This window comes from Halobacillus sp. GSS1 (assembly GCF_017307035.1).
Taxonomy (GTDB): domain Bacteria; phylum Bacillota; class Bacilli; order Bacillales; family Halobacillaceae; genus Halobacillus; species Halobacillus litoralis.
Genome location: NZ_JAFLHE010000017.1, coordinates 1 through 49,744, shown reverse-complemented (window position 1 = coordinate 49,744; position 49,744 = coordinate 1). Strand labels below are relative to the sequence as shown.

The 49,744-nt window shown below is 44.4% G+C and carries 50 protein-coding genes and 2 tRNA genes; 3 read left to right on the top strand and 49 right to left on the bottom strand.

Going from position 1 to position 49,744, the window contains the following annotated elements:
• Window positions 1-253: 253 nt before the first annotated feature.
• From lysS to spoIIE, 13 genes are all read right to left on the bottom strand, one after another.
• A complete protein-coding gene (gene lysS / locus J0K78_RS18450; protein ID WP_160916767.1) occupies window positions 254-1,744 on the bottom strand; it encodes a lysine--tRNA ligase in 1,491 nt (496 codons plus the stop codon).
• Between the two features lie 223 nt (window positions 1,745-1,967).
• Window positions 1,968-2,465 carry a 2-amino-4-hydroxy-6-hydroxymethyldihydropteridine diphosphokinase gene (folK, locus tag J0K78_RS18445; RefSeq protein ID WP_160916769.1) on the bottom strand — a complete coding sequence of 166 codons (498 nt, stop codon included), beginning with the start codon at window positions 2,463-2,465 and terminating at the stop codon, window positions 1,968-1,970.
• Window positions 2,462-2,827 (bottom strand): dihydroneopterin aldolase, encoded by a 366-nt coding sequence (folB, locus tag J0K78_RS18440; protein WP_160916771.1) that lies wholly within the window; start codon window positions 2,825-2,827, stop codon window positions 2,462-2,464. Before folB ends, folK begins: the two co-directional genes overlap by 4 nt.
• Window positions 2,820-3,653 (bottom strand): dihydropteroate synthase, encoded by an 834-nt coding sequence (gene folP, locus J0K78_RS18435; RefSeq protein WP_206948381.1) that lies wholly within the window; start codon window positions 3,651-3,653, stop codon window positions 2,820-2,822. The genes folB and folP overlap by 8 nt, the downstream gene beginning before the upstream one ends.
• 124 nt (window positions 3,654-3,777) lie before the next feature.
• The gene (gene cysK, locus J0K78_RS18430) at window positions 3,778-4,704 is read right to left on the bottom strand and encodes a cysteine synthase A (protein WP_206948380.1); all 927 of its coding nucleotides are present in this window, start codon (window positions 4,702-4,704) and stop codon (window positions 3,778-3,780) included.
• A gap of 157 nt (window positions 4,705-4,861) precedes the next feature.
• Window positions 4,862-5,752 carry an Hsp33 family molecular chaperone HslO gene (gene hslO / locus J0K78_RS18425; RefSeq protein WP_206948379.1) on the bottom strand — a complete coding sequence of 297 codons (891 nt, stop codon included), beginning with the start codon at window positions 5,750-5,752 and terminating at the stop codon, window positions 4,862-4,864.
• Window positions 5,753-5,757: 5 nt separating this feature from the next.
• Window positions 5,758-6,549 (bottom strand): type III pantothenate kinase, encoded by a 792-nt coding sequence (locus J0K78_RS18420; protein WP_160916779.1) that lies wholly within the window; start codon window positions 6,547-6,549, stop codon window positions 5,758-5,760.
• Window positions 6,550-6,678: 129 nt separating this feature from the next.
• Window positions 6,679-8,703 (bottom strand): ATP-dependent zinc metalloprotease FtsH, encoded by a 2,025-nt coding sequence (gene ftsH / locus J0K78_RS18415; RefSeq protein ID WP_206948378.1) that lies wholly within the window; start codon window positions 8,701-8,703, stop codon window positions 6,679-6,681.
• 117 nt (window positions 8,704-8,820) lie between these two features.
• Window positions 8,821-9,360, bottom strand: coding sequence for a hypoxanthine phosphoribosyltransferase (gene hpt, locus J0K78_RS18410; protein ID WP_206948377.1), 540 nt, complete (start codon window positions 9,358-9,360; stop codon window positions 8,821-8,823).
• A gap of 11 nt (window positions 9,361-9,371) precedes the next feature.
• Window positions 9,372-10,766, bottom strand: a complete 1,395-nt coding sequence (gene tilS, locus J0K78_RS18405; RefSeq protein WP_206948376.1) for a tRNA lysidine(34) synthetase TilS — start codon at window positions 10,764-10,766, stop codon at window positions 9,372-9,374.
• A 147-nt stretch (window positions 10,767-10,913) separates the two neighbouring features.
• The gene (locus J0K78_RS18400; protein ID WP_206948375.1) at window positions 10,914-11,834 is read right to left on the bottom strand and encodes a protein kinase domain-containing protein; all 921 of its coding nucleotides are present in this window, start codon (window positions 11,832-11,834) and stop codon (window positions 10,914-10,916) included.
• On the bottom strand, window positions 11,815-12,552 hold the full coding sequence (locus J0K78_RS18395) for a vWA domain-containing protein (protein WP_206948374.1): 738 nt from the start codon (window positions 12,550-12,552) through the stop codon (window positions 11,815-11,817). The genes J0K78_RS18400 and J0K78_RS18395 overlap by 20 nt, the downstream gene beginning before the upstream one ends.
• A gap of 63 nt (window positions 12,553-12,615) precedes the next feature.
• Window positions 12,616-15,063, bottom strand: coding sequence for a stage II sporulation protein E (spoIIE, locus tag J0K78_RS18390; protein ID WP_206948373.1), 2,448 nt, complete (start codon window positions 15,061-15,063; stop codon window positions 12,616-12,618).
• 277 nt (window positions 15,064-15,340) lie between these two features.
• On the opposite strand from spoIIE, the gene J0K78_RS18385 reads away from it, so the two are divergent.
• Together J0K78_RS18385 and J0K78_RS18380 are read left to right on the top strand one after the other, a co-directional pair.
• Window positions 15,341-15,417, top strand: a tRNA-Met gene (locus J0K78_RS18385).
• 20 nt (window positions 15,418-15,437) lie between these two features.
• A tRNA-Glu gene (locus J0K78_RS18380) sits at window positions 15,438-15,509 on the top strand.
• A gap of 722 nt (window positions 15,510-16,231) precedes the next feature.
• Here J0K78_RS18380 and J0K78_RS18375 read toward each other — a convergent pair.
• The 25 genes from J0K78_RS18375 to metG all read right to left on the bottom strand — a co-directional run bounded on the left by J0K78_RS18375 (window position 16,232) and on the right by metG (window position 41,104).
• Window positions 16,232-16,618 carry a S1 domain-containing RNA-binding protein gene (locus tag J0K78_RS18375; RefSeq protein ID WP_089654586.1) on the bottom strand — a complete coding sequence of 129 codons (387 nt, stop codon included), beginning with the start codon at window positions 16,616-16,618 and terminating at the stop codon, window positions 16,232-16,234.
• A 79-nt stretch (window positions 16,619-16,697) separates the two neighbouring features.
• The gene (locus J0K78_RS18370; RefSeq protein WP_160916790.1) at window positions 16,698-17,081 is read right to left on the bottom strand and encodes an FtsB family cell division protein; all 384 of its coding nucleotides are present in this window, start codon (window positions 17,079-17,081) and stop codon (window positions 16,698-16,700) included.
• A 15-nt stretch (window positions 17,082-17,096) separates the two neighbouring features.
• Window positions 17,097-17,684: a spore cortex biosynthesis protein YabQ gene (yabQ, locus tag J0K78_RS18365; protein ID WP_206948372.1), complete on the bottom strand. Its 588-nt coding sequence runs from the start codon at window positions 17,682-17,684 to the stop codon at window positions 17,097-17,099.
• Entirely contained in the window at window positions 17,681-17,986 is a 306-nt protein-coding gene (yabP, locus tag J0K78_RS18360; RefSeq protein ID WP_160916794.1) for a sporulation protein YabP, read from the bottom strand. Before yabP ends, yabQ begins: the two co-directional genes overlap by 4 nt.
• 215 nt (window positions 17,987-18,201) lie before the next feature.
• The gene (locus J0K78_RS18355) at window positions 18,202-18,465 is read right to left on the bottom strand and encodes an RNA-binding S4 domain-containing protein (protein ID WP_089654590.1); all 264 of its coding nucleotides are present in this window, start codon (window positions 18,463-18,465) and stop codon (window positions 18,202-18,204) included.
• Window positions 18,466-18,468: 3 nt separating this feature from the next.
• A complete protein-coding gene (gene yabN / locus J0K78_RS18350; protein ID WP_206948371.1) occupies window positions 18,469-19,935 on the bottom strand; it encodes a bifunctional methyltransferase/pyrophosphohydrolase YabN in 1,467 nt (488 codons plus the stop codon).
• Complete coding sequence (locus tag J0K78_RS18345) at window positions 19,932-21,518, bottom strand: putative polysaccharide biosynthesis protein (protein ID WP_206948370.1); 1,587 nt, start codon at window positions 21,516-21,518, stop codon at window positions 19,932-19,934. Before J0K78_RS18345 ends, yabN begins: the two co-directional genes overlap by 4 nt.
• Before the next feature lie 93 nt (window positions 21,519-21,611).
• Window positions 21,612-22,148 (bottom strand): stage V sporulation protein T, encoded by a 537-nt coding sequence (spoVT, locus tag J0K78_RS18340; RefSeq protein WP_089654593.1) that lies wholly within the window; start codon window positions 22,146-22,148, stop codon window positions 21,612-21,614.
• Window positions 22,149-22,606: 458 nt separating this feature from the next.
• On the bottom strand, window positions 22,607-26,143 hold the full coding sequence (gene mfd / locus J0K78_RS18335; RefSeq protein ID WP_206948369.1) for a transcription-repair coupling factor: 3,537 nt from the start codon (window positions 26,141-26,143) through the stop codon (window positions 22,607-22,609).
• 49 nt (window positions 26,144-26,192) lie between these two features.
• Window positions 26,193-26,423, bottom strand: a complete 231-nt coding sequence (gene fin, locus J0K78_RS18330; RefSeq protein ID WP_160916801.1) for an anti-sigma-F factor Fin — start codon at window positions 26,421-26,423, stop codon at window positions 26,193-26,195.
• Between the two features lie 76 nt (window positions 26,424-26,499).
• Window positions 26,500-27,063, bottom strand: a complete 564-nt coding sequence (gene pth / locus J0K78_RS18325; protein WP_206948368.1) for an aminoacyl-tRNA hydrolase — start codon at window positions 27,061-27,063, stop codon at window positions 26,500-26,502.
• Between the two features lie 305 nt (window positions 27,064-27,368).
• Entirely contained in the window at window positions 27,369-28,022 is a 654-nt protein-coding gene (locus tag J0K78_RS18320; protein WP_206948367.1) for a 50S ribosomal protein L25/general stress protein Ctc, read from the bottom strand.
• A gap of 79 nt (window positions 28,023-28,101) precedes the next feature.
• The gene (locus J0K78_RS18315) at window positions 28,102-29,055 is read right to left on the bottom strand and encodes a ribose-phosphate diphosphokinase (protein ID WP_146818732.1); all 954 of its coding nucleotides are present in this window, start codon (window positions 29,053-29,055) and stop codon (window positions 28,102-28,104) included.
• 15 nt (window positions 29,056-29,070) lie between these two features.
• Window positions 29,071-30,450, bottom strand: coding sequence for a bifunctional UDP-N-acetylglucosamine diphosphorylase/glucosamine-1-phosphate N-acetyltransferase GlmU (gene glmU, locus J0K78_RS18310; protein WP_206948366.1), 1,380 nt, complete (start codon window positions 30,448-30,450; stop codon window positions 29,071-29,073).
• 157 nt (window positions 30,451-30,607) lie between these two features.
• The gene (gene spoVG, locus J0K78_RS18305) at window positions 30,608-30,907 is read right to left on the bottom strand and encodes a septation regulator SpoVG (protein ID WP_075038302.1); all 300 of its coding nucleotides are present in this window, start codon (window positions 30,905-30,907) and stop codon (window positions 30,608-30,610) included.
• A 169-nt stretch (window positions 30,908-31,076) separates the two neighbouring features.
• The gene (gene purR, locus J0K78_RS18300; RefSeq protein WP_206948365.1) at window positions 31,077-31,895 is read right to left on the bottom strand and encodes a pur operon repressor; all 819 of its coding nucleotides are present in this window, start codon (window positions 31,893-31,895) and stop codon (window positions 31,077-31,079) included.
• A gap of 53 nt (window positions 31,896-31,948) precedes the next feature.
• Window positions 31,949-32,821: a 4-(cytidine 5'-diphospho)-2-C-methyl-D-erythritol kinase gene (ispE, locus tag J0K78_RS18295; protein ID WP_206948364.1), complete on the bottom strand. Its 873-nt coding sequence runs from the start codon at window positions 32,819-32,821 to the stop codon at window positions 31,949-31,951.
• 114 nt (window positions 32,822-32,935) lie between these two features.
• Window positions 32,936-33,115 carry a small, acid-soluble spore protein, alpha/beta type gene (locus tag J0K78_RS18290; protein WP_160916812.1) on the bottom strand — a complete coding sequence of 60 codons (180 nt, stop codon included), beginning with the start codon at window positions 33,113-33,115 and terminating at the stop codon, window positions 32,936-32,938.
• 169 nt (window positions 33,116-33,284) lie between these two features.
• Window positions 33,285-33,545: a biofilm formation stimulator Veg gene (gene veg, locus J0K78_RS18285; RefSeq protein WP_035511778.1), complete on the bottom strand. Its 261-nt coding sequence runs from the start codon at window positions 33,543-33,545 to the stop codon at window positions 33,285-33,287.
• A gap of 794 nt (window positions 33,546-34,339) precedes the next feature.
• The gene (gene yabG, locus J0K78_RS18280; protein WP_206948363.1) at window positions 34,340-35,224 is read right to left on the bottom strand and encodes a sporulation peptidase YabG; all 885 of its coding nucleotides are present in this window, start codon (window positions 35,222-35,224) and stop codon (window positions 34,340-34,342) included.
• A gap of 69 nt (window positions 35,225-35,293) precedes the next feature.
• Window positions 35,294-36,163: a 16S rRNA (adenine(1518)-N(6)/adenine(1519)-N(6))-dimethyltransferase RsmA gene (rsmA, locus tag J0K78_RS18275; protein ID WP_206948362.1), complete on the bottom strand. Its 870-nt coding sequence runs from the start codon at window positions 36,161-36,163 to the stop codon at window positions 35,294-35,296.
• Window positions 36,153-36,716: a ribonuclease M5 gene (gene rnmV / locus J0K78_RS18270; RefSeq protein ID WP_206948361.1), complete on the bottom strand. Its 564-nt coding sequence runs from the start codon at window positions 36,714-36,716 to the stop codon at window positions 36,153-36,155. The genes rsmA and rnmV overlap by 11 nt, the downstream gene beginning before the upstream one ends.
• 99 nt (window positions 36,717-36,815) lie before the next feature.
• Window positions 36,816-38,084 carry a G5 and 3D domain-containing protein gene (locus J0K78_RS18265; protein WP_206948360.1) on the bottom strand — a complete coding sequence of 423 codons (1,269 nt, stop codon included), beginning with the start codon at window positions 38,082-38,084 and terminating at the stop codon, window positions 36,816-36,818.
• 209 nt (window positions 38,085-38,293) lie between these two features.
• Entirely contained in the window at window positions 38,294-39,067 is a 774-nt protein-coding gene (locus tag J0K78_RS18260; RefSeq protein ID WP_206948359.1) for a TatD family hydrolase, read from the bottom strand.
• 81 nt (window positions 39,068-39,148) lie between these two features.
• Window positions 39,149-41,104: a methionine--tRNA ligase gene (gene metG, locus J0K78_RS18255; protein WP_206948358.1), complete on the bottom strand. Its 1,956-nt coding sequence runs from the start codon at window positions 41,102-41,104 to the stop codon at window positions 39,149-39,151.
• A gap of 415 nt (window positions 41,105-41,519) precedes the next feature.
• Here metG and J0K78_RS18250 point away from each other — a divergent pair, with 415 nt between their 5' ends.
• Complete coding sequence (locus J0K78_RS18250) at window positions 41,520-41,795, top strand: transition state genes transcriptional regulator AbrB (RefSeq protein ID WP_075038313.1); 276 nt, start codon at window positions 41,520-41,522, stop codon at window positions 41,793-41,795.
• A 123-nt stretch (window positions 41,796-41,918) separates the two neighbouring features.
• On the opposite strand, the gene rsmI is transcribed toward J0K78_RS18250, so the two are convergent.
• From rsmI to J0K78_RS20125, 11 genes are all read right to left on the bottom strand, one after another.
• The gene (gene rsmI / locus J0K78_RS18245; protein ID WP_206948357.1) at window positions 41,919-42,797 is read right to left on the bottom strand and encodes a 16S rRNA (cytidine(1402)-2'-O)-methyltransferase; all 879 of its coding nucleotides are present in this window, start codon (window positions 42,795-42,797) and stop codon (window positions 41,919-41,921) included.
• Window positions 42,766-43,065, bottom strand: a complete 300-nt coding sequence (locus J0K78_RS18240; RefSeq protein ID WP_206948356.1) for a GIY-YIG nuclease family protein — start codon at window positions 43,063-43,065, stop codon at window positions 42,766-42,768. The genes rsmI and J0K78_RS18240 overlap by 32 nt, the downstream gene beginning before the upstream one ends.
• Window positions 43,055-43,798 (bottom strand): tRNA1(Val) (adenine(37)-N6)-methyltransferase, encoded by a 744-nt coding sequence (locus J0K78_RS18235; protein ID WP_206948355.1) that lies wholly within the window; start codon window positions 43,796-43,798, stop codon window positions 43,055-43,057. The genes J0K78_RS18240 and J0K78_RS18235 overlap by 11 nt, the downstream gene beginning before the upstream one ends.
• A 258-nt stretch (window positions 43,799-44,056) precedes the next feature.
• Window positions 44,057-44,401: a DNA replication initiation control protein YabA gene (gene yabA / locus J0K78_RS18230; protein ID WP_206948354.1), complete on the bottom strand. Its 345-nt coding sequence runs from the start codon at window positions 44,399-44,401 to the stop codon at window positions 44,057-44,059.
• A gap of 15 nt (window positions 44,402-44,416) precedes the next feature.
• The gene (locus tag J0K78_RS18225) at window positions 44,417-45,244 is read right to left on the bottom strand and encodes a PSP1 domain-containing protein (RefSeq protein WP_160916833.1); all 828 of its coding nucleotides are present in this window, start codon (window positions 45,242-45,244) and stop codon (window positions 44,417-44,419) included.
• 7 nt (window positions 45,245-45,251) lie between these two features.
• Window positions 45,252-46,238 carry a DNA polymerase III subunit delta' gene (gene holB, locus J0K78_RS18220; RefSeq protein WP_160916835.1) on the bottom strand — a complete coding sequence of 329 codons (987 nt, stop codon included), beginning with the start codon at window positions 46,236-46,238 and terminating at the stop codon, window positions 45,252-45,254.
• Window positions 46,239-46,251: 13 nt separating this feature from the next.
• A complete protein-coding gene (locus J0K78_RS18215) occupies window positions 46,252-46,692 on the bottom strand; it encodes a YaaR family protein (RefSeq protein ID WP_206948353.1) in 441 nt (146 codons plus the stop codon).
• A gap of 18 nt (window positions 46,693-46,710) precedes the next feature.
• The gene (locus tag J0K78_RS18210) at window positions 46,711-47,040 is read right to left on the bottom strand and encodes a cyclic-di-AMP receptor (RefSeq protein WP_160916839.1); all 330 of its coding nucleotides are present in this window, start codon (window positions 47,038-47,040) and stop codon (window positions 46,711-46,713) included.
• Window positions 47,041-47,094: 54 nt separating this feature from the next.
• Window positions 47,095-47,724 (bottom strand): dTMP kinase, encoded by a 630-nt coding sequence (tmk, locus tag J0K78_RS18205; RefSeq protein WP_206948352.1) that lies wholly within the window; start codon window positions 47,722-47,724, stop codon window positions 47,095-47,097.
• Window positions 47,725-47,726: 2 nt separating this feature from the next.
• The gene (locus J0K78_RS18200; protein ID WP_370551180.1) at window positions 47,727-49,142 is read right to left on the bottom strand and encodes an aminotransferase class I/II-fold pyridoxal phosphate-dependent enzyme; all 1,416 of its coding nucleotides are present in this window, start codon (window positions 49,140-49,142) and stop codon (window positions 47,727-47,729) included.
• A gap of 257 nt (window positions 49,143-49,399) precedes the next feature.
• Complete coding sequence (locus J0K78_RS20125) at window positions 49,400-49,582, bottom strand: sigma factor G inhibitor Gin (RefSeq protein WP_206948351.1); 183 nt, start codon at window positions 49,580-49,582, stop codon at window positions 49,400-49,402.
• Between the last annotated feature and the right edge of the window lie 162 nt (window positions 49,583-49,744).

The following is a 49,744-nucleotide window of genomic DNA, read 5'->3' as shown; positions in this document are numbered from 1 at the left end:
TTTGCCGCTTCAAAACAGCGACCTAATTAATATATCATGTGTAGTTGTTTTCGTCAACAACTTTTTATGATTTATTTTGTTAAGCCGTTGCGGCTTGCCGCTCTCTTAATGCGACAAGTAATAATATATCACGGCATCCAAAACCACGCAATAGGTTTTTCATAAAAAGATAATTCAGATTATTACCCTTCACATTAAGTAAGATTTCAGATAAAACACAATCCCTCTGGAAGAATCCAGAGGGATTGAAAACTTATGATTCACGATTTCTCATTTGCGGGAACAGCAGGACGTCACGAATAGAAGGCGAGTCTGTCAGCAACATGACTAGACGATCGATTCCAATCCCCAAACCACCCGTTGGAGGCATTCCATATTCAAGGGCTTCCAGGAAGTCTTCATCCATCATATGAGCTTCATCATTTCCTTCTTCTCGTTCTTTCAACTGAGATTCGAATCGTTCTCTTTGATCAATCGGGTCATTCAACTCAGAGAAAGCATTCGCGTGTTCACGACCAACGATGAACAACTCAAATCGGTCTGTGAATCTTCCATCCTCTGGATTCTTCTTCGCGAGAGGAGAGATCTCTGTTGGATGGCCATAAATAAAGGTAGGCTGGATTAACTTTTCTTCCACGCGCTGTTCAAAGAATTCATTTACAATATGACCAAATGTCATCGTATCTTTAATATCAATACCATGTTCTTTAGCAAGCTCTTTCGCTTGGTCATCAGACATCTGCTCCCAGAAGTCTACACCTGTGTGTTCTTTGATAGCATCTACCATATGGAGACGTGTCCACTCTGGTTCCAGATCAATTTCCTGTTCATTGTAGGAGACTTTCGTTGTACCGAGAACCTCTTTAGCGATATGTGCAACCATGTTTTCGGTAAGGTTCATGATGTCATGATAATCAGCATAGGCTTCATACAGCTCAATCATCGTAAACTCAGGGTTGTGACGAGTAGAGATTCCTTCGTTACGGAATACACGGCCGATTTCATATACTTTTTCCAATCCACCTACAATCAAACGCTTCAAGTGGAGCTCAATAGCAATACGCATATACAACTGCATGTCCAGCGCATTGTGGTGTGTGATGAACGGGCGGGCGGAAGCTCCACCTGCAATCCCGTGCATCAATGGAGTTTCTACTTCTAAGAAACCTAAACCATCCAGATAACGGCGCATAGACTGAATAATCTTACTGCGCAGAACAAACGTATCTCTGCTATCAGGGTTCGTAATAAGATCTAAATAACGCTGACGATAACGTTGTTCGACGTCCTGCAAACCATGGAATTTTTCAGGAAGTGGACGGAGAGACTTCGTAAGCAATTGATATTCCGCTGCTTTCACGGAAAGTTCTCCTACGTTCGTTTTGAACATCACACCGGAAACTCCTACGATATCTCCCAAATCAGCAGATTTGAAAAGATTGTCGTAAGCTTCCTCTCCAATTTCATCTTTACGAACATACAGTTGAATTTGGCCAGTCAGGTCCTGAATATGCGCAAAACCTGCTTTTCCTTTTCCACGCTTTGTCATGATACGTCCAGCAATGGTTGTTGGGAACTGCTTTTCCTCCAGCTCCTCTTTCGTATATTGATCGTACTTCTCTATTAAATCTTGGGCGTAATCTGTGCGGTCAAATTTGTCACCAAAAGGGTCGATGCCCTGTTCGCGGTGATTATTCATCTTATCGCGACGCACCCGCATATGTTCATTCAGTTCTTCTGTCATTGCTCTCACTCCATTCCCTGTTCTTTTTGAGTACTTACCGTTACAATAACAAAAACTGCCAGCATGGGACTGGCAGCATCTAACTATCGTTTAGTATAAAAAAGTACTATGTGCGTGTCAATGTTGAAAGGGGAACGATTCCTGCATTTACTCCTCTGGTGGTTTCAACAGCCCCTCAATACAAATGTCTTGGTCATCGTCTATTTAACCTTGGACGAGTCCGCTAAATTCTTCCCCACTTGTTCATGCTTCTCACTTCTTCTGACGGAAGCAGTCCTAGAACTTCTCCCGCTGTTTGTTTCAAATGAGGGAGGAAAGCTTGAGCATCCACGTCCGCTAAAGGAACCATCACAAATGCCCGTTCATGCATATGGGGATGCGGAATCGTTAATTGCTCTGTTTTCATTTTCTCCTGATTATAAAGCAATATATCGAGATCAATTGTTCGCGGTCCCCATTTTATCACCCGTTTCCTCCCCAGTTCCTGTTCAATACCCTGGCAGTACTCCAACAATAAGGAAGGGGACAAATCTGTTTCCACTTGAATAGCCATATTTAAAAAGTCGTTTTGCTCGGTGTAACCGACTGGGGCGGTTTCATAGACTGCTGACATTTTTCGGACCGTTATATTCTCGTGCTCCTCCAGCAGAGAGATGGCATCTTTCAGAAATACTTCCCTTGGTGATATATTCGACCCTAAGGCTATATAGGCGCTATTCATGTTTCCCGTCTCCGGTAAATCTCTATCGCCACCGATTTGTAATGCCCCGGGATCGGAGGGTCGGGTTTATATACTTTTACGAGACACCCTTCTAACAGCGGAAATTTACTGAAAAGTTCATTGGCGAGTTTTTCTGCCACTGTTTCGACGAGTTTGTGGTGTTTTCCTTCCACGGCTTCTTTTGTAACCTCATAGATCGCACCATAATCAATCGATTTTGTCATGTCGTCGGATTCAGCTGCAGGCTTCAAGTCCAACTCAAGCTCAAGGTCCACATAGAACCGTTGCCCCAGTTTATTTTCTTCTGGAAAGAGACCATGGTATCCCCAGAACTCCATTTGATTTACATATATCTTATCCAATTCCTTCACCCTTTCCGAGCATAGCATCCATCATTTTTGTCATACGTACAATGGGCTTCACATCATGAACTCTCACTATATCCACGCCTTGCGCGACTCCATAACAGACGGTTGCCCCTGTTCCTTCCATCCTTTCATCTTTCGGGAGGTCCAGGGCTGTACCTATGAATGATTTCCTGGATGTTCCTAGTAAAAGCGGGTAGCCGAGTTCTTTCAAATCTGCCAAGTTTCGCATGACCTCCAAGTTTTGTGCTTGCGTTTTCGCAAACCCGATGCCCGGATCGAGAATGATATGCTCGTCTTTAACTCCCGCCTCCCTGGCTGTCTTAATACTTCTTCGGAGGTCATTTTTCATGTCATCCAACAAAGACTTATAATTTCTATCTGACCGGTTATGGGTCAGGATGATCGGTACACCATACTGCGCAGCGACGTCAGCTATAGCAGGCTCTTTGATCGCTCCCCATACATCATTGATTATCGATGCCCCTGCTGCAACCGCCTTTTCAGCCACTTCTGCTTTATAAGTATCAATGGATATAGGAAGCGAAACCGCCTTCTTGACTGCCTGGATTGCAGGGATTACCCGAGCCAGTTCTTCCTCAACCGTTACAGGACGATGACCGGGCCGAGTGGATTCGCCTCCGATATCAATGATATGTGCGCCTTCTTCCTCCATCATCTTCGCTTGTTTTACAGCGTGATCGAGATCAAAATAGAGCCCTCCATCAGAAAAAGAATCAGGTGTAATATTAAGAATCCCCATCACAAGAGTTTCCTTTGTAAAATCGAACGTTTTTTCAGAAGTACTTAATTTGGTGTTCATAGGTTTCCCTCGTTTCCATCATTCTCTTCCCCTATCTTACATCATTTCAAAATTTCTATCACACGTACACAATTGGAAACATAAATAAAAAAACTGCACCCCATAGAGGTGCAGTCGTCTAATGTTATTCTTCGTCAAACTGATAAAGGGGAGTAGATAGATAACGCTCACCGTTACTAGGGATGATTGCCACAACTTTCTTCCCTTTGCCTAGCTTTTTGGCCACCTGCTTCGCCACATGGATCGCTGATCCAGAAGAGATTCCTCCAAGAATACCATCTTTTCTCGCGGCTTCCCTTGCAGCTTCGAATGAATCTTCCTTCGTCACCTTAACCACTTCATCATAGATTTCTGTATTCAAAATACCAGGCACAAAACCTGCCCCAATTCCCTGGATCTTATGTGGACCAGGGTCTCCACCAGATAAGACTGGTGACTCTTCGGGCTCGATTGCATAAATTTTAATGTCCGGGTACTTCTCTTTCAACACCTTACCGGCACCCGTGATGGTTCCACCTGTTCCGATACCTGCAACAAATGCATCCAGTTGATCACCCATCTGCTCGACAATTTCCGGTCCGGTCGTTTTTTCGTGAATGAGTGGGTTGGCTTCATTGTTGAACTGTTGAGGCATAAAATAACCCTTCTGATCTTGAAGTTCAGCAGCCTTTTTAATGGCACCTTTCATCCCTTCACTGCCTGGAGTGAGAACGAGTTCTGCTCCATAAGCGCGCAGAAGGTTACGGCGTTCCTGACTCATCGTATCCGGCATAACAAGTATGGCTTTATAACCTTTGGCCGCTGCGATCATCGCCAAACCAATTCCCGTATTCCCGCTGGTTGGTTCTACAATGGTATCGCCCTCTTTGAGACTACCATCTTTCTCAGCTTCTTCAATCATGGAAAGAGCAATGCGGTCTTTAACGGAACTACCCGGGTTCATGTATTCCAGTTTAAGGTAAACATCTGCACTGTCTTCATCGGCGCTTCCGTTCAGTTTGACCATTGGAGTTTGACCAACTAATTCGCTTACGTTATTTACGATTCTCAATACATTCACTCCCAAAACCAAGGATTTTAATAGGATTTAAACCTAATGTACTTAATAACCGTACAATTGTCAAACATTTCAATCATGTCTTCGTTACCGTTAAAGGAAAAGGCGAAACCGTGGTTTCGCCTTTTATTATATCAGTTTTCGTATTCATTTATGAGGTGGGATCCGCGCCTTCAGATTTCAGTTCCTTAAGGTCTTCCACACTGAACTGGTAATCTTCGTTACAGAAGTGGCATTTCGCTTCTGCTCCCTGGTCCTCGGTAATCATTCGCTCGATTTCTTCATTCCCAAGACTGGCAATGGCCATTTCCACGCGTTCCCGTGAGCAGTGGCACTGGAACTTGACTGGCATCGTGTCCAGGATACGCACATTTTCCTCTCCAAGAACTGTGTGCAGAATTTCTTCCGGGGTTTTGCCGTCGCGTACAAGTGAAGAAATCGCAGGCATTTCTGATAGTCTCTTTTCAATCTGGCTCGTCGTCTCTTCATCAGCTCCCGGCATCATTTGGACAATAAATCCACCAGCAGCAAGAATAGAGTAATCCGTATCTACAAGCACACCAGCCCCGACAGCTGAAGGCACTTGCTCAGAGTTTGCAAAATAATAGGTGAAATCTTCACTGATCTCACCGGACACCAGTGGGACTTGACCTGTAAAGTGATCTTTCATCCCCAGGTCCTTGACGATACTCAACGTCCCTGACGTCCCAACCGCTCGTGCCACATCCAGTTTTCCTTGGGCATTCGATTCGAAATCAACATGAGGGTGTTTGATATATCCGCGCACTTCTCCTTTAGAGTTAGCATCGGCGATAATGGCACCGGCAGGACCGTCACCTTCCACCTTTACTGTGAGCTTATCATTACCCTTGAGCATCGCACCCATCATGCCGCTGATGGTTAACGTCCGTCCTAGTGCTGCTGATGTCGTTGCCCATGTGTCTTGTCTGCGTCTTGCTTCTTCGACTGTTTCTGTTGATTGAATGGCATAAGCTCTGACCTGGCCGTCGAAACCTATGGCACGCACTAAATAATCTGACATGCTGTTCATTCTCCTTTAAACGCTTTTTTCTCTTTGTTCCTTTGATATATCTTATGAAGACCTTTCAACGTCAAGTAAGGATCGACATGGTCGATCGTCCTTGATTGACCGGCGATTAAATTGGCAAGACCACCGGTAGCAATCACTGTCGGTGTCTGCTCGGAAGTTTCTTTCATACGACGAACAACTTCATCGACCTGACCTACATATCCATAGTAAACGCCGGACTGCATGGCTTCCACTGTGCTTTGACCAATCACATGTTCCGGACTCTTAATTTCGATTTTTGGTAGTTTGGCTGCTTTTGCATAAAGAGCCTCCATCGAAATATTGACCCCCGGGGCAATTGCACCCCCAAGGTATTCCCCTTCAGCATTAATATAACAATAAGTGGTAGCTGTTCCAAAGTCGATGATCACTAAAGGAAGTGGATACTCATCAATGGCCCCTACCGCATTGACCACTCGATCGGCACCGATCTCATTAGGGTTTGGGTATTTCATCGGCAATCCGTGATCCACCATTCCTTCACCTATGATCATCGGCTGCTTTTTAAAATAATAACGAGACATACGATCAAGTGCAAACATGATCGGTGGTACAACGGACGAGATGATTACGCCGTCCATATCTTCAAAACGCAACCCTTCATGATCGAAGAGTGATTTAATCAACATTCCAAACTCGTCTTCTGTTTTATGACGATCGGTTTTAATCCTCCACTGATACTTTAAAGAGTCATTTTCAAATACGCCTAACACAGTATTGGTATTTCCCACATCAAGGACAAAATTCATACATGAAGCCTCCCGTGTCATTTCCTTCGGCTACCATCATATCACAAGAACCTGCTGTTTCGCTCTTCTAGGACACAGAAAAAGCCACACCTCCCGTTTCAGGGTTGATGTGGCTTTGCTCATGAACCTTTAAGAACGACGATCCTCTGAATCAGATGGACCTTCATCTTTCTTTTCTTCCTTCGTTTCTTCATGAGTCTCTGTCTCTTCTACTTGTTCATCTTCTTTGGACTGAATGGTCACACGGACATCTTCATTGTTGGAAGACGTGTTGTTCTTGATTTTCGCATTGTGTTCACGTGCGATTTCTTCAAGCTCTTCATCCGTCGGAAGACGACCTTTATCAAATAGAGAACGGATTTGAGTTGCATCAAGTGTTTCGACATCTAATAATGTCTTCGCAATTAACTCAAGCTTATCTTTATTTTCAGTGAGGATCGTTTTCGCACGGTCATAACAGTACTGAATGAAGTTCTTCACTTCCTGATCGATTTCATAAGCAATCTGGTCACTGTAATTCTGTTCGTTCTGGATGTCACGTCCAAGGAAGACCTGACCACCGGAATTAGAGCCGAACTGTAGTGGACCGAGCTTTTCACTCATTCCATACTCTGTAACCATTTTACGTGCGATACTTGTAGCACGCTGGAAGTCATTATGAGCTCCTGTACTTACTTCACCAAAGATGATTTCTTCAGCTACACGACCACCGAGTAATCCTGTAATCTTATCGAACAATTCTGGTTTCGTCATGAAGTAACGATCTTCCTTAGGAAGCATGACGGCATATCCACCTGCCTGCCCACGAGGAACAATCGTAACTTTATGGACCATATCGGCATCATCCAGCACCATACCGATTACTGTGTGTCCACTTTCGTGGTGGGCAACGATATCGCGTTCTTTCTTAGAAATGACACGACTCTTCTTCGCCGGCCCTGCAATTACACGGTCGATTGCTTCATCAACGTCATCCATATCGACTTTCTTCTTATCTCCACGCGCAGCTACTAGAGCAGCTTCGTTCAATAAGTTTTCCAAGTCGGCACCAGAGAAACCTGGTGTACGAAGCGCAATTGTCTTCAAGTCGACATTCTCGGAAAGCGGCTTGTTCTTCGCGTGTACAGCAAGTACCGCTTCACGGCCTTTAACATCTGGGCGATCGACTGTAATTTGACGGTCAAAACGACCAGGACGTAGAAGTGCCGGGTCCAGGATATCCGGACGGTTGGTTGCAGCGATAATAATGATTCCTTCATTGACACCGAAACCATCCATTTCAACAAGCAATTGGTTCAATGTCTGCTCACGCTCATCATGGCCTCCGCCAAGACCAGCGCCACGTTGACGACCTACGGCATCAATTTCATCAATGAAGATGATTCCCGGTGCATTCTTTTTCGCATTTTCAAACAAGTCACGGACACGGGATGCACCGACACCGACGAACATTTCCACAAAGTCCGAACCACTGATGGAGAAGAATGGTACTCCCGCTTCACCAGCTACGGCACGTGCAAGCAATGTTTTACCTGTACCTGGAGGCCCCACTAATAAGACACCTTTAGGAATACGTGCACCGACCGCAGAGAATTTACGAGGGTCTTTAAGGAAGTCAACGACCTCAACAAGCTCCTGCTTCTCTTCATCTGCTCCGGCAACATCTTTGAAACGCACTTTCTTCTTCTCTTCTGAATACATCTTCGCCTTACTCTTACCAAAGTTCATCACGCGACTTCCGCCGCCCTGTGCCTGGTTAAGCAAGAAGAAGAACAAAATAAAGATAATGACGAACGGGATGATGGACGTTAGAAAAGTCACCCATGCGCTGGGCTGCTCTTCTTGTTCAACAGTCAGATTACTCTGTTCTTGAGCGGTCTGTGTGATTTGAGCAATGACTTCATCATTAGCTGGAAGTTGTGCGACGAAAGTTTCGCCCTCTTCCGCTCCCTGTTCTTGACCAGTTACACGAATCACCCCATTGACAGGCTGAATCGTCATTTCCTGGATTTCACCATTATTCAATTTATTGTAGAATTCATTGACATTATATTCTGTTTGCGGATCACCTTGACCTCGGAATAGACCGACCACGCCGATAACCACGAGGAAGATAAGTAAGTAAAATATGGTATTACGAAAGATCCGGTTCATTGCCTACCTCCTCCCAAACGAGAAAAACTATAGTAAATACTACCATACCAAAAACGGCCGACACAACTAATTACCCTTGACATAGATACTTTCAAACTTCCCATCACAGGTTGATTTTCAGCCTCCATAAACCTCAGGCTTCAAGACCCCGACGTACGGAAGATTGCGATACTTTTCTTCATAGTCCAGACCATACCCGACAACAAATTCATCAGGAACTTCGAACCCGACCGTATCTGCTTTAATATCCGCGCTTCGTCCCGTCGGTTTATCAAGCAGGGTGACGATTTTAATCGACTTCGCTTTACGATATTTGAACAAGTCGACAAGATAGGCAAGTGTTCGACCACTGTCGATAATATCTTCAATGATCAAAATGTCCCGACCCTCAACCTTCGTATCAAGGTCTTTAACAATCTTGACTTCTCCTGAAGATTCCATACCTCCGTGATAGCTGGAAACATCCATGAAATCCATTTCCAAATGAGTTTCCATGCGTTTCAGCAAATCAGTCATGAAAGGAAGGGCGCCTTTCAGTACCCCGATCGCCAAAGGAAAACGATCTTCATATTCTTTCGAAAGTCCCGCTCCCAGCTCTTTGCACTTTGCCTGAATTTCTTCTTCAGAAATCAAGACCTTTTCAATTTCGTTATGCATGATTGCTCCTCCTACGTGTCTGCTTTGTTTTTATAATGTAACCGAAGCCATGGACCTGATGAAAGGCTGGTACGCTCCCCGCCTTTTTTTAAACCGACGACCCAAAGAATCTTTCCTGCTTGATCTGTAACAATCGGCCAGGTAGGGCGCAGACGGGCCGGGATCTTTTGGTCGATAAAAATATCTTTTACTTTTTTCGAGCCGTTCATCCCTCTCAGATGCATTCGATCTCCCTCCTGCCTTGTGCGAACGACAAGGGGGAGTTTTACGTGATGCGAATCACATAGATACGTATAGGCATCTTCGGTACCGTCGCCACTGAACCAATCCGCCCTGATTTCAGATTCATCAGGTAGTTGGAGATCCTCTCCTATTTCGAGAATGTAGGAGTACCCTTTCCATTCCTGTTCTCCAGGAAAAGAAAAGGTGATCTCATCATAAGCACGGATGATTTTCAACCCTTCCGGAAAATCCAGGGAAGCATTCGGTTTTTCATCATTTAAAAGGTTCATGAACATTTCTTCATGCAAGTAAGAAATGTCTTCGTTTTGGTTCACATACAGATAGTTCAATATTAGATGAAAGGCTGTCCTTTGTAAAGCAAGCGGGAATGTTTTGAAAGTTTGTTTTGATAATTGTACGAATTTCTCAACATTTGAAGAAAAATGGACAGTTTCCAAGACTCTTTGGGCCTGCTCATTTATGTATGACCTTTCTTCTCTCGCTCTCTCACTCCATACCTGCATATGCTTATGAAATTGCGGATTGCTGCCTTTCATAAAAGGCAAAAGATGCTGCCTGATCGCATTCCGTGTGTATTCGGTATCCTCATTGGATGGATCCATCCTCGCCTTTAAAGCATGATCTTGCAGGTATGAGGCGATTTGATTTTTAGAGACCATAAGGAATGGACGAATAATCTTTCCACAAGCAAAACGTCTTGTGGCAGGCATCCCCTGAACCGCTTCCGGGCTTGCACTACGCATAAGCTGCATTAAAATTGTTTCTGCCTGGTCGTCACCATGATGCCCCATAACAAGAGCATCCGCTTCATAGGCATACATCATCTCTTCAAAAAAAGCATACCTCAACTCCCTGGCCGCTTCCTGTGTGCCTGTTCCCTTATCTTTCTTATACGAAAGAACATCCACAGAAGTTCCGACAAATTCGACTCCCCATTCTTCGCACATGTTTTCAACAAAACGAAGATCTGCTTGAGATTCCTCTCCTCTTAATTGATGATCGACAGAAAGGGCGATCAAACGAAGGGACAGCTTGTCTTTCATCGTACACAGAAAATGCAAAAGTGCGACAGAATCCGGCCCACCGGAGACAGCGACCAACAGCGTCTGTTGCGGCTGGATCATTTGGTGTTTCGAGATAAAGGTATGAACAGCATGATCCATCAGGTGTTTTCCCCCTGTCTCTGTCTGTATATCTCTACCTATCGTATCACTATTCGTAAGTACATCAAAAGATAAGCATCCATTTCCCCATTATTTTTGTAAAGGAAACGATCCCTTCTCTGTGATCCCCCTCATAAGGAGGACGGATTAGAAAAAGAAACTCACAATCGATACCACGAAAAACACGCCGGAACCCACCGTTAACGTAGCTAGTTCACCATTCTCGATCCTTTTGTTATGCACCCGCCTCTGACGGGACGAATCAGGGGGGCTTTTGCGTTTCATCAGCACTCCGGAAAGGTGGTCTTTCATTTGTGTCGCATTTCGTATATTTCCTTTCCAACATTGTTGAATCACCCGTTTATAGGGTTTCAGGACAGACGATGAAGCCAGCTTATTTTCCAATGTTTTTTGAGGATGATTCCCTTTTTCAAACCTCTTCGGGTGACCCATTTCCAACATGATCATCGTGACGGCAAATAAATCATACGTCGGCTCTGCTTTACGGGAGCCCATGTTCCAATAGCCGCGATCATAAAATTCCGTGTATTCTTTAATGGCACGCCCTGTAGCCGTTACTCCACCCACATCGATCCAGCGGACTTTTGAACCGGATACCAACAAGTTATCCGTCTTCAAGTCACCAAATACAAACCCCGCGTTGTGAAGGTTCTCAAGGTCCGTGAGTAATTGGATAGCCAGAATAGCAATCCAGTCCTTCGTCTTTCCTTTCACAAATTCTGTCACAGGTTTTCCTTCTACATATTCCATGACATAAAAAGGGTATGTGCGGCCTGACCGATCCACCCAATCGTCAACATCAACAAAAGAAGGCCCAAGTTTCACCCCTTGGACCTTACTGAATTTTTTGAGCATATTCACTTCCAACATCATCCGGGAACTATCTTCCCCAAGTTTGAGGGCATACGTATCCCCTTGATGGGAACGGCATAAAAAAACAGTTCCGCAGGCTCCAGCACCTACTTTTTTGATGATGGTATAAGTACGACCGCTCCATTTACCGGTTACTCGACCTCCAGGGGGTAAGTCAAAAACCTGTTTCTTCATATGGATCTTCCTCATTTCTCAACCGCTCATCGAGAGGTTTCCCTGCAAACGCATAAAGCGCCTCTTTCAAAGCAGGGCCCGTCGGCGTGTATCCTCCACTATTCAACTTGGAGAAGATCCCATGTATTTCTCCCAATTCCGGTGTCCACCCCACCATTTTCGTAATGGTTTTTTTCGGATCCGGGAATGCAAAGACACTGAATTGGTTTGAACCTGATCGCGCATTCAAGCTAAGAGACAAATCGAAAAGAGCATCCTTCACGGTCGGCAGCTTATGGTGCATGCTTGCACTTGTATCCACCAGCACAAGGACTTCAAGATCGCAGTTCTCTCCGAGTTCATCTATTACTTCTACCACTTCTCCCCGCTGCTCCGGGGGAAGTTCTTCAATGGTTTGTTTTTTGCCGAGAATCTCTTGTAATTCTTTATTAACGACCCCTTGAATCGTTTGGGTCATGGCTTGTCTCGTCACCATTTGCACGGTTTGGGACAAACTTTTCTGATATACAATTTGACTGACGCCTCCACCTGCTTCGGCAATCGCTTCTACTTCTTCAAGCCCTTGTGGCCTGCCACTTTGCCGGTCGTCAAGAACGCCAATCACATTGACCGTTATCCCCTGATTCCTCGCGAGCGCTGCGACGACGACAGGGTCTTCTCCATGGTTCGAGCATCCATCCGTCAATAAAAGAATCTGCTTTAATCGGCCTGGTTTCATGTGCATATCCCTCCTGATTCGTTGCTTCCATCATCGCCGAAAAGGAGGAATTCTATACTTTACTCAGGCCTCTTTTTTCACCGAAGGAATCGATGTCCACTCCGGCAAATAACGATCAATCCGCGCTACGATAATCGTCATATCATCTACGATCGAGCCAGATTGTGTACGTATCACCTCTTCTAGTAAAAGATCAGCCATTGCTTGCGGATCTTCATCGGATATTTCCCTGATTTTACGTTTGAGCCACATGTCCACATTTCCGATTTGCTTTGGCCCGTCGAGAATACCGTCACTCATCATAATCAGAAAATCTCCTGCTTTTAATTGTTCACTCCTCATATCCACGTCGACATCCGGGATGATTCCCATCGGCAGGTTTCCGGCCTCGACGGTGAAAATTTTATCTCCTCGTTTTATATAGCTCGGCGTGCTGCCGACCTTAATGAACTTGGACGTCGCCTGGTGCAGGTCAATCACCGCTAAGTCCAACGTTGAAAAAATTTCATCATTTGTCCGTAAAGACAATATGGAATTGATCGACTGAATGGCTACAGATTCCTGGATACCTGATTGTAGAATCTGTTTCAACAGTCTCAGTGTTTCCATACTTTCCTCATGAGCACGTTCCCCGTTACCCATTCCATCACTGATTGCTAATGCATATTTCCCCCTTCCAAGCTCCATCATTGTAAAGCTGTCCCCTGAAACGAACCCTCCCCCCTTAGCGGCATGCGCCACTCCTGATTCAATCGAATAATGTTTCGCTGATCCAAATGATAAATAACACCTTCCGTTTGGATATGGAGAGATTTCTTCCATCGTGACAACAATGGTTTCTCCCAGAATATCCGAAAGGACAGGTGCAATAATTTTCGCTCCTTCCCCTCTATAATTATCAATCTCTACAATTAATTCGAGATCCATGTTTCCTGCATCCAAGGAATAGATTTCTAATTTTTGAATGACCATCCCCATCCGTTCAAGCGCATGGTAGATCACCTGTTCTTTATGTTCATGGTGCTCCCGCTCTTTTACAATTTCTTTTGCAAAATTATTCATAACATCAGAGACGCCCTGAAGCTGTTCAGCTACAAACTTACGGCTTTCATGCACCTGGCGCTTCAATTCTTTATTCGCATGATAAAAAGATAGCTCATGATTCATCGTGTCAATCAACTTTTGCGGTTTCACACAATGCTGATCGACATTCTTTCGCATGACACGGCTCGGCTCTCCTCTTTCATCCAACTCATGCATAAGATCGGTCATTAAGTTATGGGTGTCGTCGAATTGATTGACCCAACATTTTTCTTTCTTAAAACATGATTGGCAGGTTTTTTCCGTGACATGACTTAAAAAATAGTCCACTTCCTCAGCTTCTCCGCTATCCTCCTTCGGTGACTCTAAATGAGTAAAACTTTTCGATAAAGCCTGAAAAACGTCCGAAAACTTCCCGACCCTGACAGCCGTGACGTCTCGCACTTTTTGTAAGTATTTTTGCTGTTCCGAATGATGTTCATCCGTCCCCGGAACGTACCTGGATAATTGCTTGACCCAGGAATTTGGAGTCAACATAAATAAAGCCACTGCCCAGGCCGAAGCCCACAACGAAGATGGAAGATCAGCCCCACTGCTCACGTAGAAACCGATCAGTAAAGTACCGACAATGAGACCAGCGCTCACCCCGGCTTTTTTCCCTTCTTTTAGCAACCCCCCTAATAAGCCTGAAAAAGCGAGCAGGCTCATTTGATAAATGTGATCCATATTGGATAAGCTTAAAACCAGACCGGTTACCACACCGACGGTTGATCCAATTGCCGCCCCGGCAATATAAGCCATCAAAATAACTAAATAGCGAGCAAAAATATCGACGACGGCAACGCCCTGTACCTGCCAGCCGATCATTCCAGTTAATACAGAAGCTAATAATATGATTAAACAAACAATCTCTTCATTTGTTAATGACGGTTGATATCTTTGTGGTGTTAAAAGCGGGATGCTTTGCATAAAGATGAGTACAAGGATAAAAGCCAGTACTCCTTCTGCCACCATCAAAGTAAGTTCGTAGAGCTGCCAACGATCCAGTAAAGCGAGACTCACTGTTCTCGGAATCAAGCTTGCCATCAGCGCAATCATCGGCAGCCATTTCTGGGGGTGACTTGTTTTGCGCAATGCCAGACTTAAGAGCAAAAAAGTCATCGACGCCCCTGCAATAAAACCCGCGTGACCGTAGCTGTATGTAGAAGCCCCGGCGGCCATCATGATTGTGACGGGTATGACAAGCGGACGCTTTAGCCACCAGATCACCGCTAAAAAAGCTACGCCAAAAGGGGCCATGGACGAAAGAATGATAGCCCGTCCTAATAATAAAGCCAGCACCATGTGGAAGACTCCTTTGTTCGCCATAAAAGAAAACGTACCGAATGAAGCCTTTTGTAACCCTTTCACGATCCCGGATCCCCGGACGGCTGATTGACGACTTTCTCGTTTTGATACAGTACCTAACATTTTCATCACTCCTTCTTTGTGAAACCTATTAAACCACACCCAGAACAAGCATTTTGTCAAAACAACAGGAGAGCAGAAACAAAAACTTCGATGGTTTTCACAGGAAGAAAGGTCGTTTCTACAAAATCTCCCCACCACCACCCCTCTCCTTTCCAAAAATCTTCCTCATTCCCTAGCGAAATAGACAGAGTTATCTGATATTTTTATTTCTTGTTGACAGTTTATTTATCATGGTGTAATATATTTTTTGTGCTTCCGAGAGAGCATTCAACTAAATGGCGGTGTAGCTCAGCTGGCTAGAGCGTACGGTTCATACCCGTGAGGTCGGGGGTTCGATCCCCTCCGCCGCTACCAATATTTTTAAGATACATATTGGCCCGTTGGTCAAGTGGTTAAGACACCGCCCTTTCACGGCGGTAACACGGGTTCGAATCCCGTACGGGTCATCAGAAACATTCTTGTCCTAAAAAAGTCGCGTCTCTATATAGAGACGCGACTTTTTTCTTTATTTATTCTTATTAAACAATATGGCAGGTTTCTTGAAGACTCAGTTTCGAGACTTTCCGGGGTTCGTTGCCAGGGTTGAGCGTTAGGGGTGGTTGGGAAGCTACTCGCTTTCCTGTGGGGGAGTGCCGAGCTTCCTCGGGCTTAGCCCTGCGGGATCTCGCCGATCTCCTTTCTCCCACGGGAGTCTCGCAGCTTCCCAACCACCCCATTCGATAAAAGGGATAACGAGCCCCTTTGCCAAGTTGGAAGGTCTCCCTCTATCCCGATTGTTGTAGGTGTGAAACGCTCTGTGTCAAGCTTTTAGGGTTCAATCACCCCGGCATGGGAGTTTCATCCTTATACTCCCATCAAACTGAAAAGCTGAAGATTGGAAAGAGGTTTCGAGATACAAAGGGGCGGAGGGGAATGGCGAGACTCCTGCGGGAAAAAAGTGCTTGGTGAGACCCCACAGGACGCAGTCCGAGGAGGCTCACCGCGCTCCCGCGGAAAGCGAGCTATTCCCCTCCGCCCCTATCTACCCAACAAAAGTCTCGAAACTGAGTCTTAAAGAATAGGGAGCTTTAGTGGAGGAAATGAAGGCATACAAAAAAGCAGATCCGTTATGGATCTGCTTTTTATTTATGAAGACGTGCACCTTTTACTCATTGTCCTAGACAGCAAGCTATCCTCTTTTAGCACCTCGACCTCCACGTTTGGATTCCGTGTGCTTCTTCAGTGATGCTAGTCGCTCGTCACTATCCTTGATAAAACGGTTCATTTTCTGTTCGAATGATTCAGCCGGCTTACGAGGTTTCTGTGGGCGACGACCGTAGTTCTCTTTTGCTTTCTTAATGGAAAGACCAATCTTCCCATCATCTCCGACATTAATGACTTTCACATCCACCTGGTCTCCCTGGCTTAAATGCTCATTAATATCTTTTACGTAGTTATCGGCAACTTCACTAATGTGAACTAGCCCCGTCTTACCATCTGGAAGCTCGACGAACGCTCCGAAATTAGTGATACCCGTTACCTTACCCTGCAGCTTGCTGCCTACTTCAATTGACATAAAAAAAATGCTCCTCCTTAAGTTTTCGATAAAAAAAATTATCCTTCTTATATATTATATATAAGCTTTGAAAAGAGTGTCAATATGACGGGTCCTCATTAGGCATTTTAAATATAATTTCTCCTTCTTTTGAGAAGAAATAGTTCGTCCGCGCAATCTGCAGCACATACTCTTCATCTTTAAGAAGTTCAATTTCCTGCTCTAAACCTTTTTCCTCTTTTTTCAAAGCGGTCATCTCTTGCTGCAACTGGTCGTATTTCTCCTGCTTATCTGCATACAAGGACTGTTGTTTCATAGAATAAAACACCATGGAGCCAGCAACGATCGACACTAACAGGGCAAACATTACGAGACGGCGGACTAATCGCTTTTTCTTACGTTGGTGTCTGTCCATATAGGCATCGTAGTGCTTCATGTATGTAGAATCCATACGTGCCACAGACTCCGTTTGTCTCTTTGCCATGAAAGTAGGCCTCCTTTACTTCTTGATTCGTTTCATCCAATTGTTCATTGTATTCTTCATTTTATCCAGAAACCCTGCTAAATCCCTTAAGTATTTTTTCATGTTTTTCGGCAGAAGTCGCCAAATGATTCGAAAAATTAGCCGGATGGGATAAAATACGACAAGAAACAATATAATAGTACCCTTTAAAAGTATCTTATAAACGCCAAGAAGTAAAGAAATTATAAGGAAAATGATGGATTTCGAGGGGATAAAAATTAAATAATACACTGTCTTCTTCAAGAAGCGGAAAACAGCCATGCTGATTCGGATCCACATTTCAAGTGTTTTTAAGTAAAGGTTCTGAAACAATGCACGATACGCAGCAAATCCACAAACGATCGCCACGAAAACATACACCCTCAACTCTCCATAATTGGCGAGGTATAATAAATAAAAGAGGAAAGCGGCTTGAAAGAGCCAAAAGCTCAGCTGATAAATGATTTCAAGCCATCCCTTTTTTCTTTTTCCGAAAAAGCGTTCAAATGTATCCAATGATGCACCGACGAACATCCCTCCCCCGATCATGGCAACGATCGTAATGAACTGAGTGGTGAGGGTCATTTGAACAGCTTGCTAAACAGACCTTTAGCTTTCTCCCCTTGATGCTCGTCCAAGTAGGTCATTTCATACATTTTTCCTTTAATGGAGACGACTCCTGAATCCAGGTCGAGATTTTTCATTTGCAGGTTTTGACCGCGGATCACAAGATATCCCATCGATGTCTGCAGGAGGAATTCTTCACTATCGAAGCTATCCACCTCTTTTACCCCTGAGATTTCTATATTTCTTCTATTCCATACTTTCACATTATGCTCCACCGGTTGCTGACTGCGTATCCCTTGATTCTTTTCATAACCTTCCATCTCATCACAGCCCCCTTCTCTAGTACAAGCTATGAGAAAAAAGAGGAGATTAGAACTTTAGAATGGGGAAGCGCCTCGGGCAGCCCCGACTAAAAGCTTTCCGGTGACTGGCACCCTTATACACGCAGGCGGTGACTGGCACCAATGAGATCTATGAGAAAATAAGTTTATAAAAGCCAGAAAAGAACCACTGCCGTTTCCGGCAGTGGTTGTTGTCAGGATTGATTGACAGGCTCTTCTTTTTTAATCTCATAAAGAGTCGCCGCTTCATTTTTCGTGACATTCTCTTTTAATGATTTCACTTCAATCGTCAGTACTTTCTGTCCGAATTGAATCGTCAGTTCATCCCCGACCGCTACGTTACTTGCCGCTTTACTTTGGGCACCATTAATGCTGATACGCCCTTGGTCCGCTACTTCTTTCGCAAGTGTACGTCTTTTGATTAAACGGGAGATCTTCAAAAATTTATCCAAACGCATGTGTCATTCCGCTCCTTTATGTTTTTCTTTCGCTTTTACCCATAATTCCTCTAATGAATCTAAATCATAGTCTTTTAATTGGCGTCCTTCTGCACGAGCATCCTTTTCCATGGATGAAAGACGGGTTCTGAATTTACGGTTCGTCCGCTGCAAAGCATTTTCACTACTGATCTTGTAGTGCCTGGAAAGATTAGCAATGGCAAACAGCCAATCTCCGAATTCTTTTTCCATCTCTTCTCGGTCGCCGGAATCGCGTGCTTCCTTGAATTCCTGCCATTCTTCTTCAACTTTTTCAATGACAGGACCAACATTATCCCAATCAAATCCTACTTTAGCTGCTTTCTTCTGCAACTCTTCCGCTTGAAGAAGGGCCGGAAAACTCTCGGGCACGGAATCAAGGATAGAATCAGGCTGCTGCCCTTTTTCCTCTGCTTTAATTGCCTCCCAGTTAGTGACCACTTCATCGGATGAATCCACAGTGATTTCACCAAAAACATGAGGGTGTCTGCGAATCATTTTTTCCGTTATGGATACTATTACGTCGTCGATTGTAAAATATCCTTCATCTTCCCCGATTTGGCTGTGGAGCATGACTTGAAGCAGCACATCCCCAAGCTCTTCAACCATATGGTCATCATCCATGCGGTTAACGGCATCAATAAACTCATAGGCTTCTTCTATCATGTATTTCCTTAGTGATTCGTGCGTCTGTTTGCGATCCCATGGACAGCCTTCCGGACTTCTCAGAATCTTGATGACTTCTCTCAGGCGGAAAAATTGGTGATTGAGATCCCCTTTTTTAACAGGGGGGATATACACACTGGTTAAATTATTCACTTCGACGTGGCGGTCCAGCTCTTCAAGAAGAACCGTGGTAGTCTTTTCATGTTCACTTCCAGCGGCTGTCACTATGGTTACGGGGTAATCGGCCGGTAGATCTTCCAGCAATGTCAATTTGACTTCCGAAGCCACTAACGAATCATACACCTGACAGAGGATGATATGATTCAAAAACTGAAGCTCTTCTCGCTTCAAATCTGTAGCGTCTACAAACTGAAACCCCTCGATTGGATCGATTTCAAGCGCGGTGAACGTGGCATCAAGAAAACTTTGACCACCTTTGATATCGAGGAGGACTTCCCCTCTGTCTCTCGCTTGAATCAGTAATTGAACCGTCCGTTCAGCAAGCATAGGATGTCCAGGGACGACATAGGTTACGTCCTGTCCACGGGAAAAGGTAAGGAGACGGGAGGCGATTTCTGTGTACACATCTCCAAATTGATCATGGGATTCATAGACAGAATCAAAACTTTCAAATGTGATTCCTTCATTTTGCAGCGCTTGGATGACTGGGTGATCGAGGGTTCGTGCATAGAGATGGGATTGATTTTGGGTCAATTCACGGTAAACCCCGAGCGGAAGCTGCTCTAAATCCGCAGCCCCAAGTCCGATGATTGTTATGGTATTCATTGGTTCATTCCTTTCGGCGAAAGCTTCCATACGACCTTACGAAAAGGTATGACATCTAATTCTTCATTTGTGAAACTGCCCGTTCTGAGAAGAAGGACAGCATAAATCAAAGCACCAAATCCTGTAACAGACAATATGTACAGGAATAAAGACAACCTTGTATCTAAATTAAAAACAAGGAAGGCGAGCATTTTAGCCAGCCATAGTCCGAACATCATTCCTCCAAGAGAAATCAGGATCCCCTTCCAGGGGAGGGTGGTCCATTTTTCCCAAGGAACTTCATGTCTTAAGGTTACGACATTTCCGATTAAAACAAAAGCGACAGCCATCACCGAGGCGATTGCTGCTCCTTCTAAATCCCAAAAAGGAATAAAGAACCTGTTTCCAACCCATTTAATAATCAGCCCCCCTGCGATCATCATGGCTGTTTGTTTCATATAACCTAATCCCTGCAATATGGAAGAGAGGGTAATGGAAAGGGAACTGCCAAGGATGACGAGCATCAGGATTCTTAAAGCTCCCGTTCCATGATCATCCTGGAAAAAGGATTGATTGATAGCCGGAAATAAGAAGATCAGCCCAGCCGTCGCTCCAACACAAAGGAAGACGGTCATTTTCACGGCGCTCACCACCGACTTTTTCACTTTTGCAGGATTCTGCTTCAACCTTGATCTCGTGACAGAAGGAATCAGAGCGAGAGCGAGCGAAGATGCAAGCACCGTACCCAGTTGAATGAGCGGCTGCCCTCTATCGAACACCCCTTTCCACATACGCGCATCTTCAAGCGCTATCCCTGCTTTTAGGAGGTTCGGGACCAATGTCAATGCATCAACGAGCTGTAAAGATAAGAGCAACATGTAATTTAAGCAAATCAGGATGCCATGCAGAAAAATGGTCCGTTTATAGGAGACACGATGATCCCAGCTTCTCCATGTCCACATGTCCCCCTTTTTCACCAACCAATAAAAAAGAAACGAAAACGCAGCTCCTGCGCCTGCCATTGAACCTAGCGACGCCCCTATTCCTATGGTATAAACGTCCGTTCCCTTCATGATTAAAACAGCAGAACCAATGATGATTCCAACTCTGAAGACTTGTTCGATAATTTGTGATACCGCTGTAGGGCCCATATTATTCTGTCCTTGAAATGCACCTCGAACAACCGCTACAAAAGGAACTAGGAGAAAAACAGAAAACGCCGACTTTAAAGAAGTAGTTAATTTTTCATCTCCCATTACAGAAGCAATCCACGGAGACGATAGAAATCCAGCCATAAAAATCAACCCAGAGGCCGTCATCACCCACAAGAAAACAGGGATATAAAACGATGGAACAGACAGAGGCGATGATTGATCATCGATGTCGGAAACGATTTTCGAAATGGCTGCCGGAAAACCATACAGGGCAAGGATCAGAGCGATGCCGAGAATGGGATACACTTGTTGATAGACATAAAAGCCAAGATCTCCCGTTAAGTTCTGAAGGGGGACACGATACCCCGCACTTATGACCTTACTGATCAATCCGGCTAGTGTTAGAATGAATGCCCCTTGTAAAACAGAGCGTGAACGTAATTTGGTCATATTGGACCCTTTCTAATATATATGTATTCAGAACATTCATTATATCATAGGAAAAGGTCAGACCCCGTACCCGCTTGGATCTGACCTTACTTGCTACTCCATTTGTTTGGCTAAAAAACTAGCGGCTGTCTGTACAGCTTTACTGACCCCGTCTTCTAATGGAGAACCTTCTTTATTGAAGGCGACGACGCAGCCGATGGGATCTCCTTGCGCAATGATAGGATAAATAAGATATGATATCACATCTTCTTCCTGACCCCGAGTCAATTCAACCGGCTCCGGATGCTTCTCAAAAGACATTGTTCTCGAATCCATGACTTCTTCAATCTTAGATCCGATCGATCGGTTCATATAATCCTTTTTCGCACTTCCCGCCACCGCTATATACTCATCACGATCGCAAATCAACACAGGAGCTTCTAAAGACTCACTGAGCGCTTCTGCGTACTCTTTTGCAAAATCACCCAACTCGCTGATAGGTGAATATTTCTTAAGAATGACTTCACCTTCACGGTCTACAAAAATCTCCAAAGGATCACCTTCACGGATCCTCAGCGTACGGCGGATCTCTTTCGGGATAACAACACGTCCTAAATCATCAATACGGCGTACAATACCAGTTGCTTTCATTCTATATGCTGCCTCCTTTTCTGTGATGACTGCCTATCTATACCTGTTGAAGCGCAAGCAGAACAAGCGGGTGATTAAAGATAGTATGATACAGCAATAAAAACCTATACACCCTTTGGATGGATTTTTTCATAAAAAATGTAAACACCGGTTGTGGAGACGACCGTTAGACACGACAAGCATAAGCCAAGACACGCAGTGGAGCGTTCTTTCTCCACTGCGTGGATTGACTTATGTCTCGAGTGTCTGGGAGCCGGAACTGGACGAATAGGAATGTGGAGGTGCCCTGGGCAGCTTCGACAAGCATATGCGAAGCATCTTTTGTGAGGTGCTTTTCCTCACAAAGAAGATTTGCGTATGACCTCGAGAAGCTAGGCACCGGAACTGGATTTTACCGGGTGTAGAGGAAGCTTGAATAGATAAGAAAAACCTCATCCCTGTTAAGGGATGAGGTGCAATTAGGCGGTTGATACTTCTCTCATCATCTCCGGAAGCTTGCTGATAAATTCTTCGACAAGCTCATACCTTTTGAATTCTGTCTTACGGTCCCATGTAAAGGTTACCTTCAATTGGGAATCTTCTGTCCCTAGTTGAACCATACGCCCGTATTTATTTGCAAATTCGAACAGTTTTGTTCCATCGATCTGCTGACTTTGCTCAGCTTCCATCAACATTTCGATTTTCCTTTTCTTCTCTGTCACGCTCTCGATCCTTGAACGTTTTGCTTGCAGACGAATAGAAGAAACGCGGAACAAGTTATCCACCTCTTGCGGGTAATCGCCGAACCGGTCGATCAATTCATCACGCAAGTCATGGATATCCTCGAATGTTTCAATCGCCTGGAACAATTTGTACATATCGATTTTCTGCTTTTCATCAGCGATGTATTCATCGGGAATATAAGCATCCAGCATCATATCAAGCTCCGGTTGGAACGGCTGAATACTTTCCGGCTCTTTCCCTTGTCTCTTCGCTTCTATGGCGTCTTTTAGCATCTGGGAATACATATCGAATCCGACAGAATCGATATAACCGTGCTGCTGGGCTCCTAAAAGGTTCCCTGCTCCACGAATAGACAAATCACGCATAGCGATTTTGAACCCGGAACCGAGCTCGGTGAATTCTTTTATCGCCTGCAAACGTTTCTCGGCCACTTCTGTCAGCACTTTGTCCTTTTGATAAGTGAAATAAGCATAGGCCACCCGGTTCGACCTTCCGACACGTCCTCGCAATTGATAAAGCTGACTTAGTCCCATACGGTCCGCATCATAAACAATGAGGGTATTCACATTCGGAATATCGACACCGGTTTCAATAATCGTCGTACTGACAAGCACATCAAATTCCCCTTCAAGGAAGGAAAACATGACATTCTCAAGTTCGGTCTCATTCATCTGTCCATGGGCAGAAGTGACCCTCGCCTCAGGGACAAGCTCAGCAATTTGCTGAGCCATCCGTTCGATGTTTTCCACACGATTGAAGAGGAAAAATACCTGACCGCCCCGGGCCATTTCCCGTTCCACCGCTTCCCGGAGGAAAATCGGATTATATTCAAGCACATACGTCTGAATAGGGAAACGGTTGGCCGGAGGTGTTTCAATGACAGACAAATCTCTGACACCAAGCATGGACATGTGCAAGGTTCTCGGAATCGGAGTCGCCGTCAACGTCAACACATCGACATTGTTCTTCAACTGTTTGATTTTCTCTTTGTGTTTCACTCCAAAACGTTGCTCTTCATCGACGATTAACAGCCCTAAGTCCTTGAACTGCATATCTTTGGATAAAATTCGATGGGTTCCTACCACCACATCGACGAGACCCTTCCTCAGACGATCGGTCGTTTCTTTCTGCTGCTTTTTCGTACGGAAGCGGCTCATTAGTCCAATGTTAATCCCAAAGCCTTGGAAACGCTCTTGAAGGGTCTCATAGTGCTGCTGTGCAAGAATGGTTGTAGGCACGAGCAAGGCCACTTGTTTTCCATCGACAATCGCTTTAAAAGCTGCACGAATCGCGACTTCTGTTTTTCCATAACCCACATCTCCGCAAAGCAGCCGGTCCATCGGACGCACGCGTTCCATATCCGATTTGATTTCTTCAATACAACGGATTTGATCTTCCGTTTCTTCATAAGGGAAGGCTGCTTCAAAGTCTTTCTGCATTTCTCCATCTTCACTGAAAGCAAATCCTTTGGAGGCTTCGCGTTCGGCATAAAGCTGAATTAAATCATCAGCGATATCTTCGACTGAAGATTGGACCCGGCTCTTGACCTTTTTCCACTCACTGCCGCCAAGCTTATAAACTTTCGGTTCTTTCCCTTCCGACCCCACATATTTTTGGATCAGATCAATTTGGTCGATGGGCACATACAGCTTGTCATTTCCAGAGTAATTGACCATCAGAAAATCTTTATGGTTCCCAGCCATTTTTAACGTTTCAATCCCTAAATACTTTCCAATTCCGTGGCTGGCGTGGACAACATAATCGCCGACCTTCAATTCCTGATAGTTCTTAATCCGCTCGGCGTTCGACATTTTCTGTTTCCGTTTCGGTTTGGCGGTTCTTTTCTTGAACAGTTCATTTTCGGTCATGACTGCAAGCTTATGCATCGGCCATTCGAATCCATGACTGATATTGCCTGTGATAATCGTCGGTTTTACCAAAGGAAGCTGGACGTCCCCTTCTGCAATAACCGCTTCCATATCATAATCACGAAGCACACCTTCAATCTTGGACTTCCTATTTTCATCGGGGGCAAGGATTACGACAGAGAAATCCTGCTTTTCCCAGCGATCCATTTCAGTTTTCAACAAGTTCATCTGCCCATGGAATTGCTGCATCTGACGACTCGAGATATTCACGATATTCTGCGGTTGCGTATTGGGGATGTGCCTCATAAAAACAGACAGGTAAAGACGAGGATGCTCGATCTTCATCCAAGCATCCTGCCAATCGAAAGAAAGATGCAGCTCTCGTACGGTTTGGTTAGCTTCCAGCATACTATTGTGCCATTCCGCTTCTTCCTGGTCGAGACGGTTGGCCGTTTCCTGGATCCGGCTCATTTCATCCAGAATGACGAGGCCCGTTTCCGGCAGGTAGTCTAGTAGACTGACAGGTTCTTCATAGAAATATCCAATGTACTTATAAATTTCCTGGAAATGCTCTTTGGCCTTCAAAAGATCCAAATCATGCTCAACTACTTGAGCGAGTGTCTCTTTCGCATCCTGCTTGGTAAGTTTCTTCAGAGAATGGCTCAAGGCGTTCTCCAGACGATCATGGGCTCTGGCAAAATCTTCGTCCTTGAGCAACAGTTCCGTAGCCGGCCCAATTTGGACAGCCTCCAATTTGTCATGGGACCGTTGGGTTTCGGAATCAAACGTCCGAATCGAGTCCACTCCTGTATCAAACAACTCTATCCGATACGGAAACTCTGCGGTCAGGGGGTACACATCCATGATTCCCCCACGCAAAGAAAACTCCCCTGGTGTGGCCACCATCTCTGTACGGTCATACCCCATGTTCACTAAGCGTTCTAAGTACTTGTCGAGATTAATTTCTTCCCCAACACGAAAAGGGAGCTGACTTTGCTCCCAGTAAGATTTCGGTGGCATCATTCGTTTTAGTGCAGCCACAGGTGCAATTAAAATCCCTTTTTCCTGAGACAGCCACTGACTTAATGCGTCGATTCGCTGACTCCTTAGTTCAGGACTGGCAACGGCGATTTCTGATGCAATCAGTTCATTGACCGGATACAGGTGAACCTGTTCTGCATCGGTCAATTCTTGCATATCCTCATACAATTGTTGTGCTTGAATCAGTTGATGAGTCACGATGATGACTGGTCGTTCCAAGGACTCTTGAAGCATGGAAACCATTAGACTTCGTGAAGCCCCTGACAAACCGGCCACCATTTGTTCCTTCATCCCCGATTTAAAGCCTTCGACAACAGAATGAATGTCATCCTGCGGAAATAAATAATCCTTAATACCTTGCATAACGAATTCCTCCACCACCCAGATTTCCGATCCAAACAGAAATCAAGATTTACTGTATAAAAAAGTCAAGCTCATGGTAATGTGGATTGTCGTCTAATGATTCTTTGCACGAGTCACAAATGGTTCGAATGTTCATATCACCGCTCGCTGTCATATGAACCATCTGCTCCTGGTCCTGATCATTTAATATATCAAAGCCCAACTGGGACACATCCACATGTTTCGCATCTAATTCTCCGACCTGGTTTTCACAATGACGGCAAAAATAACGTATTTTCATTTCCATCCTCCTTGAAGGGTTGATGGTACATAGTTTTACCGTCATCCGAGACTGTTATACGAACTCGATGATCCCGTCACTTCACATTGAAATCATTCATCACTTCGTTAAACGGTCGCTCTATCCATGCTTCACAAGCTTTTACAGAATCATCAATGCTTTCTTTCACTGATATTTGTTCTTCTTTGGAGAAGCCACCTAACACATGATCGATCACGGTTTTTGAACCTTCCGGACGCCCTACACCGACACGCAGCCGTTTGAACTCTTTTGTTCCCAACTGATCGATGATATTGCGAATGCCATTGTGACCGCCATGGCCGCCTTTTTTCCGCAAACGAATTTTTCCTGGCGGCAGATCCAAATCATCATAAACCACCAGTACATCTTCGATATCAATATCATAGAAGTCCATCAAAGGCCGAAGGGCTTCCCCTGACAAATTCATATACGTTTGAGGTTTCAAAAGGATTACTTTCTCTCCGTTGAAACGCTCCATTGTGAATAAACCATTGAATTTTTTCTGACTCAAAGCCCACTGATTTCGGGAAGCCAATTCATCTATAATCATAAACCCGATATTGTGCCGGGTGTCTTCATACTTTTTTCCTGGATTTCCAAGTCCTACAATACACTTCATACATAACTTCCTTCTCTGTCTTTATACTATTGATTCATTATATCAAAAGGAAACGCGGAAAGATGTCAAAATGCGTTCCATCCTTACAAAAACTTGCGCCTAACCTGTCGTGTGTTTATACAATCCCCTTAACCCCGGTTCTTAAACCGGACAAAGATGGAAAATTGGATACACCAAGAGCATAAGCCCATCAACAGTTATAATACTGGTTTAAAACCATTGATTGACTTATGACTGCAGGAAAATAAAAGATGAACGATTAAAAAGGGCGCGCCTTCTTGGCCACGCCCTTCGTATGTTTCCAATTACTCTTCTTTTTCTTCAGAATCTTCTTCTGCTTCCTCTGATTTCTCATTAATGACTTCAGGTTCAGCATCAGTATCTGTTTCCGGCTCTTCTTCCGGCATTTCTTCCGGAGGAGTTACGGATACGATCGTCGTATTTTCATCTTCGGTAATCTCATAGTTTTTAGACTCTTTCAAGTCACCGACCATGATGCTGTCACCGATATTCAGTTCAGAAATGTCAACAACGATTTCCTCAGGGATATCGCGAGGCTTGGCACGAACCGCCAAATCGTAAAGTGGCTGCTGAACGACGCCGCCTTCTTTACTTCCTGCCGCTTCACCTTCTAAGTGTACAGGAACTTCGACATCCATTTCCTCAGACATGTTTACAATGTAGAAGTCTGCGTGGATTAATTCGTCTTTCAATGGATCGACTTGATATTCATGGAGCATGACATCCACGGTCTCTTTTCCTTCAATATCAAGAGAGATAATCGCGTTCTTACCTTCATCACGAACGGTTTTAAGTAACTCTATGCTGTTAACAGCAACCGTGATCGGTTCTTTATCCTTCCCGTATACGACACTAGGAATGTTTCCTTCCAAGCGAATTTCACGGGTTACAGATTGCTTGAGATTTTGTCTTTGATTTGCTTTTAGTGTAATAGCCAAATTAATCAACCTCCAGTAATTTACCAATCATTATTTCAGTTTCCCGTTAAAAACAAGAGTTAAACCTAATTACGCAAAATTAGTCAAATAAAATACTAATGGATTGACGTTCATGGACACGGACAATAGCTTCACTGATCAAGCCGGCTACCGAAAGCTCGGTGATTTTCTCGCTCGATTTTTCTTCGCCTAGTGGAATCGTGTTGGTAACCACAAGCTCTTTAATTTTCGAATTATCGATACGCTCGATCGCAGGTCCTGAAAGAACGGGATGCGTACAGCAAGCAAACACTTCTTTGGCACCGTTCTCGACAAGAGCGTTGGCCGCCAGTGTAATCGTACCTGCTGTATCAATAATGTCATCAATTAAAATGGCCGTCTTGCCTTCGATGTTACCGACGATGTTCATGACTTCCGCAACGTTCGGACGCGGACGACGCTTATCGATGATCGCAATAGGGGCTTTTAGACGATCCGCCATTTTACGGGCACGTGTAACGCCCCCATGGTCTGGAGATACGATGACAACATCCTCAAAATTCTTCTCCTCAAAATAGTCGGATAGAATCGGAACCCCGACCAGGTGATCAATTGGCAGGTTAAAGAATCCTTGGATTTGCGGCGCGTGCAGATCAAGCATTAAGACGCGGGAAGCTCCTGCCGTTTCAAGAAGATCAGCAATCAATTTAGCTGTAATCGGCTCACGGGCACGGGCTTTTCTGTCTTGTCTAGCATAACCGTAATAAGGCATGACAATATTGATGGATCTTGCTGACGCACGTTTTAGAGCATCGATCATAATCAGGAGTTCCATGATGTGCTGGTTGACGGGCTCACATGTAGATTGAACTACATACACATCACACCCACGGATACTTTCTTCAATATTGATTTGAATCTCTCCGTCACTAAAGCTCGTGACTGTACATTTACCTAGTTCGACTCCGATGTTATCAGCAATCTCTTTCGCTAACTCAGGATTTGAGTTGAGTGAGAATACTTTCAGTTTTGAATCCTTATATCCAGTTGCCATGGATGGAACCCTCCGTTAATCTTTTTTGATCGATTTCATTTTACTTGCATAGCCTTCTTTGTTCGTCTGGCGGGAACGGGCAATCGACAAAGCTTCGGACGGGACATCCTGGTTAATCGTGGAGCCCGCAGCTACATAAGCTCCTTTTCCTACGGTGACAGGAGCAATTAAGTTTGAATTGCATCCGATGAATGCATCATCTTCAATCGTCGTCAAATGCTTGTTCTCACCATCGTAGTTCACCGTAATGGTTCCACAACCGATGTTGACACCACTTCCAACCTCAGCATCCCCGATATAGCTTAGGTGAGAAGCTTTGCTTCCATCGCCGAAGGAAGCCTTTTTCACTTCCACAAAGTTTCCGACTTTCACATCGTCACCTAGAGAGGACTGCGGGCGGATGTGGGCAAAAGGTCCAATTTGGACACGGGAGCCGATCTTACTGTCGGCAGCGACACTCTGCTTAATAATCGTTGCACTGCCCACATAACAGTTTGTAATGGTAGAATGAGGGCCTATTACCGCATCGTCTTCAATGCTCGTTGCACCTTCAAGAACGCTTCCAGGATAGATGACGACATCTCTTCCTATGGTCACATCTGGACCAATATACGTTTGTTCAGGATCGACAAGCGAAACCCCGTTTCTCATATGTTGCTCGTTAATTCGTTGTTTCATTAGCTTTTCTGCTTTTGACAAGGCCACACGATCATTAACACCTAGAGATTCCGAAAACTCCGGTGTTTGGTAGGCACTGATGGTTTCCCCTTGACCCTTCAGGATTTCAACGACGTCCGGCAGGTAATATTCTCCTTGAACATTATCATTAGAGACGTTCTTAAGTGCATCAAACAGCATAGCATTATCAAAACAATACGTACCTGTATTGATTTCCTGAATCGCCTGTTCTTCATCAGACGCATCTTTTTGCTCCACGATTCGTTCAACCTGGCCATTTCCGCCACGGATGACGCGGCCGTACCCGTGTGGGTCTTCAGCATGCGCCGTAAGAACTGTAGCCTTCGCCCCTTCTGCATCATGATGATCCAGAAGTTTTTGAAGCGTCTCCCCTGTCAACAATGGCGTATCACCACAAACAACAACGGTCGTCCCTTCTTTGTCAGCCAGAATGTCATCCGCCTGTAAAACAGCGTGGCCTGTTCCCAACTGTTCCTCCTGAATGACATAATGACTATCTTCACCAAGCTGTTCCTGGACTTTTTCAGCACCAAAACCTACAACGGTGATCAATTCTTGCAAATCTAATGTATTCAATTGGTCGACAACGTGCTGAACCATCGGCTTTCCACATACAGGATGCAAAACCTTATAAAGTTTTGACTTCATACGTGTACCTTGGCCAGCGGCTAGAACGACAGCATATCGATTAGTCATGAACGTACCTCCATCCTAAATATCCACTTTGAATCATATCTCAATACAACATGTATTTCAACATTTAGAGGAGGAACACAAACGGAAATCCGACCAAGGTCTTCGACCAAAAAAAGAGTCTAACCTGGTTCGGTTAGACTCTTGTTGTGCGTAAGTATTAGGAAGCGCCGGCTTCTTCGAATTCCACCTCAGCTTCTTCCTCATCACCAGCACGGTGATAAGCTTCAAGTACAGCGTCCTGGATCTTTCCACGAGTACCTGAATTAATCGGGTGTGCAATGTCACGAAACTCCCCATCCGGAGTGCGTTTGCTCGGCATCGCCACGAACAGTCCATTGTTGCCATCAATCACCCGTATGTCATGGACAACAAACTCCTGGTCCAAGGTAATAGAAGCAATTGCTCGCATTCTTCCATCAGTATTCACGCGTCGCAGTCTTACGTCAGTTACTTCCATTAGATTCACCACCTTTTATACAAAAGAACTTATGTAAGACAAATTCCACAAAACGGGAAAAAATCCTGCTAATTTTTCTAAAAAATTTTTTGATTCTGTATATTTAGGTGTTCAACCATGAAGAAAGCCCTCATACAAAAGGATGAGGGCTCTTTCAACAAAGCATATTTTATATATTTTCTAACAGGTTCCCAGGTCGGACTTCAATGGAGGATTTGCGTTCATCCGCATTGATAATCTGCACAACAGATAAATAATCATCCACGACGCGGTCCTCTTCCTCATCTTCCGCCTCAGCAAGAACTCCGATTCCTGCTAATTCAGCATCAAATTCCATTAATAAATTCCGCATTCCATTAATGGTTCCGCCAGCTTTCATGAAATCATCAATGATACAGACCCTTGATCCTTGAGGAAGAGATCGCTTCGTTAGAACCATTGTTTGGATCTTCCTGGTCGAACCAGAAACGTAGTTAATGCTCACCGTTGATCCTTCAGAAATTTTCGGATCCCTTCTGGCAATCACTACGGGGACGTTCAAGTAGGAAGCGACAGCGTATGCGAGGGGAATCCCTTTTGTCGCAACCGTCATGACCACATCGATGTCTTTATCACGAAAAGCAGAAGCGAACAGCTTGCCAATGTTACGTGTCGTTTCCGGATCACCTAACAAGTCGCTCATAAATAAATAGCCACCCGGCAGGAGCCTCAAGGGATCCTCCAACTTTTCACATAGTTCTTCAACAAAACGATGGCTTTCTTCTTTTGAGAAAGCAGGGATATATTTCACTCCCCCAGCTGCTCCAGAAACTGTTTCTAAATAGCCGATCCCCTCATGTTGGAACATTTTGTTGATGATTCCTAAATCTTCACTAATGGATGATTTCGCAGCATCGTACTTTTCTGAGAAAAAAGGGAGGGATATAAGCTCACGTGGTCGATCGAGAATATAATGAGTCATGGCAACAAGTCTTTCGCTTCTTTTCATACAAAGACACCTCTAAATCCGAATGTTTTCATTAAATATAACAAATTCGTACGTTATTTATCAAGTGGTTCTTTGTATCCGAGCATACGAACCATAAAAACTTCCGTACAAAAGCCCTTAAGACTGTTATAAATTCTCTGGGCTCGCGCATCGTGTTCAACGAGCGAAAAAACGGTCGGACCACTTCCACTCATAAGCACGGCGTCAGCCCCTGCCTGTTTCATCTGCTCTTTAATTTGACCGACTTCTTCATGCATTTGTAGCGTCACACCCTCAAGTGTATTGCCGACGTTCTTACAAATGCCCGAGTAGTCTCCATCTTTCAGAGCATTCACCATGGCTTCGGTATCAGGGTGTTGAGCCGCGCTCAAATCAAGATTCTTATAAACGGACTGGGTCGATACTCCAAGCGTAGGTTTAGAAAGAACCACCCAACACGGAGGAGGGGCAGGAAGGTGTTGAATCTTTTCTCCCCGGCCGGTCGCAAGCGCCGTTCCTCCATGTACACAGAAAGACACATCCGAACCAATTTCCGATCCGAGTTCCGCCAATTCATCCATGCTCAAACCCAGCCCCCACATCCGGTTCACACCTCGAAGGACAGCTGCGGCATCACTGCTTCCTCCAGCAAGCCCGGCTGCTACAGGGATGTTCTTTTCAATAAAGATCTTAACTCCTTGAGTTACATGAAAACGATCTTTCAACAATTGTGCCGCACGGTAAGCTAAATTACGTTCATCATTCGGGACAAAACGGCTTTCCGATTCCACTTTGATTTCATCTTCAGAGAGGAGGGTCAATTCAATGCGATCGGCAAGATCGACAGTTGTCATGACCATCTCTACTTCATGAAACCCGTCCGCTCGTTTATGTAAAACATCAAGAGACAAATTAATTTTCGCAGGAGCTTTTTCAAGTATTTGCATGCAAGCACCTCATCTTCCATATGATTCTGAAAGCATTGTACCATATTTGTTGGGTTGGTGAGGGGCACGAGAAAGGAAAAAAGCCCCTGGAGCCTCAAGCGCCAGGGGAAAAGCTTACTGTTGGTTGTTCACCATTTGTTCTTCTGCCATTTGAATTGCTCGTTTTACCATATTGCCGGCATCACGCCCAGAAATGCCGCCCCATCCGTCTTTTTCTACCTTGTCGTAAAACCCAAGTTCTTTCGCGATTTCTTCTTTCAACGAGTTGGACATCATGCTGCGCTTACGTCCCATCGTCTTCAGCTCCTTTCGCTTTCACTAAAGCTACGACAAAGTTAGTATGTGCGAAACATGCAACGGACAAGCAAGGGAGTTGTATGTAAGGATGGTAATGATTCCTTCTTTATCTTTTTGAATGATATTCCGTTTTGCAGACAAAATAAAAAAGCAGCAAACGGTTGGTTCACTGCTCAAGTGCCATAGTCTGTAGGTCGTCGAAGTTCAATTCGACTGTCTCTGTAAGTACATCTGCATAGCTGTAAGATACACGTTCAAAAGCATTTTCTTCTTGATCCAGCTCTACAATGAAAACAGCAGGATATGTTTCTGCCAGTACACCGGATCGCTCGATTGTTTTACGACGTCCGCCGTTTGCTTTCAAAGTTAGGCGTTTACCAATTTGCCCTTCAAGGGATTGCTTGATTTCTACTAACGTTTTAGCCACTGCACTCCACCTCACTATAAATTAGTTTATCACAGACTTAGGACAAAGTCAAATAAAATTATTAATTATACCAACTGCGCATTCACAATGCAACAGAATGATATAAATAATCGGTCCTGGTTAGCTTATCCATTTCAAGGAAAAGTATGTAAGCTTTTTTCATTTCCTTAAAATCCGTACATATCCCTCTTCCGCTAACACTCTCTTTAGTTGAAGACTCAGTTTCGAGATGTTTCTGGGTTCGTTGCCTGGGTTGAGGTCAGGGGTGGCCGGGAAGCAACTCGCTTTCCTGTGGGGGAGCGCCGAGCTTCCTCGGACTGCGTCCTGCGGGATCTCGCCTATCTCCTTCTCCCACGGGAGTCTCGCAGCTTCCCAACCACCCCATTTCATATGAGGGAGAAACGAACCCCCTATACCGAGATGGAGTGCCCACCACTCTCCCATCTAGAGTGGGGATAAGCTTCTGTATCAAGCTTTCACTTTCTGAATGCCCACTGGGGGAATTAATATTATCCTTTTCCCAAAATCATACAAGCTGATTTTTAAGTAGTGGTTTCGATAACCTTCCTTGGTTAAGGGGTGGAGGGGAATGGCGAGACTCCTGCGGGAAAAGAGTGCTAGGTGAGACCCCGCAAGGCTTCAGCCTGAGGAGGCTCACCGCGCTCCCGCGGAAAGCGAGTTATTCCCCTCCGCCCCATCCACTCAACAAAAGTCTCGAAATTGAGCCTTACACAATCCTGCCATTTAGCTGAAGGTGAATAAAAAAAGCCGTCATCACGTGATGACGGCTTTTTTTATGGTTCCTGGATTTCTTCTGTTTGATTTTCAGTGTAGGGCATGCCGATGCGGAGCAATCCTTTGGTTTCAATTCCGCCAAGGCCGTCTTCTCCACTTATAGTATTGCGAATGACTTCCCATATGTTGATATGGTCCATAAACGAAGTATACGCCACACGGGCAGCCACGTAGACCGGGTCAATGGCGTGAATGTTAACCCGGGCAGGTGAGCTCGCGAAGTTGGCTCCAGCCCTGATGATGGATTCAAAATGAGATTGGCAGGCACCAGCAAAAACGACCATTTGATCGAAATTGGGATATTTTCTTCTTATGTTCCTGACAGCTTCTACAAAGTACTTGGAATGACGATAAGACTCCAACTCCCTGACAGTTCCTTTCGCTTTGGAGTAAGAGTCGTGTCCCGTCAAAACGACAATTTCCGGGTGTACTTTTTCTATTAGAGACAGGACTTGGTTCGGCATTTCTTTTTCGTGAAGGTATTGTCCATGAACTTGCAACCCCAGTTGTTCATATAAAGCAATACACTTTTTCAAAAACAATGGATCTCCATCTATATGAAGAATTCGGGGAGGGATTTGAAAATAGTTCGTTTCTTTTTGATTGGCATATCCACTCCCTGCTTCTGCTTCCCTTTTTTCTTTGAGGAGTCTGTAATCTTGACGAAATAAACGGTAGGAATAGGCTTCCTTCTCATCGACTTCACTTTTTCTACGGTGATACTCAGCTCCGGTTACTTTTTCAAGATCATCGAGAGGGGCGTCGGCCTCAAGTCTTACATATTCGCCCATCAATTTTAAGAGTGGTCCCTTCTCTGACTTCACTCGAAAAATGATGTCGTGCTGATAGGATTTCCGTGTTACAAGGTCTCCACTTGATATCATCACTTCCCCACCTCACTCTATACACTACTGTAGTGTATGTGTGAACATGGGCTTTGTGTCTATTTACAGTTACTTATATAAAACGTTGGCTAGATCTGCGAATTCCTGCATGGATAAAGATTCCCCGCGTCGAGATGGATCGATTTCGACCTTTTCAAGTCGATTTCTAAGCTCTTCCTTATCCATTTCCCCTTTGAAATGACGGGCTAAGTTGTTCATCAAAGTTTTTCTACGTTGCCCGAACGTTGCTTTCACAACGTCGAAGAAGAATTCTTCATCCTCCACCTCAACAGGTGGCCTCTCTCTCATTTCCAAATGTAGTACAGAAGAATCCACATTCGGTTGAGGCATAAAGACGGTCTTAGGTACATTCAAGACGACATTTGCTTCTGTGTAATACTGAACGGCAATGGAAAGAGAACCGTAACTTTTCGTATTCGGTTCAGCAGCCATACGATCCGCCACTTCTTTCTGAATCATGACCGTTATGCTGTCAATGGGCAGTCGATCCATCAGAAGTTTCATCAGAATAGGTGTCGTAATATAATAAGGAAGGTTAGCTACGACACGGACAGGTTGATCAGGGTTGAAATGATCAGCGATCACACGGGCAACATCCGCTTTGAGAATATCCTGGTTAATGACTTCGACATTGTCATAGTTCCCAAGGGTTTCTTTCAAAATCGGGAGGAGGCGCTGGTCGATTTCAAATGCTACGACACGGTCGGCGTGCTGGGCCAGCTGTTCTGTTAAAGCCCCGATACCAGGTCCGATCTCTATCGCACTCGCCGAACGGTCAATTCCAGCTTCTGCAATGATATTTTTTAAAATGTTAACATCAATGAGAAAGTTTTGCCCCAGGCTTTTCTTAAATGAGAATCCGTAATTCTGCAAAATTTCTTTCGTTCTTGTCGGTGTGGCTACTGCTTTACTGTTCATTTCTTTCCTCCTGTATGATCTGATCCATTGCTTCATTTAGCTGGTGGGATGTAATGTGGAACATATTCAATCGTTTTAACAACTGTTTTCCATTCGTTTTGCCAATTTTGAGGGTGACCCCCAATTTTTCCCGACGCTTGGATGCTTTCGGACCTCCGATGAGTCCGTAGTCGACGAGATCGGCTTTTTCTATTTCACCTTCCCGGATATCCACTAGTTCATATACTGCAGACAGGGCTTCCTGAATATCAGCAATCGACGCATGTTCGATACCAATTCCTTTGTCATGTTTGGCACGTGCACGATGTTTCGGTAAAAAAGCATGCTTGCACGCAGGTACATGCTGGCTTACGATATGCCTGATCCGCTCTCCAGGATAATCGGGATCTGTAAAGATAATGACCCCTCTTTTATCCTGTGCATGTTTGATTTGTTCAAGAACGTGCTCATCAATCGCTGATCCATTCGTTTCAATGGTATCTGCGTCCACGGCAGATTTAATCCGGGCGGTATCATCTTTCCCTTCCACCACAATCACTTCTTTAATTTTCACGTACTTTCCTCCTGTTGCGTTCCCTTCTTCATCTTTCCATAGCATACCATGACTCTATACACGGAAAAAAGCAGAGGAACGATTCCTCTGCTATCTCCATTAATCCAGTATTTTCACTTTTACATTACGGGAGCCGAAATTAAGAGCCTCGCTCCTGGAAGGAACGAATAAATCGATACGATTTCCATTAATAGCTCCACCTGTGTCTCCAGCAATGGCATACCCGTACCCTTCTACCCAGACGCGGCTTCCAAGCGGAATGACACTCGGGTCGACCGCTACGACTTTTTTGTTCGGATTCGCTTTCAAGTTGATGCCTGTAGCCGTAATGCCCGAACATCCTGCACAGTTAGCGGTGTAGGCCGTGGCATGCATATATAAGGTCTTCGCTCCACTTGTATCGTTTCGCGATACCGTCGTAGATGCTTGACTTGAGGAAGAGCGGGAAGAGCTTGATGCATTTGAAGAACTTGACGGGCTTGAAGCAGCAACTGTCGCTTTCTTCTCCACTTTCGTACCAAGAGCAACCACTTTTGTCTTACTCTCTTCTTCCACCGTTTCCTTAATCAGTTCACGGCTGGCTTCCTCACCGTTTTTCAAGATTACTTCATATTCCTTCGTAATCAACCCTTTTTCTCCACTGGAAACGACTTTCTTTTCCCCTTTTGGAAGAGAGTTGTCTTTCTTTGTTTCCACGGTAAAGTCAACTTCTTCTTCGACAACGTCGGTCACTTTCTCGACTCTGGTAATAATGACCTTTTTATCAGAGGATAGCTCTTCTTCCTCATTGAGGTTCAACTCATCCAATTCGCTCAGAGTAATCCCCTCTTCTTGAAACAACTCGTCGACCGTGGATGCGGTCGTCCAGATTTTTTTGGAGTCTCCTCCATCATTGACGTTCACTTGGAAGGCCTGTTGGACTTCAATGTCCATGCCATCTTCAATGAGAGCATCCGGATCATGGGATAATTCATCCCGTTCTTTGAATTCAAGACCCTCCTGCTCAAAGAATTCCTCCACTGTCGAGGCTGTTGTAAAGTATTCTTCTGTATGGTTTCGATCGATGGCTAGATTGATAGACTTAGATGCTATGTACGAGACATCCATTCCATACTCAACCGGATCGGATAAGTTATGTGATAATTCATCGTGTTGTTGAACAGTGACATCGAGCTCTGATAATAATTCATCAATAGTATCAGCATGAGTGCGTATCAGTTCTTTCTGCCCATTTTGTGTCACTTGCACAGAAGCTTTAGTAGCTTCATACGAAACGGTTACTAAAAAGGCGATGCATAGGACGGCAATCACAGTTGCCCATACCATCATGTGACTAATGGCTGATTTTAACAATTCCCCTATATTCATCCTTTGGCCTCCTTTCTAAAGCACGCGTTTTATTGTAGTCAAGTGACAAACTCATGTCAAATGGATCCTCTTTACAAAAAATAGAGGAGCCAGCATGACCATCACTGGCTCCTCTATTATGCTATTATACCTAGTCAATTAACATAACAAACGTGTTACAGTTCCCATACAATTGGGCGGATTTTGTAATATACCCTCCAAGGTCCCCTTTATTGCGACTGGATTCCAAAGAATTCGAGAGCATTCGAAGTTGTGGTTTCACTCACCTCTTCATACGAAATTCCCTTCAACTCTGCAATTTGTTCCGCGACAAGCTTCACATAGGCAGGTTCATTTCGCTTCCCGCGGTTCGGATGCGGAGCCAGGAACGGGCAGTCCGTTTCTACTAACAAATGCTTAAGATCCACCGCTTTGGCCACTTCTTTCGGTAATTTTGCATTTTTAAAGGTGACAGGACCGCCTAAGGAAATCATGAAGTTCATATCGATGCATTCCTGCGCTGTTTCTACAGGCCCACTGTAACAATGCATGATGCCGCCGATTTCAGCTGCATTCTCTTCCTTTAGGACTTCAACAATATCATCTGTCGCCTCACGATTGTGGATGATAATCGGCATCTTCACCTTCTTTGCCAGACGGATCTGTTTACGGAACACTTCTTTTTGCACCTCTTTTGGTGACTTATCCCAATGGTAATCCAATCCCATTTCCCCTATCGCCACGACTTTAGGGTGCTGAGACAATTCCTCAATCCATTGAAGGTCCTCATCCGTCATATCAATAGCATCAACCGGATGCCAGCCTACAGCGGCATAGATGTTTTCATACCGCTCGGCGATTTCCATCGCTTTCGGGATCGTTTTCCTATCGAAGCCTACAACGGTCATATACTGAACACCAGCTTCTTGAGCTCTTTCAATCGTTTCTTCCAAGTCTTCTTCGAACTGATCTGCATTTAAGTGGACGTGCGTATCAAACAACATTCATTTTCCCACCTTCATCAATTAATCGTCATGTAAAAAAAGGGAAAGCACTATGGAGAGCTTTCCCTTTTTATTGGCGTGTTATTTCACTTTCGTCCCATTCTTCAACGTCTGATCCACAGATGCCAAAGATAAACCATTGTCGTCTTCACCAGCAAGAATCATCCCTTCAGACAATTCCCCGCGGAGTTTGACCGGTTTCAAGTTGGCGACGCAAATGACTTTCCTTCCAACAAGATCTTCCGGAGTGTAGTGTTCAGCGATACCGGAAACGACTTGGCGCTGCTCATAACCGAGGTCCAATTGAATTTTAAGCAGCTTGTCTGCTTTCTTCACCTTGTCGACTTTCGTTACTTCCGCAACCCGGAAATCAAGCTTCATGAAATCATCAATGGTCACTTCTTCCACTTGCTCCTTTTTCTCCTCTTTTTTCTCTTCTTTTGGAGGAGCTGACTTCTTCATCATGTCTTTGATGATTTGCGTCTCCTCTTCCGCATCGAGACGAGGGAAAATCGGCTGGTCTTTTTGTACCTTCGTTCCAGCTGGAAGAATTCCAAATTCGCTGAGGCTTTCCCATGCTTTATGCTCATCTGCTGTTACTCCGAGCTGCTGGAAGATTCGCTCAGGCGTCTGCGTCAAGAACGGCTGAAGCATCACAGCTATTTGACGAAGCGATTCAGCCAGGTGGGCCATGACATTACCCAGTCGGTCTTTTTGGTTTTCATCTTTAGCCAGAACCCACGGCTGTGTTTCATCGATATATTTATTCGTACGACTGACGAATTTCCAGAGATCTGCAAGAGCCACAGAAAACTCCATGTTCTCAAGAGCATCTTCTACAGAGATTCTCGTCTCCTGGGCCAGTTTTTCAAGGCTTTCATCAAATTCATCTTCCCCTAGTTTCAGAGCTGGAATTTCACCATCGAAATACTTACTGATCATCGCGACTGTACGGTTCAGCAGGTTCCCAAGGTCATTCGCAAGGTCATAGTTCGTACGTTCAACGAATGCTTCTGGTGTAAACACCCCATCAGAACCGAATGGTACTTCACGAAGCAAGTAGTAGCGTAGAGCGTCCAGACCATAACGATCGCTCAACTGGACCGGATCCACAACGTTCCCCTTGGACTTGGACATTTTTCCATCTTTCATTAAGATCCAGCCATGGGCAAATACCTGCTTCGGCAAAGGCAGATCAAGAGCCATCAGCATGATCGGCCAATAAATGGTATGGAAACGGACAATTTCCTTCCCTACAAGCTGAACATCTGCCGGCCAGTATTTTTGATATTTGGAATCATCATCACTTTCATAGCCAAGCGCGGTAATGTAGTTGCTCAACGCATCAATCCATACGTAAATGACGTGCTTCTCATTTCCTGGTACTCCAATTCCCCAATCGAATGTCGTCCGGGATACAGCCAGGTCTTCAAGACCTGGTTTAATAAAGTTGTTGATCATTTCATTTTTACGGCTTTCCGGTTGGATGAATTTCGGGTTCTTCTCATAGAACTCAAGCAATTGATCCACATAGTTGCTCATCTTGAAGAAGTAGGATTCTTCTTTTACTTTTTCTACTTCCCCGCCACAATCCGGGCAGCGGCCGTCTTCAAGCTGACGTTCTGTGAAAAAGGACTCGCACGGGGTACAATACCAACCTTCATACTCATCCAAATAAATGTCGCCTTTTTTCATTAAGTAATCAAAAATTTTCTCTACGACTACTTTGTGACGATCCTGTGTGGTACGAATGAAGTCATCATAGGAAATATCGAGTTTATCCCATAATTGCTTAATCCCGCTCACAATATCATCCACGTAAGCTTGTGGAGAGACTCCTTTTTCTTCTGCCTTCCGCTGGATCTTCTGTCCATGCTCATCCGTTCCGGTCAAATACATGACATCATATCCCCGTAAACGTTTGTAGCGTGCCATCGCATCACCCGCTACGGTCGTGTAGGCATGTCCAATATGCAAATTACCACTAGGGTAATAAATAGGTGTCGTTATATAAAACGTCTTATTTTCCTCAGGCATTCTGTTCCCTCCTCAAAATCTTCCTACCATGTGTCATAAAAGGTCATGGTATCATTCTATCGATTTATCTTCTTTATTTCCATTCCTAACATTAAAATATACCGAATTTTACGTAAAACTGTCAAAAGAACCAAACATTATAATTTCACATATGTAAATACTCTGGTAAAATAAAATGTATATAGATAGGTTGGATAAACCAACCAGATATGGGATGAAAGGGATGGGTAGAGATGGAAAGAGGCCTGGATGAATCGCTCCACTCACCCATTTTCAATACCTGCACCAGTATGTGGAATTGGAAATTCTTATCCCTTTTTAAGTAATTGACACGTCTGGGAATGGTTGGTACTATATTGTCGAGACATATGTCGAAACATGACAGCCAAACTTTTGATTGAGGGGAGACAGAAATATGAAATCTACAGGTATTGTACGTAAAGTCGACGAGCTCGGTCGCGTGGTTATTCCGATCGAACTCCGCCGCACACTAGGCATTAACGAAAAGGACGCGTTGGAGATTTATGTGGACGATGACCGTATCGTTCTAAAGAAATATAAGCCCAACATGACTTGCCATGTCACAGGGGAAGTTTCTGATGAAAATATGAAACTGGCAAACGGCAACCTAGTCCTGAGCAAGGAAGGCGCACAAATGCTGCTTTCAGAACTACAAGACAACCTAAAATAAATAAGATTTAGAGATAAATAGATAAGAGACGATTTACTGGTTATAGAGAGAAAAAAAGACATATGTTAAAGCAACCCCTTACTGTTCACAGGCCTGGCAGTAAGGGGTTTTCTCTTGCTGGTTTTATTTTTCTTCTACATGATAGGCCTGATAGACTTCCCGTTTCGGGAGCTTTCGGTCTAGAGCCGTCTGTTTTATCGCTTCTTTATTCCTCATTCCATCGTTTTCAATATAGTGCTGGACGTGATCAACGAGAGATAAGTGTGCCCACCACTGGTGGCTATCCTCAGATTCTACATCACCCGCTCCTTCAATCACTACACAAAATTCCCCACGAATTTGTTCAGAATGCGCCCAATCCACTAATTCTCCCAAACCCCCACGGATGTATTCTTCGTAACGTTTCGTCAGTTCGCGGACTAATGAGGCCTTTCTATCTCCAAGTATTTCATGGACATGGCTTAACATCTCCTTCAATCGGTGAGGAGATTCATAAAAAATCAGCGTGGCTTGAATGGATTGAAGCTTCTCTAAAACGGCGGCGCGGTCTTTCTTTTTCCTTGGAAGAAATCCATGAAAGTAAAACTCTTCTGTCGATAGCCCTGATCCGGCGAGAGCAGGCAGCGCGGCATTCGCACCTGGCAGAACAACGACTGGGATATCTGCTTCAATCGCTCTTTGGACAAGATCTGTTCCAGGATCTGAAACCCCAGGCATACCCGCATCACTGACGATGGCGATGTTTTTTCCACCACTAAGCCTCTCAATCAACTCCGGACCTTTTGTGTGTTTGTTATGTTCATGATAACTGACAAGTGTCGTAGAGATTTCAAAGTGATTGAGCAATTTTCTGGAATTCCTCGTATCCTCGGCACCAATCATATCCACTTCTTTTAAAGTATTAACAGCACGAAAGGTCATATCTTCCAGGTTCCCTATGGGAGTTGGGACAATATAAAGCGTTCCTTGATCATGATCCATGAAACTTTTCTGTACGTTCATCCATACTCACCCCTTCCTTTCTTTGTTCAATCCAATATTCTTTCTCTTTCCTTGTCATTCGTTTCAGCCGGTATTCTTGTTGTAAGGCTTCTGACTTCGTCTCATACACTTCATAAGCCTCAAGTACGAGAGGCCCTCTACCTCTTGTGTACTTGGCCCCTTTGCCGCTCTGATGCTTTTCTAACCTAGCTTCCAGATTGTTGGTGTATCCGGTATAAAGGGTGTCATCTTTACATTTGAGCATATAGACGTAATGACTATTCTCCATAAAGAATTTCCCTTAGCTCTTGAGTATATTCGTCATCATTCGTAAGAGCGTACAGCGGAGGTAGAAATTTCAGCCCGGGCTTCCCGTCTCTGACTCCTTCAATCAGAAGAATGTTCGCTTCTTTTCCTTCTTTTGGATATACGAGTCGCATTCTTTTGGGCTCCAACTTGTACTTCTTGAATAACTGAATAATTTCTACCATGCGCTCAGGGCGATGAACCATGGATACTTTCCCTCCTGACTTCGCCAGCCTGCTGCATGACTCTACCACGTCTTCTAAGCTGCAGTAGATTTCGTGCCTCGCAATAGCCAAATGCTCATTCAGATTCTGCTCATCCGCTTTAGGAGTAGGAAAATAAGGAGGATTACACGTAACCAGATCGAATTTGTCATTTCCGTAATGCACGGGCATATCTTTCAAATCCCCATGAATCATATTCAGTTGATTTCCTAAATCATTCAGTTCAATGTTACGGAGGGCCATGTCGTAGAGCCGATCCTGAATTTCCACCCCTGTTATCGGAACTCTCGATCGAGTGGAAAGAAAAAGAGGGACGACACCGTTCCCTGTACATAAATCTATGATTTTTCCCCGTGTTTTTGGTACGTACGTAAAGTCAGCGAGTAAAACCGCATCTAATGAAAAAGCGAATACGCTCGGGCTTTGAATAATCCGCATGTTTTCTTTCGCTAATAAAAAATCAATTCGTTCATCTCCATATAATTGAACCATTTCCGCTTTCCTTTCTTTACTTGAATTTCCTATAACAGCTCCCTTTTCTGGAACGGTTTCGTTGCTTTTTTCAGGGGGGAACGGATTCTGGGAAACTACACGCTTCTCACCGCCTCCTATCTGCACACAACCACACGAAATCAAGTATTCCATAATACTGACAGATCATCTTTCCATAACATAACTATAATTTTAAACCCATCCATGATATAAAGAGAGCCCTTCCTCGAACGAGCAAGGAAAGGCTTGGACCTGGAATTATTTCTTTTTGTTTAAGAAAGATAAGCAAAACAGACAATCCTCATCTCTCGGGCTGCCAAAATGAAGATTACAAATATGAAAGCCTTCTTCGTAAAGCCTCGCAAGATTATCATAGCCTTCCCCGACGACTGCCCCTTTGTCCTGTTTGGAATTTGAGGAAGATTGTTCTTTTTCATTCTCTTTCTCTAACCGTTGTCGCAAGTGATGATTTTCAAGCGATAAATGCTGGTTTTCTTCTAAGAGATAGGCCAGCTGTTTTTTTAAATCGCCGAGCTGTTCATAGAGCTCACCGATTTGACTTTCAAAATGGGATACTTGTTCAAATATGGCTTTCTTCTTCACGCTCGACTCCACCCTTTATTCTGAGGCTTCGGTTTGAAGAACTCCTTCATCGATCAGCTCTTGCAGAGAGTATTCAAGGACGCGCTCTTTGTCGCGGAATTCAATCTGCACCATACGTTCGAGCATATTCAGTCCGACGACTTTTCCTTTACCGAAGGAGGTCGCAATGCTTTCACCGAGGTCAGGAAGCTCTTTCTTCGCATTTTCGTAATCATCATTTTCGTACTTGAGACAACACATTAAGCGGCCGCAAAGGCCAGAAATTTTCGCTGGGTTCAAGGATAAGTTCTGGTCCTTGGCCATTTTTATAGAAACAGGTTCGAAATCACCTAAAAACGTTGAGCAACAAAGCATCCGTCCACATGGACCGATCCCCCCGAGCATTTTCGCTTCATCCCTGACACCGATTTGGCGCAGTTCGATCCTCGTCTTGAAAACAGACGCAAGATCTTTGACTAATGTACGGAAGTCCACACGGCCATCAGCCGTAAAGTAGAAGATCACTTTATTACGATCAAACGTGTATTCGACATCCACAAGATTCATGTCCAATTTATGTTCACGGATTTTCTTTTCGCAAACCCGGTAAGCTTCTGCGGCGTTGTCTTTGTTTTCATCCACCGTCACTTTATCTTTATCATCTGCCATACGGATGACTTTTTTAAGAGGTAAAACAACGTCTTCTTCATCTATGGATTTATTAGCAATGACAACTTTTCCGAATTCGATTCCGCGTACGGTTTCAACGATGACATAATCGTCCGTCGTCATCCGCAATTCCCCCGGATCGAAATAATATACCTTACCCGCCTGCTTAAATCGGACACCTACAACTTCGATCATTCGATCATCACCTCTGTAGTTGAAGGGTAAGTTGTTCCATCACTAAATTAGGATGGACATTTTGATTTATCTTTCGTTTCGCCTCAAGAATATCCGTTAAGCTTCGTGCTGCTGACTGACGTGACCAACGCATCGCTGCCTGGTTCAAATTCTCTCTCTCTGTCGTGAAAATGATCGATTCTTCCCGGTCCAAAAGTTGGTTGATCACATCTTGGAACCAGAGCATCAATACATCCAGACCACGCTGCAGCTGCGTTCGCTCTTTGAAATGAGGCATCCACTGATGGTTGATAAACAAAAGTCCTTCATTTGGTTTATTTTGAAGCACTTCAATTAATTGTATCACTAGTTTTCGCACATTCGCAAACCACTCATCTTCATTCATCTCGAGGGCTTCTGTCAAATTATTCGTTAAGGATGACAAAAGTCTCGCATTCGATTCAGAGACTCCTTCTTCCACCAATTTTTCCTGCACACGCCTTGGATTCAGCGGCTGAAAGGCAAGCAATTGACAACGCGACCTGATGGTATCCAGTATGGTCGGACCACTTTCGGTCAGTAACATCGCGGTCGTCTGCTGACTCGGTTCCTCCAGAAATTTTAATAATCGGTTCGAAGCGTTGACTGTCATCTTTTCTGCATCGACGATAATATAGACTTTTCGGTTTGACTCCATTCCTGTATACGTAAATTCTTTTTGTAAATGGAGGATTTGTTCTTTTTTGATGGATTGTCCCTCAGGTTCTATCCAGTGCAAGTCTGGATGATTCCCTGAATCAATCCGGTGACAATCCCTGCAGCTTTGGCAGGGCTCCGCGCCTTCTCTGTTTTTGCAGAAAATACTTTTCGCAAAAAGAATACTCATTTCCCTTTTACCTGTCCCGCGATTCCCCTGAAACAAATAAGCGTGGGAAATCCGGTCCTTTTTGAAGCTGTTCATCAGCATTTGGGCAGCTAGAGGCTGGATGTCTTTCATTTGTGTCCAAGTCTGCATACTACTTCCGTCCTTACGTATATAAATTAATAAGCAAACCTTTGATTTCACCAATCAGCCCAAGCAGATCAACCGTTCGCTTTTCCTGATCCATCACTGCCTCTGTCAGTTCAGACAGCTTCTCATCAACCGATTCCACTATCGTCAACTTTCGAGTCTGTCCATGTGCATTCCAACTATGCGAATGCTTCAGGTTCATTCCATATTGGACGGACTCTTTCATGAAGTCTTTGATAAGACGTTTATATTTAGCCAGATCACGGAAAGACCGAGCTCTTGCCACCCGCTCCCCCTGTGCCGTTATACTACTCATCAGCCTGCTCAATTGGGCTTCTTGCAGCTGCCGGGATTGGGACTGCACCATCGCATCAAAACCAGACTTCCCGTTCGTCTGAAGAGAAGAGTGTCTTTTTGCTGCCTCCATCTGTGTCCGTATTTCTTGATTGATCTTCATACTTGAACCCCTTCTAAGTTAAAACTGAAAAAAGGAATCAACCGGCAAAATAAATACAGTCGCTCCCCCTACCTCGACCTTTACGGGTTTGGGAATGTAAGAGTCCGCATTTCCCCCCATCGGTGAAATCGGAGCAACCATCTGTTCACGCTGGCTGCAATTATCTTTAATAATATCTAAAGCATCGTCCACTTGATCGTCATCACAACCGATCATGAACGTTGTATTTCCTTCTCGCAAGAATCCACCTGTCGTTGATAGTTTGGTCGTTTTAAAATTATTTTCTGCTAAGGCATCTGTCAAACGACTGCTATCTTTATCCTGAACGACCGCAATGATCATCTTCATGCAATCATACCCTCCTGTTGGGTGTTTTCTCCTATTATAACAAATGGATGGAAATTATGATGGCAAGTGACCGCTTAAAACGCGATACGCATCTTTTTTCACAGATTCGAACTCCTGATCGGCATCAATTACCCTGATGCGGTCCTTACTTTGCTCAGCCAATCGTTGGTAGGCATCATAAACTTTTTCATGAAAATCGATATGTTCAAGGTCGAGACGATTTTTTTCTCTTCCCTGGTTCGCAGCAATCCTCTCCAAACCTCGTTCAGGCTTGATATCAAACAACAACGTCAAATCCGGCATATGATCATCAATGGCGAATTCGTTGATTTTAAAAACTTCCTCCATACCAAGACCACGTGCCGCGCCCTGATAGGCAAGGCTGGAATCTACAAACCGGTCGCAAAGCACGATTTTTCCTTCTTTTAATGCAGGGATGACTTTCTCTACGAGATGCTGCCTGCGTGCCGCGGCATAAAGCAGAGCTTCAGTACGGCCATCCATTTCTGTATGTGAAGGATCAAGGATCACTTCTCTTATTTTCTCTGCGATGCGTATTCCTCCCGGCTCTCTCGTTACCAGAACGGAATACCCTTCCTCTATCAATTCTTTTCCGATCTCTTGGAGGATGGAAGATTTACCAGCTCCATCGCCACCTTCGAACGTTACAAACAACCCTTTCACATCTATTCTCCTTTAAAAACAAGGACACCTTGTTCCATGCCTGTATTTTGAAAACGTGCCCCCTGACTGGACAGGGCACGCACCTGAGCTATATGTTGATCATCCCAGCGTTCCCCCTTCAAGACTAATGGAATGCCTGGTGGATAGGGGATGATCGCTTCTGCTGCGACGTACCCTGCAGCTTCTTGCCAATCCACTCTCTCCACGTCCATTCTCTGCATGAACGAATAACTGAATTCCAGCTTTTGAACCGCTGGAAATTGGATTTGATCCTCTATTATTGTAGCACGGTTTGTTTGCTTTTTTAATTGGGAATCCAAGGTCTTCAACCGGTCCTCCAATAACTGTATATCCACACTCGGGGCGAGCCCAAATACGAGTAGAACTTGATCTGTCGTTGCAAGCTCCGGTACGATTCCTACCTCATCCAGGGCTTCCGCCCACTCAAATCCGGTTCCGCTTAAAACCTCGAGCGTAAGCTTCAACGGATCATCCGTGGTTTTCACAGCCCAATAGTTATACGACTGAAACAAGGCCTTTACTTGCTCTAAGAAAACAAACAAGTCCTCCTTTTCCGTGGGCTTCCATGAAGCTAAATAAGCTCTAGCCACGTCTAAACTCGCCATTAGTGGATAGGAAGGGCTGCTCGACTGGAGCATTTGTAAATAATGACGCATTCGGTTCAGATCGATCCTGTCACCTTGTACATGAAGGAACGAAGCCATGGTCATCGCAGGTGCCATTTTATGTGCAGACTGAGCCACACCATCTGCGCCCGCAGCTAAGGCAGCCTTTGGGAAGGGGTTTCCGAGCTGAAAATGAACGCCGTGAGCCTCATCAACCAGCAGGGGGATACGGGATCTATGAACCACTTCTGCAATTTTCTCCAGATCATACGTTCTTCCAAAGTAATCCGGGTAGGTCAAAAAAACGGCTTTACTGTCAGGGTAGTCCTTCAAAGCTCTCTCGACGTCCTCGGCAGAAACGTAGCTATGTCGGCCAGTTTCCTTTTCATATCTTGGAGAGATGAAGACAGGGGATGCCCCCGAAAGTTCGAGAGCATTCAGTACAGACTTGTGACAATTCCTCTGCACTATAATCTCTTCCCCTGGGAGACAAACAGATAAAATCATAGCCATATTGCCGACCGTTGTCCCATTTATCAAGAAAAAAGTATGGTCACATTGGAAAAATTCGCTCGCTAACTGTTGAGCTTCCTGAATCACACCTTCTGGAGCGTGCAGATCATCCAGTCCATCCACTTCTGTAGCGTCCAATTGTAAAATAGATTGAAACATTTCAGAGGCCTGCTTCTCAAACACTTTCCCATATTTATGTCCAGGGACATGAAAAGATAAAGGATCTCGTTCTATATTCCGTTTAAGCGCTTCGTACAGCGGCATATATGTAGAGTCCACATAATCACCTTCTTCCATGTTTAAGCTTACATAAATAGCCACAGACAAGCAATACATACATCGCCCTGGAACAAAGGCTCCGTCTCGGATGGACATAAAGCATATAAATAAAACGGTTGGAGTAACGTTACCAGTCCGTTATGCAGTACACATGGGTTTGGCTCGAGTGGACGTTACCTTTTTAGTCAATAAAAAAATCCACCCTGCATACAAGGGTGGATGTGTATTCTTCTTCATAGCTGCTACGCTCATTTATATTAAGACGGAATCATAGAACGATGGGCTTTGGCCATACGTTTAACAAAGTAATCATATTTCGGGTCATCAGCAGGTGTGTCGATCATCTCTTCCTCACAATCTTCACAAATAAAAACTCGTAATAGATAAATTCCCTTTTCTGTTTCTCTCTCGCAAATACTGCAATGATCTTTACGGCTCACTCGTTCTCCTCCTCTCTTTAATCATGAAGCCTTTACACTTAGTATCTCCGAATCTATCAACCTTATACATAAAATTTAAAGAAAATAGATTTCAAATAGAAGAGGTGAAGAGAGTTTTAGTATAAAACAAAAAATCTTCAGGAATAAGTCCTGAAGATTTCA

Coding starts and splice junctions, on each gene's coding strand:
- spoVT (WP_089654593.1), bottom strand. CDS start 22,148: ATGAAAGCAACTGGTATTGTACGCCGTATTGATGATTTAGGACGTGTT.
- folK (WP_160916769.1), bottom strand. CDS start 2,465: ATGAATAGCGCCTATATAGCCTTAGGGTCGAATATATCACCAAGGGAA.
- ispE (WP_206948364.1), bottom strand. CDS start 32,821: ATGCAAATACTTGAAAAAGCTCCTGCGAAAATTAATTTGTCTCTTGAT.
- spoIIE (WP_206948373.1), bottom strand. CDS start 15,063: ATGTTAGGTACTGTATCAAAACGAGAAAGTCGTCAATCAGCCGTCCGG.
- mfd (WP_206948369.1), bottom strand. CDS start 26,143: ATGCAAGGTATTAAGGATTATTTATTTCCGCAGGATGACATTCATTCT.
- J0K78_RS18400 (WP_206948375.1), bottom strand. CDS start 11,834: ATGAAGAAACAGGTTTTTGACTTACCCCCTGGAGGTCGAGTAACCGGT.
- J0K78_RS18355 (WP_089654590.1), bottom strand. CDS start 18,465: ATGCGTTTGGATAAATTTTTGAAGATCTCCCGTTTAATCAAAAGACGT.
- folP (WP_206948381.1), bottom strand. CDS start 3,653: ATGAACACCAAATTAAGTACTTCTGAAAAAACGTTCGATTTTACAAAG.
- J0K78_RS18210 (WP_160916839.1), bottom strand. CDS start 47,040: ATGAAGATGATCATTGCGGTCGTTCAGGATAAAGATAGCAGTCGTTTG.
- spoVG (WP_075038302.1), bottom strand. CDS start 30,907: ATGGAAGTAACTGACGTAAGACTGCGACGCGTGAATACTGATGGAAGA.
- J0K78_RS18370 (WP_160916790.1), bottom strand. CDS start 17,081: ATGGCAAAGAGACAAACGGAGTCTGTGGCACGTATGGATTCTACATAC.
- purR (WP_206948365.1), bottom strand. CDS start 31,895: ATGAAAAGAAGCGAAAGACTTGTTGCCATGACTCATTATATTCTCGAT.
- J0K78_RS18215 (WP_206948353.1), bottom strand. CDS start 46,692: ATGAAGATCAATCAAGAAATACGGACACAGATGGAGGCAGCAAAAAGA.
- pth (WP_206948368.1), bottom strand. CDS start 27,063: ATGAAGTGTATTGTAGGACTTGGAAATCCAGGAAAAAAGTATGAAGAC.
- J0K78_RS18290 (WP_160916812.1), bottom strand. CDS start 33,115: ATGGGACGTAAGCGCAGCATGATGTCCAACTCGTTGAAAGAAGAAATC.
- J0K78_RS18375 (WP_089654586.1), bottom strand. CDS start 16,618: ATGTCAATTGAAGTAGGCAGCAAGCTGCAGGGTAAGGTAACGGGTATC.
- J0K78_RS18260 (WP_206948359.1), bottom strand. CDS start 39,067: ATGTTGTTTGATACGCACGTCCACTTAAATGCAGATCAGTTCGAAGAA.
- J0K78_RS18395 (WP_206948374.1), bottom strand. CDS start 12,552: ATGAAACCAGGCCGATTAAAGCAGATTCTTTTATTGACGGATGGATGC.
- J0K78_RS18225 (WP_160916833.1), bottom strand. CDS start 45,244: ATGATCGAAGTTGTAGGTGTCCGATTTAAGCAGGCGGGTAAGGTATAT.
- ftsH (WP_206948378.1), bottom strand. CDS start 8,703: ATGAACCGGATCTTTCGTAATACCATATTTTACTTACTTATCTTCCTC.
- J0K78_RS18420 (WP_160916779.1), bottom strand. CDS start 6,549: ATGAATTTTGTCCTTGATGTGGGAAATACCAATACTGTGTTAGGCGTA.
- J0K78_RS18250 (WP_075038313.1), top strand. CDS start 41,520: ATGAAATCTACAGGTATTGTACGTAAAGTCGACGAGCTCGGTCGCGTG.
- holB (WP_160916835.1), bottom strand. CDS start 46,238: ATGCAGACTTGGACACAAATGAAAGACATCCAGCCTCTAGCTGCCCAA.
- metG (WP_206948358.1), bottom strand. CDS start 41,104: ATGCCTGAGGAAAATAAGACGTTTTATATAACGACACCTATTTATTAC.
- fin (WP_160916801.1), bottom strand. CDS start 26,423: ATGAAAATACGTTATTTTTGCCGTCATTGTGAAAACCAGGTCGGAGAA.
- hslO (WP_206948379.1), bottom strand. CDS start 5,752: ATGTCAGATTATTTAGTGCGTGCCATAGGTTTCGACGGCCAGGTCAGA.
- yabN (WP_206948371.1), bottom strand. CDS start 19,935: ATGAATACCATAACAATCATCGGACTTGGGGCTGCGGATTTAGAGCAG.
- lysS (WP_160916767.1), bottom strand. CDS start 1,744: ATGACAGAAGAACTGAATGAACATATGCGGGTGCGTCGCGATAAGATG.
- yabQ (WP_206948372.1), bottom strand. CDS start 17,684: ATGACCCTCACCACTCAGTTCATTACGATCGTTGCCATGATCGGGGGA.
- tilS (WP_206948376.1), bottom strand. CDS start 10,766: ATGGATCATGCTGTTCATACCTTTATCTCGAAACACCAAATGATCCAG.
- rsmA (WP_206948362.1), bottom strand. CDS start 36,163: ATGAACAGTAAAGCAGTAGCCACACCGACAAGAACGAAAGAAATTTTG.
- J0K78_RS18345 (WP_206948370.1), bottom strand. CDS start 21,518: ATGACCAAATTACGTTCACGCTCTGTTTTACAAGGGGCATTCATTCTA.
- J0K78_RS18315 (WP_146818732.1), bottom strand. CDS start 29,055: ATGGCAACTGGATATAAGGATTCAAAACTGAAAGTATTCTCACTCAAC.
- hpt (WP_206948377.1), bottom strand. CDS start 9,360: ATGCATAACGAAATTGAAAAGGTCTTGATTTCTGAAGAAGAAATTCAG.
- J0K78_RS18240 (WP_206948356.1), bottom strand. CDS start 43,065: ATGGAGAATAGTCATTACGTCTATATGCTCAAATGTAAAGATGACACC.
- J0K78_RS18265 (WP_206948360.1), bottom strand. CDS start 38,084: ATGAATATAGGGGAATTGTTAAAATCAGCCATTAGTCACATGATGGTA.
- glmU (WP_206948366.1), bottom strand. CDS start 30,450: ATGACTAATCGATATGCTGTCGTTCTAGCCGCTGGCCAAGGTACACGT.
- J0K78_RS18235 (WP_206948355.1), bottom strand. CDS start 43,798: ATGGTTCAATTATATGGAGATGAACGAATTGATTTTTTATTAGCGAAA.
- yabG (WP_206948363.1), bottom strand. CDS start 35,224: ATGATATCAAGTGGAGACCTTGTAACACGGAAATCCTATCAGCACGAC.
- yabP (WP_160916794.1), bottom strand. CDS start 17,986: ATGGAAGGTTATGAAAAGAATCAAGGGATACGCAGTCAGCAACCGGTG.
- rsmI (WP_206948357.1), bottom strand. CDS start 42,797: ATGAACGTACAGAAAAGTTTCATGGATCATGATCAAGGAACGCTTTAT.